At 74.0% G+C, this 56,841-nt stretch carries 50 protein-coding genes and 1 pseudogene (2 of these 51 only partly in view); 31 read left to right on the forward strand and 20 right to left on the reverse strand.

Annotated elements, in window-relative coordinates:
* On the forward strand, window positions 1-441 hold the final stretch of the coding sequence (locus AC156L_RS22080; protein WP_330874866.1) for an ATP-binding protein. Its footprint begins 2,271 nt before the window's first position; the window shows 441 of its 2,712 coding nt (coding positions 2,272-2,712); its start codon lies off the left edge, out of view; its stop codon occupies window positions 439-441.
* Here the strand turns inward: AC156L_RS22080 and AC156L_RS22085 are convergent.
* Both AC156L_RS22085 and AC156L_RS22090 read right to left on the reverse strand, forming a co-directional pair.
* Window positions 398-1,063, reverse strand: a complete 666-nt coding sequence (locus tag AC156L_RS22085; protein WP_330874867.1) for a rhomboid family intramembrane serine protease — start codon at window positions 1,061-1,063, stop codon at window positions 398-400. The genes AC156L_RS22080 and AC156L_RS22085 overlap by 44 nt on opposite strands.
* A gap of 1 nt (window position 1,064) precedes the next feature.
* On the reverse strand, window positions 1,065-2,393 hold the full coding sequence (locus AC156L_RS22090; RefSeq protein WP_330874868.1) for a ferredoxin reductase family protein: 1,329 nt from the start codon (window positions 2,391-2,393) through the stop codon (window positions 1,065-1,067).
* 232 nt (window positions 2,394-2,625) lie between these two features.
* Between AC156L_RS22090 and AC156L_RS22095 the strand changes: the two genes are divergently transcribed.
* The 5 genes from AC156L_RS22095 to AC156L_RS22115 are packed head-to-tail and all read left to right on the forward strand — an operon-like array spanning window position 2,626 to window position 6,537.
* Window positions 2,626-3,054, forward strand: a complete 429-nt coding sequence (locus AC156L_RS22095) for a hypothetical protein (protein ID WP_330874869.1) — start codon at window positions 2,626-2,628, stop codon at window positions 3,052-3,054.
* A gap of 3 nt (window positions 3,055-3,057) precedes the next feature.
* Window positions 3,058-3,570 (forward strand): hypothetical protein, encoded by a 513-nt coding sequence (locus AC156L_RS22100; RefSeq protein WP_330874870.1) that lies wholly within the window; start codon window positions 3,058-3,060, stop codon window positions 3,568-3,570.
* Between the two features lie 44 nt (window positions 3,571-3,614).
* Window positions 3,615-4,484: a hypothetical protein gene (locus AC156L_RS22105; protein WP_330874871.1), complete on the forward strand. Its 870-nt coding sequence runs from the start codon at window positions 3,615-3,617 to the stop codon at window positions 4,482-4,484.
* Between the two features lie 8 nt (window positions 4,485-4,492).
* On the forward strand, window positions 4,493-5,302 hold the full coding sequence (locus AC156L_RS22110; protein WP_330874872.1) for a hypothetical protein: 810 nt from the start codon (window positions 4,493-4,495) through the stop codon (window positions 5,300-5,302).
* Window positions 5,302-6,537, forward strand: coding sequence for a protein kinase family protein (locus AC156L_RS22115; RefSeq protein ID WP_330874873.1), 1,236 nt, complete (start codon window positions 5,302-5,304; stop codon window positions 6,535-6,537). The genes AC156L_RS22110 and AC156L_RS22115 overlap by 1 nt, the downstream gene beginning before the upstream one ends.
* Here AC156L_RS22115 and AC156L_RS22120 read toward each other — a convergent pair.
* Window positions 6,534-8,285, reverse strand: a complete 1,752-nt coding sequence (locus tag AC156L_RS22120; RefSeq protein WP_484407220.1) for a TIR domain-containing protein — start codon at window positions 8,283-8,285, stop codon at window positions 6,534-6,536. The two genes, AC156L_RS22115 and AC156L_RS22120, sit on opposite strands and share 4 nt — an antisense overlap.
* 205 nt (window positions 8,286-8,490) lie before the next feature.
* Here AC156L_RS22120 and AC156L_RS22125 point away from each other — a divergent pair, with 205 nt between their 5' ends.
* The 5 genes from AC156L_RS22125 (at window position 8,491) to AC156L_RS22145 (ending at window position 12,411) form a co-directional block, all read left to right on the forward strand.
* Window positions 8,491-9,795 carry a DUF8189 domain-containing protein gene (locus AC156L_RS22125; protein WP_484407221.1) on the forward strand — a complete coding sequence of 435 codons (1,305 nt, stop codon included), beginning with the start codon at window positions 8,491-8,493 and terminating at the stop codon, window positions 9,793-9,795.
* A 10-nt stretch (window positions 9,796-9,805) separates the two neighbouring features.
* On the forward strand, window positions 9,806-10,357 hold the full coding sequence (locus tag AC156L_RS22130; RefSeq protein WP_330874876.1) for a HEAT repeat domain-containing protein: 552 nt from the start codon (window positions 9,806-9,808) through the stop codon (window positions 10,355-10,357).
* Between the two features lie 106 nt (window positions 10,358-10,463).
* Complete coding sequence (locus tag AC156L_RS22135; RefSeq protein WP_330874877.1) at window positions 10,464-11,018, forward strand: M15 family metallopeptidase; 555 nt, start codon at window positions 10,464-10,466, stop codon at window positions 11,016-11,018.
* A gap of 193 nt (window positions 11,019-11,211) precedes the next feature.
* Window positions 11,212-11,724, forward strand: coding sequence for a hypothetical protein (locus tag AC156L_RS22140; protein WP_330874878.1), 513 nt, complete (start codon window positions 11,212-11,214; stop codon window positions 11,722-11,724).
* A gap of 27 nt (window positions 11,725-11,751) precedes the next feature.
* A complete protein-coding gene (locus tag AC156L_RS22145) occupies window positions 11,752-12,411 on the forward strand; it encodes a response regulator transcription factor (protein WP_330874879.1) in 660 nt (219 codons plus the stop codon).
* 222 nt (window positions 12,412-12,633) lie between these two features.
* Here the strand turns inward: AC156L_RS22145 and AC156L_RS22150 are convergent, their stop codons facing one another.
* On the reverse strand, window positions 12,634-13,395 hold the full coding sequence (locus tag AC156L_RS22150) for a maleylpyruvate isomerase family mycothiol-dependent enzyme (RefSeq protein ID WP_330874880.1): 762 nt from the start codon (window positions 13,393-13,395) through the stop codon (window positions 12,634-12,636).
* An 80-nt stretch (window positions 13,396-13,475) separates the two neighbouring features.
* Between AC156L_RS22150 and AC156L_RS22155 the strand changes: the two genes are divergently transcribed.
* The 5 genes from AC156L_RS22155 to AC156L_RS22175 all read left to right on the forward strand — a co-directional run bounded on the left by AC156L_RS22155 (window position 13,476) and on the right by AC156L_RS22175 (window position 16,089).
* On the forward strand, window positions 13,476-13,844 hold the full coding sequence (locus AC156L_RS22155; RefSeq protein ID WP_330874881.1) for a hypothetical protein: 369 nt from the start codon (window positions 13,476-13,478) through the stop codon (window positions 13,842-13,844).
* A 31-nt stretch (window positions 13,845-13,875) separates the two neighbouring features.
* Window positions 13,876-14,001 carry a hypothetical protein gene (locus AC156L_RS22160; RefSeq protein ID WP_330874882.1) on the forward strand — a complete coding sequence of 42 codons (126 nt, stop codon included), beginning with the start codon at window positions 13,876-13,878 and terminating at the stop codon, window positions 13,999-14,001.
* Between the two features lie 155 nt (window positions 14,002-14,156).
* The gene (locus tag AC156L_RS22165) at window positions 14,157-14,807 is read left to right on the forward strand and encodes a DJ-1/PfpI family protein (protein WP_330874883.1); all 651 of its coding nucleotides are present in this window, start codon (window positions 14,157-14,159) and stop codon (window positions 14,805-14,807) included.
* Window positions 14,808-14,932: 125 nt separating this feature from the next.
* On the forward strand, window positions 14,933-15,070 hold the full coding sequence (locus tag AC156L_RS22170) for a hypothetical protein (RefSeq protein WP_330874884.1): 138 nt from the start codon (window positions 14,933-14,935) through the stop codon (window positions 15,068-15,070).
* A complete protein-coding gene (locus AC156L_RS22175) occupies window positions 15,070-16,089 on the forward strand; it encodes a GlxA family transcriptional regulator (RefSeq protein WP_330874885.1) in 1,020 nt (339 codons plus the stop codon). The genes AC156L_RS22170 and AC156L_RS22175 overlap by 1 nt, the downstream gene beginning before the upstream one ends.
* Here AC156L_RS22175 and AC156L_RS22180 read toward each other — a convergent pair.
* Entirely contained in the window at window positions 16,070-18,094 is a 2,025-nt protein-coding gene (locus tag AC156L_RS22180) for an ATP-binding protein (protein ID WP_330874886.1), read from the reverse strand. The genes AC156L_RS22175 and AC156L_RS22180 overlap by 20 nt on opposite strands.
* Before the next feature lie 56 nt (window positions 18,095-18,150).
* Window positions 18,151-18,729: a TetR/AcrR family transcriptional regulator gene (locus AC156L_RS22185; protein ID WP_330874887.1), complete on the reverse strand. Its 579-nt coding sequence runs from the start codon at window positions 18,727-18,729 to the stop codon at window positions 18,151-18,153.
* 82 nt (window positions 18,730-18,811) lie between these two features.
* Here AC156L_RS22185 and AC156L_RS22190 point away from each other — a divergent pair, with 82 nt between their 5' ends.
* From AC156L_RS22190 to AC156L_RS22225, 8 genes are all read left to right on the forward strand, one after another.
* Window positions 18,812-19,693: an SDR family oxidoreductase gene (locus AC156L_RS22190; protein ID WP_330874888.1), complete on the forward strand. Its 882-nt coding sequence runs from the start codon at window positions 18,812-18,814 to the stop codon at window positions 19,691-19,693.
* A gap of 133 nt (window positions 19,694-19,826) precedes the next feature.
* Window positions 19,827-20,681 carry a DUF6585 family protein gene (locus tag AC156L_RS22195; RefSeq protein WP_330874889.1) on the forward strand — a complete coding sequence of 285 codons (855 nt, stop codon included), beginning with the start codon at window positions 19,827-19,829 and terminating at the stop codon, window positions 20,679-20,681.
* 722 nt (window positions 20,682-21,403) lie between these two features.
* Window positions 21,404-22,516, forward strand: a complete 1,113-nt coding sequence (locus AC156L_RS22200) for a sensor histidine kinase (protein ID WP_330874890.1) — start codon at window positions 21,404-21,406, stop codon at window positions 22,514-22,516.
* Window positions 22,517-22,610: 94 nt separating this feature from the next.
* On the forward strand, window positions 22,611-23,348 hold the full coding sequence (locus AC156L_RS22205; RefSeq protein WP_330874891.1) for a hypothetical protein: 738 nt from the start codon (window positions 22,611-22,613) through the stop codon (window positions 23,346-23,348).
* 4 nt (window positions 23,349-23,352) lie between these two features.
* Window positions 23,353-24,243: an ABC transporter ATP-binding protein gene (locus AC156L_RS22210; protein WP_330874892.1), complete on the forward strand. Its 891-nt coding sequence runs from the start codon at window positions 23,353-23,355 to the stop codon at window positions 24,241-24,243.
* Complete coding sequence (locus tag AC156L_RS22215; RefSeq protein ID WP_330874893.1) at window positions 24,240-25,805, forward strand: hypothetical protein; 1,566 nt, start codon at window positions 24,240-24,242, stop codon at window positions 25,803-25,805. The genes AC156L_RS22210 and AC156L_RS22215 overlap by 4 nt, the downstream gene beginning before the upstream one ends.
* 137 nt (window positions 25,806-25,942) lie before the next feature.
* Window positions 25,943-31,114, forward strand: coding sequence for a CHAT domain-containing protein (locus tag AC156L_RS22220; RefSeq protein ID WP_330874894.1), 5,172 nt, complete (start codon window positions 25,943-25,945; stop codon window positions 31,112-31,114).
* Between the two features lie 160 nt (window positions 31,115-31,274).
* Entirely contained in the window at window positions 31,275-32,594 is a 1,320-nt protein-coding gene (locus tag AC156L_RS22225) for a DUF2252 domain-containing protein (protein ID WP_330874895.1), read from the forward strand.
* A gap of 9 nt (window positions 32,595-32,603) precedes the next feature.
* On the opposite strand, the gene AC156L_RS22230 is transcribed toward AC156L_RS22225, so the two are convergent.
* Complete coding sequence (locus AC156L_RS22230; protein WP_330874896.1) at window positions 32,604-33,023, reverse strand: hypothetical protein; 420 nt, start codon at window positions 33,021-33,023, stop codon at window positions 32,604-32,606.
* Complete coding sequence (locus AC156L_RS22235) at window positions 33,016-33,396, reverse strand: hypothetical protein (RefSeq protein ID WP_330874897.1); 381 nt, start codon at window positions 33,394-33,396, stop codon at window positions 33,016-33,018. Before AC156L_RS22235 ends, AC156L_RS22230 begins: the two co-directional genes overlap by 8 nt.
* Before the next feature lie 196 nt (window positions 33,397-33,592).
* Here AC156L_RS22235 and AC156L_RS22240 point away from each other — a divergent pair, with 196 nt between their 5' ends.
* Together AC156L_RS22240 and AC156L_RS22245 are read left to right on the forward strand one after the other, a co-directional pair.
* On the forward strand, window positions 33,593-35,428 hold the full coding sequence (locus AC156L_RS22240) for a LamG-like jellyroll fold domain-containing protein (RefSeq protein ID WP_484407224.1): 1,836 nt from the start codon (window positions 33,593-33,595) through the stop codon (window positions 35,426-35,428).
* 92 nt (window positions 35,429-35,520) lie between these two features.
* Window positions 35,521-37,194, forward strand: coding sequence for a PstS family phosphate ABC transporter substrate-binding protein (locus AC156L_RS22245; RefSeq protein WP_330874899.1), 1,674 nt, complete (start codon window positions 35,521-35,523; stop codon window positions 37,192-37,194).
* A 3-nt stretch (window positions 37,195-37,197) separates the two neighbouring features.
* Here AC156L_RS22245 and AC156L_RS22250 read toward each other — a convergent pair whose 3' ends face one another.
* The 4 genes from AC156L_RS22250 to AC156L_RS22265 form a co-directional block, all read right to left on the reverse strand.
* On the reverse strand, window positions 37,198-39,087 hold the full coding sequence (locus tag AC156L_RS22250; RefSeq protein WP_330874900.1) for a pectate lyase family protein: 1,890 nt from the start codon (window positions 39,085-39,087) through the stop codon (window positions 37,198-37,200).
* Window positions 39,084-40,073 carry a pectate lyase family protein gene (locus AC156L_RS22255; protein ID WP_330874901.1) on the reverse strand — a complete coding sequence of 330 codons (990 nt, stop codon included), beginning with the start codon at window positions 40,071-40,073 and terminating at the stop codon, window positions 39,084-39,086. Before AC156L_RS22255 ends, AC156L_RS22250 begins: the two co-directional genes overlap by 4 nt.
* A gap of 12 nt (window positions 40,074-40,085) precedes the next feature.
* Entirely contained in the window at window positions 40,086-41,117 is a 1,032-nt protein-coding gene (locus AC156L_RS22260) for a pectate lyase family protein (protein ID WP_484407225.1), read from the reverse strand.
* 216 nt (window positions 41,118-41,333) lie between these two features.
* Complete coding sequence (locus AC156L_RS22265) at window positions 41,334-41,783, reverse strand: MarR family winged helix-turn-helix transcriptional regulator (RefSeq protein ID WP_330874903.1); 450 nt, start codon at window positions 41,781-41,783, stop codon at window positions 41,334-41,336.
* A gap of 59 nt (window positions 41,784-41,842) precedes the next feature.
* Here AC156L_RS22265 and AC156L_RS22270 point away from each other — a divergent pair, with 59 nt between their 5' ends.
* The gene (locus AC156L_RS22270) at window positions 41,843-42,214 is read left to right on the forward strand and encodes a VOC family protein (RefSeq protein ID WP_330874904.1); all 372 of its coding nucleotides are present in this window, start codon (window positions 41,843-41,845) and stop codon (window positions 42,212-42,214) included.
* An 18-nt stretch (window positions 42,215-42,232) separates the two neighbouring features.
* On the opposite strand, the gene AC156L_RS22275 is transcribed toward AC156L_RS22270, so the two are convergent.
* Entirely contained in the window at window positions 42,233-42,823 is a 591-nt protein-coding gene (locus tag AC156L_RS22275) for a TetR/AcrR family transcriptional regulator (RefSeq protein WP_330874905.1), read from the reverse strand.
* A 250-nt stretch (window positions 42,824-43,073) separates the two neighbouring features.
* Between AC156L_RS22275 and AC156L_RS22280 the strand changes: the two genes are divergently transcribed.
* Window positions 43,074-44,201, forward strand: coding sequence for an endo-1,4-beta-xylanase (locus AC156L_RS22280; protein ID WP_330874906.1), 1,128 nt, complete (start codon window positions 43,074-43,076; stop codon window positions 44,199-44,201).
* A 61-nt stretch (window positions 44,202-44,262) separates the two neighbouring features.
* Window positions 44,263-45,510, forward strand: a complete 1,248-nt coding sequence (locus tag AC156L_RS22285; protein ID WP_330874907.1) for an SGNH/GDSL hydrolase family protein — start codon at window positions 44,263-44,265, stop codon at window positions 45,508-45,510.
* A 12-nt stretch (window positions 45,511-45,522) separates the two neighbouring features.
* Here AC156L_RS22285 and AC156L_RS22290 read toward each other — a convergent pair whose 3' ends face one another.
* The 6 genes and pseudogenes from AC156L_RS22290 to AC156L_RS22315 all read right to left on the reverse strand — a co-directional run bounded on the left by AC156L_RS22290 (window position 45,523) and on the right by AC156L_RS22315 (window position 52,626).
* Window positions 45,523-48,024 carry a CHAT domain-containing protein gene (locus AC156L_RS22290; protein WP_330874908.1) on the reverse strand — a complete coding sequence of 834 codons (2,502 nt, stop codon included), beginning with the start codon at window positions 48,022-48,024 and terminating at the stop codon, window positions 45,523-45,525.
* Window positions 48,021-48,455, reverse strand: coding sequence for a hypothetical protein (locus AC156L_RS22295; RefSeq protein ID WP_330874909.1), 435 nt, complete (start codon window positions 48,453-48,455; stop codon window positions 48,021-48,023). The genes AC156L_RS22290 and AC156L_RS22295 overlap by 4 nt, the downstream gene beginning before the upstream one ends.
* Window positions 48,452-49,030 (reverse strand): RNA polymerase sigma factor, encoded by a 579-nt coding sequence (locus tag AC156L_RS22300; protein WP_330874910.1) that lies wholly within the window; start codon window positions 49,028-49,030, stop codon window positions 48,452-48,454. Before AC156L_RS22300 ends, AC156L_RS22295 begins: the two co-directional genes overlap by 4 nt.
* Window positions 49,027-50,592: a S8 family serine peptidase gene (locus tag AC156L_RS22305; protein ID WP_330874911.1), complete on the reverse strand. Its 1,566-nt coding sequence runs from the start codon at window positions 50,590-50,592 to the stop codon at window positions 49,027-49,029. The genes AC156L_RS22300 and AC156L_RS22305 overlap by 4 nt, the downstream gene beginning before the upstream one ends.
* A gap of 323 nt (window positions 50,593-50,915) precedes the next feature.
* Window positions 50,916-52,097 (reverse strand): FAD-dependent monooxygenase, encoded by a 1,182-nt coding sequence (locus AC156L_RS22310; RefSeq protein ID WP_484407227.1) that lies wholly within the window; start codon window positions 52,095-52,097, stop codon window positions 50,916-50,918.
* Window positions 52,094-52,626: pseudogene (locus tag AC156L_RS22315) on the reverse strand (TetR/AcrR family transcriptional regulator). Before AC156L_RS22315 ends, AC156L_RS22310 begins: the two are co-directional and overlap by 4 nt.
* Window positions 52,627-52,907: 281 nt before the next feature.
* Here AC156L_RS22315 and AC156L_RS22320 point away from each other — a divergent pair.
* Together AC156L_RS22320 and AC156L_RS22325 are read left to right on the forward strand one after the other, a co-directional pair.
* Complete coding sequence (locus AC156L_RS22320) at window positions 52,908-54,533, forward strand: glucuronyl esterase domain-containing protein (RefSeq protein ID WP_484407228.1); 1,626 nt, start codon at window positions 52,908-52,910, stop codon at window positions 54,531-54,533.
* Window positions 54,534-54,601: 68 nt separating this feature from the next.
* Window positions 54,602-54,730, forward strand: a complete 129-nt coding sequence (locus tag AC156L_RS22325; RefSeq protein ID WP_330874913.1) for a hypothetical protein — start codon at window positions 54,602-54,604, stop codon at window positions 54,728-54,730.
* 238 nt (window positions 54,731-54,968) lie between these two features.
* On the opposite strand, the gene AC156L_RS22330 is transcribed toward AC156L_RS22325, so the two are convergent.
* Window positions 54,969-56,841, reverse strand: the 3' portion of a protein-coding gene (locus AC156L_RS22330) for an RICIN domain-containing protein (RefSeq protein ID WP_484407230.1). Its footprint extends 161 nt past the window's final position; 1,873 of the gene's 2,034 nt are visible here — the last part of the coding sequence; the start codon falls outside the window, past its right edge; it ends in the stop codon at window positions 54,969-54,971.

Here is a 56,841-nt window from a genome sequence, read left to right on the forward strand (position 1 = left end):
GCCGACCGGGCCGAGGACCACTACCGCGAGGCGGTCGAGCGGCTGGACGGCGAACGGCTCGGCCTGCCGCTGGCGCGGGCCCGGCTGCTCTACGGCGAGTGGCTGCGCCGGGAGAACCGGCGCGCGGACGCGCGGGCCCAGCTCCGCGCCGCGCACGAGGCGTTCGCCGCGATGGGCGCGGAGGGCTTCGCCGAGCGGGCGAGCCGGGAACTGGCCGCCACCGGGGAGACGGTGCGCAAGCGGACCGTCGACGAGAGCGACGAGTTCACCCCGCAGGAGGCGCAGATCGCCCGCCTGGCCGCGGCGGGCCGGACCAACCCCGAGATCGGCGCCGCGCTGTTCCTCAGCCCGCGCACCGTCGAGTGGCACCTGGGCAAGGTGTTCTCGAAGCTCGGCATCACCTCGCGGCGGGAGCTGGCCGCCGCGCTGCGAGACCGGTGAGCACCGCCCCGGCGACCATTCCTGACACCAGCGACACGCCGTGCAGGTCGGACGCCACCGCCAGCACCGCGGCGGCGGCGACCGCGCCGAGGAGCGCGATGCGGTGCGCGACCGCGAGCACGGCGGCGGCGACCACGACGGCGACGGCCGTACCGGGAACGCCCGCGAAGCCCCACCCCGTCAGCGCGGCGACGTAGCCCACCACGACCCACTCGGCCCAGCGGTTCCCGCCCGCGCGGTCGTGCGGCAGCCACGCCACCAGCCCGCCCGCGAGCCCGCAGACGGCGATGGACGCCCCGCCCCCGTGCTCGTGCCAGGCGTACGCGGCGACCTGCCCGCCGACCGTCCCCACGATGAACAGCACCACCCACCGCCACCGGCCGAGCAGCGGTTCGGCGACCGCCCCGACGACCGCGAGCGTGACCAGGTTCATCACGACCTGGTACCAGCCCAGGGTTTGCACCAGCAGCGGCGTCACCACCCGCCACCACTGGCCGGTGTCCAGCGGGCCGCGCTCCAGCACCGGCACGACGGAGGGCACGGCGTACTGCACGACCGCCGCCACCGCGGCGACACCGACCGCCACCGCGGTCAGCACGGGCCCGCGCCGAGGCGTCCCCACGTCAGGCGAGGCTGAACTTCTCGGCGTGGACCTGCCGGTTGGGCACCTTCAGCGCGCGCAGACCGGCCAGCACCGCCGACGTCATGGCGGGCGGGCCGCAGACGTACACGTCGCGCTGGGTGATGTCCGGGACGAGGTGGCGCAGGGCGTCCGGTTCGAAGGGTCGCGCTCCCCGGCCGGTGAGCAGGTGCAGCCTGCCGCGGCGCGCGGCGATGAGCTGCCGCAGCTCGGTGAGCAGCACGGCGTCGCGCTCGTCGCGGACCCGGTAGAGCACGACGAAGTCGCCCGGCGTGTGCTCCTCCAGCAGCGCCCGGACGGGCGTGACGCCCACGCCGCCCGCGATCAGCACGACCCCCGGCCGCGAGCGGTGCAGCGACGTGAAGGCCCCGTACGGGCCCTCCAGGAACGCGCGGGTGCCGACGGGCAGGGTCCGCAGCCCGGCGCTGGCGGTGCCGACCGCCTTGGCGGTCAGCCGCAGCGAGCGGCCGTTGGGCGCGGCGGACAGCGAGAACGGGTTGGCCTGCCACCAGTGGTGGTGGCCGGGGAAGCGCCAGACGAAGAACTGGCCCGCCAGCGCGGGCAGGCGCTCCAGGTGACGGCCGGTGACGTACACCGACACCACGTCGTGAGACTCCGGCACGACCGCCGCGACCCGGAACTGGTGGCGGGCGTTGCGCAGCAGCGGCACGACGACCCGGCCCGCGACCAGCGAGCCGAAGGCGAACAGCCACAGCGCCCACCAGTAGGCGAACGCGACCGCCGAGGACTTGAAGGTCGTGGTCTCGATCAGCTGGTGCGCGAAGGCGAGGCCGAGGGCCAGGTACAGCAGCAGGTGCAGGCCGTGCCACGTCTCGTACCGCAGCCGCCGCCGGACGCCCCTGGTGGAGACGACGCCGATGACCACGACGACGGTGGCGGCCAGCATCCCCATCAGCGAGGCGGGCACACCGGCCAGCGCGAGGAAGGTCGTGCCCATCGGGGCGTCGTCCAGCACCGCGTACCCGAGCACGACGAGGGTGGCGTGCACGAGGATCGTCCACAGCAGACCGAAGCCGACCCACCGGTGCCACGACGTCAGCCGGTCCATGCCGATCCTGCGGTCCAGCCAGGGCAGCCTGGCGACCAGCAGCAGTTGGCAGATCAGGACCAGGGCGGCGTGCAGGCCGAAGAACTTGGCGACCGTGAGGACGTCGTTCTTGCCCGTGCCCCCGGTGAGGAACAGGACCTCGACGATCGCGGCGTTGACCACGACGAACGTCCACAGCGCCCAGCGCGCCCGCACGACCGGCGCGGCACCGCTCCGCTGACCTCGTGCGCTCGTGGCCACCATCGCCGCTCCCCTCCTCCTCGCCCGCGACGCCGTGCGGGCCGCGACAGTATGTCGTGGCGGGCGGGTTCCGGACGAGGGACCGCCGCCCGCCGTTACCGCATTGGTGATTCCGGGTGAAAAGTCGAGTCGCGCCGACACGGCGGTGGCGTTTCCGACGATGGGTGGAGTAGGTCGCCGACTTGGTCGGAGGTTGCGTTGGACGATGATGGATGACTGGGCGCGCAGTCGGTTCATGGCGCCCGTCCACGCGCTGGTGGTCTCGTTCGCCGTGTCGCTCCTGCTCGGCGCGGTGGTGGACGCGTCGCAGGTCGAACCGCCTCCGCGGACGAGTCCGACGACCGGGGCCGGTGAGGGCGCCGGGCGGACGGCGGTGTTCGTGCGGCGCGGTGAGGACGGTCGGGAACGTGCCGTGCCGGAATTGGGGAACCTGCGCGTGCGGGTCGAGCGGAGGTCCACCGATGACGTCGAGGTCGACCGGAACGGATCGTTTCCGCTCGGCGGGACCACGGGGTGGCCGGTGACCGTCTGCGCTGTGCTGCCCGCCCCGTGGAGGGCGGTGTCACCGCGGGTCTCCGTGACCGCGGACGGGCGTTCCTGCTGGGAGCTGGGCGAGCCGGACGACGAGCGCCCGGTCGAGCTGGTCGTCACCGGGGGGAGCTGACCCGTGGCCGCGCCGAGGTCGACCCGCGTGCTCTGGTTCGCGACCGCGGTGGCGGCCGGGGTCGGCGGGCTGCTCGGAGGCCGCTTCTGGACGCTGGGGCGGCTGTCGTTGCTGCTCGTCGTGGCGGTGGGCGGGGCGGTCGGCGTGCTGGTCGCCCTCCGCTGGACGGCGCGGGGTCCACGGCCGTCGCCCGTCGTCCCGCAGAGGGCCGCGGAGCAGCCGCAGGCGGTCGAGCGGAGCGGCCCCGCGCAGGCGGCCCCGTGGTGGCAGCGGGACTCCCCGCCCGCCCCCGCCGTCCGGGAGGCGCCGCGGCGGCAGGAGTTCGACGCGACGCGGGCGCACGTCGCGCAGTGCCCGCGGTGCGGGGGTTTCGAGCTGGACGTGCACCGCGCCGACCGCGGCTACGCGTTCCGCTGCCGGGCCCCGAACTGCGGCACCGCGTGGCAGTGGGCGGTGGGCGCGGCGTGGCCCGCGGTGGTGGTCCGGCGGAACCTCGGCGGACCACCACCGGGCTGAGGCCGGCGGCACGGGGGTCGAGTGCGAGAGGGAGCGGGTGGAACGTGGACTCAAGCAGGTACCGGCAATCGGTGTCGCGGGCGACCCCTGGGTGCGTCGTCATCCTGTTGGACCGGTCGGACTCGATGAAGCTGCCCTGGGGCCGGACGGGGGACTCACTCGCCGTCGGCGCCGCGCTGGCGGTCAACAACATCCTGCTGGACATGTGCGTCAAGGCGACCACCGAGGTCAACGCGCCCGTCCGGCACTACTTCGACGTCGGTGTGTTCAGCTACGGCGCCCGGCTCACCGGACCCGGCGGCGAGGGCGTGGAGTCCGCGTTCGGCGGCCCGCTCGCGGGGCGCGGGCTGGTGCCGCTGCCGGAGCTGGCGGCCAACCCGATGGCGGTCCGCCAGGAGCCGTCGATCGACGCGATGCCGGTGAGCGTGAGGATGCCGGTCTGGGTCGACCCGGCGCACGGCTACCGCACGCCGATGTGCCAGGCCGTCGCGGTGGCGGGCGGGTACGTCTTCGACTGGGCCGCGGCGCACCCGGACTCGTTCCCGCCGATCGTCATCAACATCACCGACGGGATGGTCACCGACAACCCGTACGACGGCGCCACCATCCAGGAGTGGGTCCAGCGGCTCACGGCGATCGAGACCCGTGACGGGCGGACGCTGTTCTTCAACGTCTTCCTGTCCCCGGTCGAGGTCCCGGAGGTCGTCTTCCCGTCCGACCCCGGTGGCCTCCCGCTGCCGGGGCCCGACCTGTTCGCGCTGAGCAGCGTGCTGCCGGGGCCGATGGCGGAGAACGCCAGGGTCGACGGCCACGACGTGCGGGAGGGCGCGAAGGGCCTGGCGTTCAACGTCGGCCGGTCCACGCTGCTGCGCGTCCTCCAGGTGGGGACCCGCGTTCCGGACCGGTCGGCCTAGGGGGCGCCGTGCACGCCTGGCAGGTCGTCTTCTCCGCGCCCAAGCACGGCAACTCCGAGCAGGAGTGGGAGGACGGTGCGGCAGCCGCTCCCGGCGACGCGGCCACCGGTCGCGGTCCCCGGTTCGCGGTGGCGGACGGCGCCACCCAGGGCTTCGGCTCGGCGCGGTGGGCGCTGCGGCTGGTCGAGGGGTTCGTCGGGCAGGGGGCCGGGGGCGTGGACGAGGCCCCGGAGCTGGCGGACGAACCCCTGTACCGCTGGCTGTGCCGCACCCAGGACCGCTGGCGCCACGACCCGGTGCTGGCGCACGCGACCGACCTCCAGCTCTACAAGCTGGAGACGGTCGGTTCGTTCGCCACCTTCCTCGGCTGCGAGTTCGCCGACCTGTCCGGTCCGCGCCCGCGCTGGTCGGCCGTGGCGCTCGGCGACACGGTGCTCTTCCACGTGCGCGGCGACGGGCTCGTGGCGCGGTTCCCGCCGATCCCGGTGCGCGGCTTCGGGTTCAACCCCGACGGCCTGCCCACCGGCCGGGGAGCGCTGGAGGACGTGGTCGGCCGGATGCTGTTCGCCGAGGGCGACCTGCGCGACGGCGACGTGGTGTACCTGGCCACGGACGCGGTCGCCGACTGGGTGCTCCGGGCCGACGAGCGGGACGGGGCAGCGCTGTGGGCGCTGCTCGCGGGGCTGGACCACCCCGAGGCGTTCCGCGTCCTCGTGGACGACCTCAGACGCTCGGAGGAGATGGTCAACGACGACGTCACCCTGATGCGGGTGTCGGTCGGCGTCTCCGGTCCCGAGCACCTGGTGGTGTGCCTCTAGTGCGCTACCCGGGGTTCGACGACTACATGAAGGCCGTCCAGCAGCCCGACGTGTTCACCGCGGACGAGCTGCGGCGGCTGGAACTCGTCGTGCACCCGGTGTTCGGGATCCCCTCGCCCGCGTCCGGCACCAGCGCGGTCGTGTTCAAGGCGACGGAGGCGGGCGAGGCCGGGGCGCTGCGGTTCTTCACCCGCGCCGACGCCGGGAACGGCCGCCGCTACACCGCGCTGCACGACCACTTCGTCACCAGGGACCTGCTCGGCGTCGTGGCTCTGCCCCGGTGGATCGACGACGGCATCCGGGTCAACGGCCGCACGTGGCCGGTGGTGCGGATGCAGTGGGTGGAGGGGCACACCCTCACCCGGCACGTGGACGACCTCGTGTCGCGACAGGACACCGCCGCGCTGGCCAGGCTCGCCGTGACGTGGCGGGAGCTGGTGGACCGGTTGCAGCGCGCCGACTTCGCGCACGGGGACCTCCAGCACGGCAACGTGCTCGTCGACGAGCACGGGACCATGCGCCTGGTCGACTTCGACTGCTCCTGGATCGCAGCCTTCGCCTCGTCGGCCCCGCCGAGCGAGACGGGGCACCGCAACTACCAGCTCGCGAACCGGCCGTGGGGCCGCTGGATGGACACGTTCCCCGGCCTGGTCGTCTACCTGTCCCTGGTGGCGCTCGCGCGGAACCCGGAGCGGGGAGCGCTGAGCACGGGGGAGAACCTCCTGCTGGCGCAGCAGGACTTCCGGCCGCCGTTCGACACCCCCGCGTGGAGCTTCCTGTCGAGCCTGCGCGACAGCCGCGTCGACGAGCTGGCCGACCGGCTCAAGCGGTGCTGCTCGCCGGGGTGGACCGCGACCGGTGGGCTCGACTACCTGCTGGCGCCCTCGGTCGCGCCGTGGTGGGAGCGCACGCCCACCGTGGTTCCCGGAACCGCGCCGACGGAGGTCCCCGCGCCCCGCGTTCCGCTCGTGGTCCCGGTACCGCCCCCGGCGGAGCCGCGGAACGAGGGTGCGCCGACGGCGGTGTGGTGGAAGGAGCAGACCGCTCCCGTTCCCCCGGCTCGGCGACGGCCGGGCACCCCGGCGGTGGTCGCGGTGGCGAGCCTGCTCGGCGCGGTCACCGGGCTCCTCTCGCTGGCCGTCGACTTCGACGCGCCGGGCGGCCCGATCGCCGTCGCGCTGGGGGTCGTGGTGTTCGGCGTCGTGGTGCTCGTCGGACTGCTGAAGGGGGCCTAGAAGTGGCCGGTGGTCAACACGAAGAGCACGACCCCGAGCAGCCCGACGGCCGAGACCGCGACGGCGACCTGCGACCGCTGCTCGCCCCGGCTGAGCGACACCAGGGCCACCGACAGCCCCAGGACCGACGCGATCAGCAGCACCGTCAGCCCGACCTGCGTGCCGGTGCGGTCGCGGCCGAGCAGCGCGGCGAAGCCGAGCGGGACGCCCATCGCGCCCAGGACACCGCCCGCGAACGCGAGCCTGCCGTCGTTCGGCGGCGCCTCGGCGGTGGATCCCTCGGTGGTGGACGCCTCGGTGGTGGGCTCCTCGGCCGGGGTCCGCACCGGTGGCGTCTCGGCGGCCTTCCACCAGCCGGAGGTCGTCGGTGACGACGGCGGGGGCGGGGTGGTCGGGGTGCTCTCGCCGGTGCCGCGGTCGATGATCGCGCCCAGCCAGGCGGGCGGCGTGGAGGAGCTGTCGGACTCCGCGGCCGGTGCCGGGGTAGGTGACTCCGCGGTGTGGTGTGCCGGGGTAGGTGGTGCCGGGGTGCGGTGTGCCGGGGTGGGCGGCGCCGGCGTGGGTGGTGCCGGGGTGTGGTGCGCCGGGGTGGGTGGTACCGGCGTGGGTGGTGCCGGGGTGTGGTGTGCCGGGGTGGGCGGCTCCGGCGTGGGTGGCGCCGGGGTGGAGGGCTCCGGCGTGGGTGGTGTCTGGGTGGATGGTGCCGGGTTCGGCGGTACCGGGGTAGGCGACCCTGGTGCTGGGCTGGGTGTCCCCTGGGTGCGGGGTGCCGGGTTGGGTGGTGCCTGGGTGGGTGGTGCCTGGGTGGGTGGTGTCGCGGGGCGGTGCCAGTCGTGGGCGGGCTCCCGCTTCCCGACCTTCGGCGCGGGCGGGGGCTGGCTGCGCGGGGGCTTGCGGGGCGTCGGGCGTGGGGAGGCGGTCCGGTCGGGCTTCTCGGCCGCCTTCCTGGCGCGCTCGGCCTCCGCCGCCAGGCTCTGCCGCCAGTGGTCGGTGGGCGGCAGCCGCGTGGCCCCGTCCTCCTGCGCGGCCCCGCCCGCGGCCTCCGCCCCCTCCAGCAGCTGGTCGATCTCCTCGGAGTTGCCGACGGTCAGCTCCCTGCGCCTGCGGAACTCCCGCAGCAGCTTCACGATGTCCGCGCGGGCCACCGCGTCCCTCTCCTCCCTGAGCTTGCGCCGAAGCTGGACGATCACGTCCTCCTGGCGGTCGGGCGGGATCGGCGTCGGCCCGAGGATCTCGGCGATCCGGTACAGGTACTCGAAGGGCACCCTCGGCGGCTCCGGCGGCGGCTCCGTGCGCACCACCGGGCGGCTGGTCAGCTCGGTCAGCGCGGCGACCAGCGCCAGAGCGGCGTTCGCGCTGCGCTCGCGGTAGTCGACGCCCTGCGTCTCCATGATCGGGATGCGCACGCTCTGCACCGAGCCGACCTGGACCGGCAGGACCGGGACACCCAGCTTCTGGGCGTAGTCCAGCTCCTCCCGGCACGGCTGCGACGACCACGAGTCCTGCGACAGGGCGAACACGAAGACGTCGGCCTCCTGGATCGCCCGGATGATCTCGCGCCACCACTGCTCGCCGCCGTGGATCTCGCGGTCCATCCAGACCTGCCAGCCCAGGCGCTCGAAGTCCTCGCGGAGCGCCCGGACGAGCGGTTCGTCGGCCCTGGTGTAGCTGAGGAAGATGATGGCGCCCGCCCCCTCGATCACGTCAGCCTGAGCGGCCTTCGTCGCGCGGGCTCCTGTGCGTGTCATCGTCCGCGGCCACCACTTCGTTGCAGCACGCCCGCTGGAGCACCGGATCGGGTGACACCGCGCTCGTGCGGTGCCGCGGAGTCGTCCATGAGTGACCGGATGGAATGTTGGCCTGTTCGAGTGGGAGCTGGGAACGGCTCGTAACAGCCCCTTTTCGCGCGTCGACCTCCCGGACGAGGACTCGACTCCAGGAAGGCGGGTGGCCATGACGTGGCTCGGGTGGGAAAGCCTCGGCGGGAGCTTCACGGACGATCCGGCGGTGGCGGCGTGGGGCGCGGGCAGGTTGGACGTGTTCGTGCGGGGAACGGACAACGCGCTGTGGCACAAGTGGTTCCAGAACGGCTGGTCGGGCTGGGAGAGCCTGGGCGGCGTGCTGACGAGCGGTCCCGCGGTGGCGGCGTGGGGCGCGGGCAGGTTGGACGTGTTCGTGCGGGGGACGGACAACGCGCTGTGGCACAAGTGGTTCGACAACGGCTGGTCGGGCTGGGAGAGCCTGGGCGGCGTCCTGACGAGCGGTCCCGCGGTGGCGGCGTGGAGCGCGGGCAGGTTGGACGTGTTCGCACGGGGCGCGGACAACGCGCTGTGGCACAAGTGGTTCCAGAACGGCTGGTCGGGCTGGGAGAGCCTGGGCGGCGTCCTGACCAGCGATCCCGCGGTGGCGGCGTGGAGCGCGGGCAGGCTGGACGTCTTCGCCCGCGGAACCGACAACGCCCTGTGGCACAAGTGGTTCGACAACGGCTGGTCGGGCTGGGAGAGCCTGGGCGGCGTGCTCACGAGTTCGCCCGACGTGTCGTCGTGGGGCGCGGGCAGGGTGGACGTGTTCGCACGGGGCGCGGACAACGCGCTGTGGCACAAGTGGTTCGACAACGGCTGGTCGGGCTGGGAGAGCCTGGGCGGCGTCCTGACGAGCGGACCCGCGGCGGCCTCGTGGGGCGTGAACAGGATCGACACCTTCGTGCGGGGAACCGACAACGCGCTCTGGCACAAGTGGTGGGCGCTGGTGCCGACGGTCCGCGTGCACACGAAGATCCTCACCAACCCGAACGTGGCGGTGAACACCGTGGTGCAGCGGATGCGCGAGGTCTACGCGACCGTGGGCGTGGAGGTGCAGCACGCGTCCACCGAGAACCTCGCGCTGCCCGCCCTCAACGACCTCGACGTCGGTGACTGCGTGCGGGGCAGGACCACGGCCCAGCAGGACCAGCTGTTCGCCAACCGCAACAACGCGGGACCCGACGACGTCGTGGTGTACTTCGTCAGGTCGACCGTTCCGCCGTTCAACGGGTGCGCCGCGCACCCGGCGGGGCGTCCCGGCGCCGCGGTCGCGGCGGGGGCGACGCAGTGGACGTTCGGCCACGAGGTCGGCCACGTCCTCGGGCTCAACCACGTCAACGACAACAACCGCCTGATGACCGGCAACGGCACCGCGAACATCACCAACCCGCCACCGGACCTCGTCGCGAGCGAACGCGACACCATGGTGGCGAGCCCCTTCACCCAGGACCTGTGAGGAGAGCGCGATGGCTACCACGTTCGAACAGGTGCGCGCCGCGCTGATCGCGGAGGAGCCCGACTACCGGCGGGCCGCGGAACTCGGGGTGGAGGCCCTGCCCCACCTCAAGAGCATGGTCGAGGGCGGCGAGCCGATGCTCGCGGCCAAGGCCGCCTACCTCGCGGGCCTGATCGACGACGAGCGGTCCGTCGACGTCCTGCTGGCCGCCGCCGCCCACCCCGACCCGACCGTGCGGGTCGCGGCGGCGTCGAGCACCCGCAACCTCCCGCCGAGCGCGGCCGAGGTCGTCCGCGAGACCCTCGACGCCGACGACGACCCCGGTGTGCGCGCGATGAGCGCCACGGCGGCGGGCTTGGACGCGGCCGAGATCTGGCGGTCCGCCGAACCCGAGGCCGTACCGCCCGAGCCCGCACCGGAGCCCCCGCCGACCGACGGCCGGATGCCCGGCGAACGGGACTCCGCCGACGTCCCCGAGGGCCTGATGCCCGGCGAGTCGGAGGCGGTGCGCCACGAGGTGCGGGCCGAGGGCCTGATGCCGGGGGAGCGCCCGGCCGACTAGCCGGCCGGGTGTTGCACGACCAGTACACGGCGCGGGCGGGACGGGGACATCCCACCAGCAGGGTCGAGGACGTACGACCTCGACATCGCTGGTGAGGAGACCGGTCTTGGCATCGACGCGTGGAACCGCGCAAGGAGCCCTGCTCGCAGGCGCGCTCGTCACGGCGCTGGTGGGGTGCTCGCCGGAGCGGGCGGGCACCCCACCCCCGAGCCCGTCGGTCCGGCTGACGGGCGACGGCGCCATCCCGGACAACGGCAGCATCTCCCTGTCCGACACCGGTCACGACGCGCTCCGCGGCCTCGACCCCGCCCTGCTGGAGGCGGTGCGCGGGGCCGACGTCGACGCCCGCCTCGACGGCGTCGAGCTGCGGGTGACGTCGGGCTGGCGGAGCCACGAGTACCAGCAGCGCCTCCTCGACCAGGCCGCCGTCACCTACGGCAGCCTCACCGAGGCGCGGCGCTTCGTGAACACACCGGAGAGGTCGACGCACGTGTCCGGCAAGGCGATCGACATCGGCCCGACCGCGGCGGACGACTGGCTCATCAGGCACGGCGCCGCCTACGGCCTGTGCCAGGCGTACGCGAACGAGATGTGGCACTTCGAACTCCTGACCACACCCGGTGGCGAGTGCCCCCCACCGCGTGCCGACGCCACCGACTGATCCGGATCGGTGCTCCGCTGTTCGCCGGTACGGCGGGTGCTCGAGGGAAATGCCTGCCGGCACCGGCGATCGTCGTCGCGGCGAGCGGACCGCTGCGCTGGGCCCACCGACCGAACCCCGTCCGCACTACAGTGGGAGGGCGTGTCCGGTGGGGCGGACGGCTTCCCGGATCGCGCGGGTGGAGGTGGTCGGCATGGCCTTCAGCGGCCGCGGAGCCACGCGTGCGCCGGGCGGGCGGCGGATCGGGTTGGCACTGGCGGTCGTGGTGGCCGGGTGTGCGGGTACCGGGTCCGTTCCAGGGCCCAGCACCGCGTCGACGCCACCGCCCAGCGGCGTCCAGGAGAGCGTGCCGGACGTTCCCCCGATGCCGCGCGGCCTGGTCGGGCTGTGGATGTCCAGCGGCGGGGACGCGGCGATCTCCTACTCGTTCGAGGCCGACGGCTCCTACGCGCACGCGGGCTTCGTCGCCCAGGTCGGAACCGACGCCTCGGCGTTCACGTTCGTGCGGCAGGAGGTCGGCTGGGCGGTCGTGCGGGGGTCGCGGATCTCGCTGCGGCCCGCCGAGGCGATCACGCACTCGGACCCCGACGGGGACCGGTCGGGCTCCGGCTCGTTGACCGCCAGGGAGTTCACCTGGGAGGTGAGCCAGGACGTGCTGCTCCTGTCCAGCGGTGACGGCGGCGTGGTCAGGATGCTGCGCCAGTGACCCACCGGTGTGGGACGATCATCCGCTGTGACCATTCGGGTGCTCATCGCCGACGACCAGGAGATGGTGCGGCGCGGTATGCGCCGGGTGCTGGACAGCCAGTCGGACGTCGAGGTCGTCTGCGAGGCGGCTGACGGGCTCACCGCGCTGGAACTGGCCGAGCGCCACCGGCCCGACGTCGCGCTGCTCGACGTGCGGATGCCGGGGATGGACGGCCTGGAGGTCACCCGCAGGCTCGCGGGCCCGGAGCCGGTCGTGCCGGTCAAGGTCGTCGTCGTGACCACGTTCGACCTCGACGAGTACGTGTACCCGGCGCTGCGCCACGGCGCGTCCGGCTTCCTGCTCAAGCGCTCGGGCCCGGCGCTGCTGGTCGAGGCGGTGCGGGCCGCGCACAACGGCGACAGCCTGATCAGCCCGTCGATCACGGTGCGGCTGCTGCGCCAGGTCGTCGACGCCAAGCGCGAGCCGCGCGTCCTCGCCGAGCCGCTGACGGACCGGGAGGTCGAGGTCGCGGGCAAGGTGGCCGAGGGCCAGACCAACGCCGACATCGGGGCCGAGCTGTTCATCAGCGCGGGCACGGTGAAGACGCACGTGGCCGCGATCCAGCGCAAGCTGGGCGTGCGCAACCGGGTCGGGATCGCCGTGTGGGCGCACGAGATGGGCTACTCCACCCAGCCCCCGTCCTGACCGGCACCCACCCGTGGATCCAGCGGAGGGCGAGGATCCAGGGTGCGACGTGCGGCAGGCCCGCCACCACCACGGCGGCGGGCACACCGGTGACGAAGGCCGTTCTCGCCTGCTCGGCCCGCGCGGGCGCCAGGTCGGGCGACGAGGTCGCGCTGCTGCGGGCCACCGGCGACGCGCTGCGCGTCCCGGCGGACCACGTCGCCCGCGGAGCGGGACTCCGACCTACTCCGGCTCCCAGGCCACGAGCAGGTCGAACAGCCGCCGGTCGCCGTCGAGTTCCAGGGCGTCCACCGGGATCCGGCCGTACAGCGCCAGGACCAGGTCGCCCGCCGTGCCGCGCGCGGACGCGTCGGCGGCGGTGTCGGTCGCGGGCACGCGGTCGACCCGTGCGCCCGCCGCGGAGAGCCGGAGGCGCCAGGAGCGGCCCTCGGTGGCGTGGTAGTCCACCGTGGCGGGCTCGTGCGGCCACGCGGACGTCGTGGCGCAGCAGGTGGTCAGGAACTCCTCGACGCCGTCGAGCGCCACGTCGACGGGCAGCGGCTGCGGGGCGCCCGCGGTGATCTGGGCGTCGTAGGTGTGCACCGCGACCTGCTGGAGCTGGTGCCGGGCGACGGCGCCGCTGGTGGCGGGCGACTGCGAGGCGCCCCACCACGTCCAGCACCCGCGGTCCGGACCGGCCTCCCGCAGCGCGTCCCGCAGTCGCCGCGTTCCACCGGCCAGCCACGCCAGCAGGGCCTCGGGCTCCTCCGGAGCGGCCGGAACACCCTCCGGTGTGGACTTGGCCGTCGCGGGCCCCGCGGCGACCGTGGCCGCCCACGCGTAGCGCCCCTCGCCCAGGTGCCGGACGAGGTCGGCCAGCGTCCACTCCGGACACGTCGGCACCCGGACGTCGAGGTCGGGCGCGGAGGTGACCGCCGCGCTGAACGCGGCCGACCTCTCGTCGAGCAGGCGCAGCAGGTCGGGGAACTCCAGGGTCTCGTGCACCGGGGGTGTCTACCACCGCACCCCGGTCGCCGGACAGCGAATATCGCCTGCGCGGGCGGCGGGGACCGCGGTAGACGGCCGTGGCGGCCCGCACCAGCGACCGGATCAACGGGTTGGTGCCGCCCTCGTTCCACCCCACGACCACCCGGCTCGGCGCCACGTCGACCAGCGGCACCACGGCCAGGTGCGCCGCCGGGGCGCGCCCGAGCGGGGCGGTGCCGACGGAGTCGTTCCACAGCACGGCGTGCGGGCACTCCTGGACCACGCGCACCACCGGGCCCTCGCGCGGCTCGCCGCCGTTCCAGTACCCCTGCCGCAGCGGACCGGTGCCGGGCGGGAACCGGAACCAGCGGCGGTCGGCGAGGCCGGCCGGGTCCCGCTGCCCGTCACCCGAGCCGTCGGGGTGCTCGAACCGCTCGGCGCGCTCGGGCTGGTCCTGCCGCCGCTGACCGGCGTCGCGCCCCGGCCGCGGCCAGCGGGTTGGCGCTCCTCCAGCTCGGCGCGATCCCGGTCCACCTGACCGGCGGGGACCGGCGGATCGCCCTCGACGCCGTGCTCCTGCTCGTCGCGGCGGTCACCGCGTGGACGGCCACCGCCTGGCTGTGACCGATGGCCGAAATGGTGGGGTGCGCGTCGTTGTGGCCGCCGTTCGCCGGGTGCCAGCATCGGGGCGGCGGAACGGCGGACCACCTCGTTCCCCCTGCCGCGACGGGGAATCCGCGCGGCGTCCCCCGCACCCCACCGGTCGAAGGAGCCCTCACATGCAGGTCGCGATCGTCGTCTACCCCGGCTTCACGGCGCTGGACGTCCTCGGGCCCCACGAGGTCCTCGGTCGCCTCCCGGACACCGAGGTCGTCTTCGTCGCGGAGCACCCCGGCCTCGTCGTCAACGACCTGGGGAGCCTGTCGGTCCACGTCGACGCGGGCTTCGCCGACGTGCCGGAGCCGGACGTGGTGCTCGTCGGCGGCGGCCCCGGCGCGCACGACCAGCTGGCCGACGGGAGCCTGCACGACTGGCTGCGGGCGGTCGACCGGACCGCGGCGTGGACGACCTCGGTCTGCACGGGCTCCTTCGTCCTCGCCGCCGCAGGGCTCCTCGCGGGCCGGCGCGCGACGACCCACTGGTCCGGTCTCGACCAGCTCGCCGACTACGGCGTGACGCCGTCGACCGAGCGGGTCGTCGTCGACGGCCACTACGCGACCGCGGCGGGCGTGTCGGCGGGCATCGACATGGCCCTGACCCTCTCCGGCCTGATCGCGGGGGACCACGTGGCGCAGACGGTCCAGCTCATCATCGAGTACGCGCCGGAACCCCCCTACCGCGCGGGGAGCGTGGACTCCGCCCCGGCGGAGGTCTTCCGGAGCGCGGTGAAGACGTTGACCGGGAGTCTCCCGGACGAGGGCGCCGCCTGAACGCACCACTGCGAGCGGGGGACGGAGCGCCACCACGACCACCGGATCGGCTCCCTCCGGGAGGACGGCGGACGACCACCACGGCCGCACGTCCCGGTCGCGTCCGCGCGGCGCTCACGACGCCGGTGTTCCTCCTCGCCGGTCCGGCCGGGTGCGCGGCGGGCCCGACGTGGCGGCTGACCGGCGACCGCGTGGAGGACGCGGTCATCACGTCCCCCGCCGGTGACGGCCTCGCCCCCCGGTCCGCGCGCCAGGTGGATTGATGAACCGCTCCGGAGGTGCGAGCATCGCCGAGGTGCCAACCCGATCGGTGCTCGTCGTCCTGTTCGACGGGGTGCAGCCCCTCGACGTGGCCGGGCCCGTGGACGTGTTCTCGACGGCGGCGCACTACGCCGGTGGCCCGGACGCGCCTCCGTACGTCGTGCGCACCGCGTCGCTCGGCGGCGCGGCCGTGCGGTCCGCGGGGGGCCTGCGGCTGGTCCCCGACCTCGACCTGGCCGACGCCGAGACCCCCGACGTCCTGCTCGTCCCCGGTGGCCCCGGCGTGGAGGCCGCCACCGCCCGGCTCGCGGCGTGGCTGCGCGACCGCGCTCCCGGTGTGGAACGCGTGGTGTCGGTGTGCACCGGGGCGTACCTGCTGGCCGAGGCCGGACTGCTCGACGGCCGCCGCGCGACGACCCACTGGGGCTCGTGCGCCGACCTCGCGGTCCGCTACCCGCGGGTGGCGGTCGACCCGAGCCCGATCTTCGTCCGCGACGGCCCGATCTCCACGTCGGCCGGGGTCACGGCCGGGGTGGACCTCGCCATCGCCCTGGTCGAGGAGGACCACGGGCGCGCGGTGGCGCACGAGATCGCCCGGTTGCTGGTGGTCTTCCTGCGCCGACCGGGCAACCAGGCCCAGGTCAGCGCGCAGCTCTCCGCGCAGGTCGCCCGCTCGGACCCGCTCCGCGACGTCCAGTACTGGGCGGCCGCCAACCTGACGGCCGACCTCTCGGTGCCCGCGCTGGCCCGGCGGGCGGGCCTGTCGACCCGTCAGTTCTCCCGCGCTTTCACCGAGCAGGTCGGCGTGACACCGGGCCGCTACGTCGACCTCGTGCGCCTGGAGGCCGCGCGGCGGATGCTCACCGACACCCGCGACGGCGTGATCGGCATCGCGCACCGCTGCGGCTACGGGACGGCCGAGGCGATGCGCCGGGCGTTCCTGCGCGACCTCGACGTGTCGCCCACGGAGTACCGCCGCGCGTCGACACCGCCGCCGACGCTCACGCCTGCCCCCCGGTAGGTCTCCGAGCCGCCAGCTCGGCCGCGACGTGGGCCCAGTTCTCGTTGTGCATCTCCCGCGCGACCGCGTCCAGGAGCCCCGCGACCTCCACGGCGCGGTCCCAGTCCTCCCGCCGGGCGTGGAGGTCGCCCAGGTGCTCCAGCACCCACGCCTGCCGGTTCAGGTCGTCGAGCGCGCGGCCGAGGTCGAGGGAGCGCGCCAGAGCCGCCTCGGCCTCGTCCCAGCGGCCCAGGTCGGCGAGCGCGTCCGCCAGGTGGACCAGGACCCAGCCGGTGCCCAGGTCGTCGCCCGCGGCCTCGTTGAGGGCGAGGGCGTGGTGGTACAGCCGCACGGCCTCGACGACGTCGCCCGCGCCGCGGTGAGCGGTGCCCAGGTGCGTCGACACCCACGACTCGCCGACCGGTGACGTGGTGGCGCGCAGGGCTTCCCGCATCTTCTCGATCGCGTCCACCGGCCGGTCCAGCCGCAGCAGCGCCAGCCCGAAGTGCGTCAGCACCCAGCTCCGCTGCTCGTCGTCGACGGCCAGTTCCAGCGCTCGCCCGTACCGGTCCGGGGTTTCGGCGGCCCGGCCGTTCTCCCACAGCACCATGGCCAGGTGGACGATCGCGGCCAGCTCCGCGTCCCGGTCCCCGTCCCGCCTGGCCGCGTCGACCGCGCGCCGCAGCACGTGCTCGACCTCCTCGGTGAGTCCTCGGTAGCGGAAGAAGTCCCGGACCGCCCGCGCGAGCTGGTGGCACTGCCGCCACGCCTCCGCCCGGTGCACGGCCTCCAGCGCGTCCAGGACGTTGGCGGCCTCCTCGTCGAACCACTCCAGGCCCTCCGGCGACGGGCAGTCCTCGTACAGGGCCGACTCACGCCAGGCCTGCGCGCGTTCCCGGTACCAGTCCGCGCCGCGGACCAGGACCGCCCGCCGGTCCGCCGCCGGGTCCGTCGACTCGGCCATGTCCCTCGCGAACAGCCGGACGAGGTCGTGGAACCGGTACCGCCCCGAGCCGCTGTCCTCCAGCAGCTGGTGGTCGACCAGCTCCCGCAGCGAGCGCTCGGCCACGTCCTCGTCGACACCGAGGGCCGCGCCCGCGGCGGCCGGGCCGAAGTCGCGGCCCGGCGCGAGGCCCAGCAGGCGGAAGTGCCGGTCCACGGGTGCGGCCAGCCCGCTGTAGCTCAACGCCAGGCTCGCCCGCACGTCCACATCACCCGCCCTGAGCCCGCCGAGCCTGCCGCGCTCGTCGGCGAGCTCGCTCACCACGGCGTCGAGCCGCGTCAGCCGGAGCTTCACCCCGACGATCCGCAGCGCGAGCGGCAGGTAGCCGCACAGCCGCGCGAGGTCGGCCAGCGGCTCCACCTCGGCCGTCTTCCCCGTCCTGCGCAGGAGTTCCCGCGCGGACGCCGGGTCGAACATCCCGAGGCCGACGAACTCCGCGCCCGCCAGCCCGCTCAGCGGTCGCCTGCTGGTGACCAGCACCCTCGACGTCGCCGTGCCCGGCAGCAGGGGCCTCACCTGCCGCTCGTCGTGCGCGTTGTCCAGCACCACGAGCGCGGGCCGGTCCCACAGCCGGGCGCGGAACAGGTCGGCGCGCGCCTCCGGGTCGGACGGGACGTCCCTCGCCGGCACGCCGAGCACGAGCAGGAACCGGCCCAGCACCTCGGCGGGACCGACCGGTCGCGGTTCCACGCCCCGCAGGTCCGCGTACAGGTGGGCGTGGTCGAACCGCGACCGGACCTCGTGGCCGAGGTGCAGCACGAGCGTGGACTTCCCCACCCCGCCCGGCCCCCAGACGCACACGACACCGGTGCCGCCCTCGACCAGGGCGCGCAGCTCGGCGAGTTCACGGACCCGGTTGGTGAAGTCCGGCACGGTCGCCCTCAGCTGCGACCGGGAGGCGCGGACGTACTCGGGACGCGGGTGGACGTGCACGTCGCCGTGGATCTCCCCGGCCTGGACCAGGACGTGCGCGCTGCCCGTGAAGACGTTGTACGTCCGAGGGGCGTCATCGGATGCCGACATGGCTCGACGGTCGCGGACGACCACCGCGCGGCGCCACGCAGTTCGCGTACCGGCGGTCAGCCCAGTGCCGCGCTCGCCGCGCGCAGCTCGTCCAACGCCGCCAGGGCGTACCCGGCCAGTTCGTCCTTGGTGCCGCGGTCGCCCTCGGACCACCGGGCGTACCCCCGCTTGAAGGCGAGGACGCCCAGTTCGCCCGCGAGCGCCGCGGTCGGGTCGGGTACGCCGCGGGCGACCAGGGCGGTCGTCATGGCCGCCGCGAGGCTGACGCTCTTGAGGGCGTCGCGCTCCTGGAGTTCGGTGCTGGCGGCGATGGCCGCCTTGAGCCGGGGTGCCAGCTGGTGGCTCACGGGGCCCATCGCGGTCGCGGCGCGTTCCAGGCCCGCGGCGACGGCCTCCAGCGGGCGCGCGTCGGCGGGCGCCTCGGTGATCCCCTCGGCCAGCAGCCTGCCCAGCGTCTCCTGCCCGGCCACGAGCAGTTCGCGCTTGTCGGGGAAGTGCCGGAAGAAGGTGCTCTTGGTGACCCCGGCGCGCTCGGCGATCTGCGCGACCGTCGTGGCGTCGTAGCCCTGCTCGGTGAACAGGTCGACGGCGGCCACGACCAGGCGTTCGCGCGCACCCGGTTCCCATCGACCCATGCGGACATCCTAGCGACGGGACTTTTGTCCCATCACTTTGCTACCGTGATGGGACAAAAGTCCCGTCACTGGGAGGGTTCCCATGCGCGTCTTCATCACCGGCGGCACCGGTCTGATCGGGTCCGCCGTCGTCGCCGAACTGCTCGACCACGGCCACACCGTCCTCGCCCTCGCCCGTTCCGACGCGTCCGCGCGCGCCGCCGAGGCGAACGGAGCCGAGCCGCTCCGGGGCGCCCTCGCCGACCTGGACGTCCTCCGCGCGGGCGTCGCGAAGGCCGACGGCGTGGTCCACCTGGCGTTCGCCAACGACTTCAGCGGCCCCGACGCCCTGGCGGCGGCGGTCGCCGAGGAAACGGCGGCCCTGGAGACCCTGGGGCGGGAGCTCGTCGGCAGCGACCGGCCCCTCGTCACCGTCTCGGGCACGCCGTGGGTGCCGGGCCGCGTCTCCACGGAGGCCGACCCGCCCGCGACCGAGGGGCCGGTCGGCGGTCGCGGGCGCGCCGTCGCGGCGGTCCTGGACCTCGCCCCGCGCGGGGTCCGGAGCACGGCGGTGCGGTTGCCGCGCACGGTGCACCACCGCGGCGAGGGCGGGTTCGCCGGGCTGCTGACGACCACCGCACGGCGGACCGGGGTGTCCGGCTACCCCGGCGACGGCGCTCAGCGGTGGCCCGCCGTGCACGCGCTCGACGCGGCGGTGCTGTTCCGGCTCGCCCTGGAATCGGCACCGGCCGGGACGTCCTGGCACGCGGTGGCCGACGAGGGCGACGAGGTCCGCGCCATCGCGGCGGTCATCGGTCGGCGGCTGGGCCTGCCGGTCGCGTCGGTGCCCGAGGAGACCTACGGCCCGCTCGGCCCGATCTTCGCGACCGACCAGCCCTCGTCGAGCGCCCGCACCCGGCAGGCGCTCGGCTGGGAGCCGAGGCACCCGAGCCTGCTGGAGGACCTGGAGAACGTGCGGCCCTGACCCCGCCGCCCGCCCATCAGATCCGTGAATCGGCCCATCGGACTCCGCGAGGGCGTGATCACCCGGAAGCGCCACCCGGCTCCCGAGCCGGGTGGTTCGATGGGGGTTTCGCCCACCGCGGCAGGGAGCACGGATGTCGACGCAGTTCTTGGGGAACCACCCGATCCCGCCCGAGGTGTCGGTCGCGGCCTCCGAGAGGGGGCTGGGCCGGGCCAAGGCGGTGCACCGGGTGCCGCACCGGGTGGGCACCGCCGAGGAGGCCGCGAAGGAGAAGGGCGCCGATCTCCGCAACGGTCTGCTCGTCCTCGCCGGGATCTCCGCTCCGCTGGTCATCGCCCTGCTCCTGTGGTGGGTGACCGGGAGCATCGGCCTCGGCACCGGCGTGGGCCTGGTGCTGACGGTCGTGGGCTGGGGCGTGCACCACCTCATGGACCGGGACGACGACGAGGACACCGGGGAACGCGACCGCGTCTACGTGTTCGGCGAGGGTTTCGCGCTGCCCGCGCGGGACGGGGTTCCCGCCCGCGCGGTCACCTGGGCCGAGGTCGAGGCCGTCCACCGCGGCGTGACCGACACCTACGTCGACGGCAAGCACGTCATCACCGTCCACGCCTACCGGCTCGTGCTGCCCGACGGTGAGCTGGTCGTCTTCCGGGGCGTCGAGCAGCCGGGCAAGATGTCGCGCACCGACGTCGTCGCGCTGGGACCGGTGCTCCAGAAGGAGGTCTCCGAACGGCGACTGCCACCGGCGGTCGAAGCGATCAACGCGGGCCGGACCGTCGACTTCGGGCCGCTGGCCCTCTCCGCGTCGGGTGTCACCACCCCGAGCGGCCTCGTGCCGTGGAACTCGGTCCGCGAGCTGTCGACCGGGGCGGGCCAGGTGGTGCTCGCCTCGGCGGGCCGCAAGCCGGGGACCTACCCGATCTTCGACATCCCCAACTTCGAGGTGTTCTGGACGCTGGCCCAGACCCTGCGCGCACAGCGCTGACCCCGATCACCGCGCGCCGAGCGCCGGCACCAGTGCGGCGCGCAGCAGGGGCGGGTCGTCCCCGGCCAGGTTGGCACCGCTGGTGATGTGGACCCGGTGTCCTCGAACGACCGGTGGTGCCCTGGAGGCCGCCGTCGGCGTCCAGCAGGGTCTCGTGCGAGCCGTCGGGGTCCACCCGCACGAGCCTGTTCGCCTGGTTGAGCGCGGCGAGGATCTCGTTCCCGCGACCGGTGAAGTCGAAGTCGTCGACCCCCTCCAGCCCGGTGGCCCTGACCTCGGCGCGGCCCGCGGCGCCTCCGTCGGTCAGCGGGAGGCGGACGATCGTGCCGCGGTCGGAGTTGCTCGCCCGCACGGCACCGTCGTGGACCTCGGGCCGTTGGCGCCGACGAGGCCGTTCGGCGCCAGGTCCACGGGATGGCTCCCGCGCGACCGGGCGGCCAGGACCCGTCGATCCCACCCGCTCCCTGCGGGCCCGGAACTCGTGGGTGCCGGAGCCGACCAGGTTCCTGGCGCGATCGTCCTGGACCGCGGCACCGGGCGGAGCGGTGACCCGGTTCCCGTCGCGCACCCGCACGAAGACCCCGCCCGTCGCGCCGACGGGCGGGCTCACCCGCGGCGTGCGGCGGTCCCGGTCGCGGGTCCAGGACGAGCCGTGCGGGCGACCGCACCGTCCTCAGTGGACTGGAACGGGGCGGGGCTCGGCGGTGCGTAGGCTTCCCGCCATGCGCGAAACCCGCCGTCGGCTGGTCTGGCTCGTGCCCTGTGCACTCCTGCTGCTCCTCCCCTCGGCCGCCGCTCCGCCGGGGGCGTTCGTCCTCGCCCTGACCGCGACCGCCGTCCTGTTCGCGGCGCTGTGGCGCTGGCCCGCCGGACGGGTCGGGCTCGCCACCGCGGTGGTGGCGGCCTCGGTGGTGTCGCTCGTGGTGGACGTGGTCCACGGCGGCCGGGCCAGCCTCGCCCTGCTGTGGATGCCGTTCGAGTTCGCCGGTCTGCTGGTGCTGCTCGGGCGCGCCGTCCGGCTGGTCCCGGCCGGACGTGTCGTCGCCGTCGCCGCGCTCCCGGTCGTCGCCGCTCTGGCGCTGCCGCTGCGGTTCACCCTGCACGAGTCGCCGATCAGGTGGGACACGTCGGTGCTCGGGTTCGTGCTGGTGCCGTTCCCGCTGGCCGTGACGATCGGGATCGGGGTGTACCTGCGGGGCCTGGACTCCCGCCGGGTGGAGGCGGTGGCCGAGGCGACGGTGCGGCAGCGGCTGGAGATCGCCGAGCTGCTGCACGACTTCGTCGCGCACGAGGTGACCGGGATCGTCGTGGAGGTGCAGGCGGCGCAGTTCGTCGACTTCGACGAGGCCGAGGCGCGGGCGGCGTTCGCGCGGGTCGAGGAGGCGGGGCTGCGGGCGCTCGACTCCATGGACCGCGCGGTGGCGACCATGCGCGAGGGCCCGAGGGCCGAGGGGGCCGTCGGCCTGGGCGACGTGCCCGAGCTGGTCGGCCGGTTCACCGGGTCGGCCGTCCGCTGCGAGCTGGCCGACGCCGCCGTGGGCAGGCTCGACCCGGTCGCGGACGGGGTGGCGTACGCGGTGGTGCTGGAGGCGCTGACGAACGTCCGCAGGCACGCGGCGGGCGCGTCCTCGGTGCGGGTGGCGGTGGACCTCGTGCCGGGGCGGGGGATCGAGGTGTCGGTCGTCGACGACGGCGGCGCGCGGGGCACGACCCGTGCGGGCGGCGGCAGCGGGCTGGCCGGGTTGCGCGAGCGCGTCGAGGCGGTCGGGGGCGCGGTGAGCGCCGGTCCGCACGGCTCGGGGTGGCGGGTGGCCGCCGTGTTCCCCGTGCGGTGATCCGTTCGCCGATCTCTGCCGAACGGCAGATGTCCGATCCGCGGGGCCGCCGGAAGCTGGGGAAGCCGACAGATCCCCGACCTCCGGAGCGACAGTGCCACCACAGAGGACAACCGCGACAGCCCTGACCGCCCTGCTGGTGGCCGCACTGGCCGGGTGCCAGGGCGGGGGTTCCGCCACGACCGACTCCCGGTCGTTCGACTTCACCGCGGACAGGCTGGTCATCGACTCCCGCGAGGTGGGCCTCGTCGTCGACCAGGGCGCGGCGGGCTCGGTGCGGGTCGACCGCACGCTCACGGGCAAGGCCGCCGACGCGGGCGCCGCCGCGCTGGCCCTGGAGAACGGCGTGCTGCGGGTCGGGGTCGACTGCGGCGGCGTCACCCTGACCTGCGAGGCCGAGCACGTCGTGCGCGTGCCACCCGGTGTCGCCGTCGAGTTCCGCGGCTCCGGGAGCCGGGTGCGGGCCGAGGGCCTCACCGGTGACGTCACGGCGACGCTGACCGACGACGCCACGATCGCCCTGGCCGAGCCCAGCGGCACGCTGTCGTTGGACGCCACGGACAGCAGCATCACCGTCACCGCCGCGACCTCGCCGTCGGTCACCGCCGTCACCGCGGTCGACGGGGACGTGTCGCTCCAGTTCGCCTCCCCGCCCCAGCGGGTCGAGGCCCGGTCCGCGGGCGGTCACGCCGCCGTCGTGCTGCCCGCGGGACCGGAGACCTACCAGGTCGACGCGGCGGGCGCGCAGCCCGTGGCCCACGACCCGGCCAGCACCAGGACCGTGGTCGCGCACGCGGGCGACGGCCGCGCGACCGTGACGAAGGCGGGGTAGCGCCGTGCTCGAACTCCTCGACGTCACCAAGGTCTACCGCGGCGGCAAGCGGGCGGTGGACGGCGTCACGCTGACGCTCAACCCCGGCATGATCGGCCTGCTCGGCCCCAACGGCGCGGGCAAGTCCTCGCTGATGCGCGTCGCCTCCACCGTCACCCGCCCCACCTCCGGCCGGGTCCTGTTCCGGGGCACCGACGTGGTGTCCCACCCGAACGCGCTGCGCGAGGTGCTCGGCTACCTGCCGCAGGACTTCGGCGTCTACCCGAACCTGACCGCTCGGGAGTTCCTCACCTACCTGGCCGCGGCCAAGGGGCTCTCGGCCCGCTCCGCCAGGGCCCGCATCGACGAGCTGCTCCAGCTCGTGAACCTCACCGAGGCGCTGAAACGACCGCTGGGCAAGTACTCCGGCGGCATGATGCGCCGGGTCGGCATCGCCCAGGCACTGCTCGGCGATCCGCAGGTGATCATCGTCGACGAGCCGACCGCCGGTCTCGACCCGGAGGAGCGGGTGCGGTTCCGCAACCTGCTGAGCGACCTGTCCGCCGAGCGCGTGGTGCTGCTGTCCACCCACATCGTCTCCGACGTCGACTCGGTCGCCGCGGACATCGTCGTGGTCGCCCGAGGCAGGCTGCTGCGCCGCGGCGCGCCGGAGGACCTGCTGCGCGACGTCGACGGCCAGGTCTGGGAGGCCACGGTGGCCGCGGCCGAGGTCGCCGCCGTGCGGGCCGTGCACACGGTCAGCCGCGTGGTCCGCACCACGGCGGGCGTCCGGCTGCGGATGCTGTCGCCGTCGCGCCCGTCGGCCGCCGCCGAACCGGTGGCACCGGACCTGGAGGACGCGTACCTCAGCATCATCAACGGTTCCACCGCGGCGCACGGGGTGGTGCGGCGGTGATCGCGCTGGTGCTCGGCGACTTCCGCGACCGGGTGCGCAGGCCCGCCTGCGCGGCGACCCTGCTGGCGGCGGTCCTGCTCGGCTACCTGGCCGTCCCCGCGTCCGACTCGCAGTGGACGATCGTGCAGCTCGGTCCCTACCGCGGCCTGTACACCAGCGCGTACGTGGGCACGGCCACGGCGCTGGCGAGCACGCTCTGGTTGCTGCTGGGCGGTTTCTACGTCGTGCGCAACACGATCGCCCGCGACGAGCGCACCGCCGTCGGGCTGCTGCTGGCGGCCACGCCGCTGCGCACCCCCGCCTACCTCGCGGCCAAGCTGCTCAGCAACGTGCTGGTGCTGACGTCGATGCTGGTCGTGCTGGCCGGGACGGCGCTGGTGATGCAGTTCGCCCGCGGCGAGTCGACGTCGGTCGACCTCGGTGCGCTGCTGCTGCCGTTCGCCGTGATCGCCTTCCCGGCCGTGGTGCTCACCGCGTCCGCGGCCCTGTTCTGGGAGTTGACCCCGGTCCTGAAGACCGGAACGGGCAACGTCGTCTGGTTCTTCTGCTGGATGGTCGTCGCGATCGGCGGCCAGAGCCCGTCCGCGCCCCTGGGCGGACTCGGGGTGAGCGACGTCGTCGAGTCGCTGGGCGCTGACATGGCGGCCGAGGGCCTGGACGTCACCGGCGCGGAGTTCAGCCTCGGGCTCACCGCGCTGGACGCGCCGCTCATCCCGTTCGAGTGGTCCGGGTTCACGCCCGACCCCGGCTTCCTGGTCTCGCGGCTCGTCGTGATGGGCGTCGTCGTGGCGCTCGCGCTGCTGCCGGTGGTGTGGTTCGCGCGCTTCGACCCGTCGCGCGACGCCGGGTCCGAGCCGGAGCGGCCCGACACCGGTCTCGACGTGCCGATCCTGGTCGAGTCCGGCGCGTTCGACGTCCGCGGCGGGCTGACGACGGTGGTGCGGCGGGGGAGCGCGGTCGCGGCGTTCCCCCGGCTGCTGGTCGGTGAGCTCCGCGTGCTGCTCCAGGGCGTGTCGAGGTGGTGGTGGATCGGCGCCGCGCTGGTCGCCGCCGTCACGGTCGCCGTCCCGCTCGCCGGGGTGAGCAGGGTGCTGCTGCCCGTGGCGTGGCTCTGGCCGGTGCTGCTGTGGTCCCGCCTCGGCACCCAGCGGCACGAGTTCGACGTCCAGGCCATCCTCGCGCCGTACCCCTCGGTCCCGCTGCGGGCGGTCGCGGAGTGGTCGGCGGGCGTCGTGCTCACCGCGGGGACCGGTGCGGCGGCAGCGGTCCGGATGGTGCTCGCGGGTGATTCGGCAGGCGTGGCGGCGTGGGTGGCCGCGGTGCTGTTCATCCCGTCGCTGGCCCTCTTCCTCGGTTCGGTCAGCCGCACGCACCGCGTGTTCCAGGCCGTCTACGTCCCGATCTGGTACGCCGGGATCAGCGGGCTGCCGGTGCTCGACCTCATGGGTGTCCTGCGCGCCGAGGACGGGAGACCGCTCGGCCCGCCCGCGCCCCTGGTCGCCGCCCTGGGTGTCGCGCTGGTCGCGGTGGTGGTGGCGTTCGCGGGCCGCCGACCACGCTGAGTAGCGCGGTTCGGCCGGATGGTGATTCACCCGTTCAGGCCGTGCCCCGCTGCTAACGGAGGGCCCCTCCCCGCGACTCCAGGGACATCAGGCGCGCCTGGTGGTGCCGGGCGGTCGGGGCAGGAGGGCGGGTCACGATGGCCGTCGAGTTCACCGTGCGCGGCAAGGGGGTCGCGGAGCGGTCGGACCGGGACGACTTCGCCGAGCTGTACGGCGACGACGTCCGGTACGAGGTCAGGGGCGAGGTCCGGCTCACCGGCGTGAGCCGGGGCGAGGCCGAGGCGGTCGCGCTCGACGGTGAGGACTCCGACGTCGTCGAGGTCGAGGACTCCGACGGCGTGGTGACCTTCCACCGGGCCGGGGGACTGGTCGAGCGCGCGGGCGGCGGCGACCTGACCGCGTACCTCGACTCCACCACGCGCGGCGGGGGCGCGCGGCTCGCCGCCGTGCGGCGCTCGGCCGTCGCGGTGCCGCAGGACGTGCGGGAGGCGGTCCGCGTCGTCGACGCCGCCGTCGGCGCGCAGGTGAACCGCTCCGGTCTCATCAGCGCCGCGGTCGACCTGGCCGTGCGCCCGCTGTTCGACGAGGCGGCGAGGGCCGCGATGCGCAAGGTGGTCGACTGGATCGACGAACCGGTGTCGCCGGGGGACCACGTGCCCGACGCGGTCTGGCGGCGCAGGCCGAAACCCCGTGGCGTGTACCAGATCGGCGAGGACCTGCGCCTGGCCAGGACCGGTCCCCTCAAGTCCGCGCCGCCGTCCGCCGACGACCCGTTCCTGGTGCTGCTGCACGGCACGTTCTCCCACACCGAGGGCGCCTTCACGGCCCTGCGCGACACCGCGGAGTGGAGGGCCGTCGCGGCCCGCTACCGGGGCAGGATCCTCGCGGTCGAGCACGCGACCCTCGGCCTCACGCCCGCGCAGAACGCCCTGCACGCCGCCGCCCACCTGCCGGAGGGCTCCCGGCTGCACCTGATCAGCCACTCGCGCGGCGGGCTCGTCGGGGAGGCGCTGAGCTACGCGGCGAAGCACCGGCCGGTCCTGGACACCTTCCCCGACGGCCACCCCGACCGCGACGCGCTGCCGCGGCTGCGCGAGGTGCTCGTCGACCGCGGCGTCACCGTGGAGCGCTTCGTCCGGGTCGCCTGCCCGGCCAGGGGGACCACGCTCGCGTCGCACCGCGTCGACCGGTGGGCGTCGTTCCTGTTCAACGTCTTCACCCTCGTGCCGGGGCTGCGCGAGACCGGGATCGCCGCGCTGGTCAAGAAGTTCCTCCTGACGTTCCTCGAACAGCGCACGGACCCGCGGATCGTGCCGGGGCTCGAAGCCCAGATGCCGGAGTCGCCGTTCCTGCGGATGCTGCTGTCGGCGCAGTCGCTCGACGACGGGCTCGGCTCGATCGCGGGCGACGTCCAGGGCGCGGGCATCGCGCGGAGGCTGCTGACCCTGGGCGCCGACCTGTTCTACCGCGAGGACCACGACTACGTCGTGCCGACGTCCTCGATGTCCGGCGGCGCCACCCGGACCACGCCGCGCACCAGGTCCTTCCAGGGCGGGGACGTCAACCACGGCGCGTACTTCGCCAACCCGGACAGCAGGCGCGCCGTGAAGGCGTGGCTGGAGGCGAAGCCGGGGGAGGCGGTCGAGGGGTTCGAGCCGCGCGTCGCGCCCCGGTCCCAGGGGCGTCGGGGCGGTGTCGACGCCGCCGTCCAGGGCGAGGTGCTGCTGGTGCCGGACGTGTTCGGCTGCGCGCTGAGCCAGGGCGGTCTGCCGACGTGGCCGGACGTGTCGCGGTTCGTCGGCCTGCGCGCGGAGCGGGTGCTGACCGGGCAGACCAGGCCGGAGGCCCTCGTCCCGGCCTACGCGGAGCTGGAGGGCGTGCTGGGGGAGCGCCACCGGGTCGTGCCGTTCCCGTACAACCCGCGCGTGAGCTTCGAGCAGTCGGCGGCCCGGCTCGCCAAGCACCTCCGCGCACGGGTCGACGGCGGTGGGGCGCCGCACCTCGTCGCGCACGGCACGGGCGCGTTCGTCGTGCTCGGCGCGCTGGGGACCGACGGGCTGCACGCCGCCTGGCGCGCCGCCGGTGGCCGCGCGGTGCTGCTCGGGCCGCCGCTCGACGGCAGCCCGCTGGTCGAGGCGCGGCTCGCGGGCCGCGACGAGCTGACCGCGGCCATCGCCCTGCTGGACGGCGGGGCCACCACCGAGGAGGTGGGCTCGTGGCTGGGGACCTGGCCGACGCTGACGGCGCTGCTGCCGGGCGCGGCGGCCGAGAGGGCGGCCCTGCTGCCCGCCGACTGGAGCGGCATCAGCGCCGTGCACGGCACCGCGGACCAGACCGTGTCCGGCGGGACCGCGGCAGGCGGGTTCACGGTCTCCTCCGACGGCGACGGCTTCGCGCCGCACACCGGCCGCCGGGTGCGCGGACCGGCCACCTGGTACGCGCTCGTCCCGCACGCCGACCTGCCCTCGGACCCCGACGTCGCGGCGGTCGTGCTGGACCTGCTGGCCGGCCGGTCGCCCGCCAGGATGCTGACGTCGCCGCCCGCCGGGTCTCCCCGCGAGGCCCCGATGCCCGACCCGCGCGGACGGCTGCTGCTGCCCACCGACGACGAGGTGGTCCGGACGGCGTGGGGCGGCGGACGGTCGACCGCGCGGCAGGCCCTGCGCGTCTCGGTGGTGCACGGCCACCTCGGCTCGGTGCGCGGTCCCGTCCTGGTCGGCCACCAGGACGGGACCTCCATCGGCGGCGCCGAGCGGGCCGTCGACGACCACCTGAACAGGGCCCTCGAACGACGGCTCGACATGAGGCAGTACCCCGGCCCGCTGGGCACGTGCGAGGTGTTCGGGAACGCGGACGGCCCCGCGGCGGTGGTCATCGGCGTCGGCGACGCGGGCGACCTCACGCCCGGCGCGTTGACCGCGGGCGTCATCCAGGCCGTTCTGCGCCTGGCCGCCGTCCACGAGGACCGGGCGCTGCCGGACGTGCCGCCACCGCCGCTGTCGGTCTCCGCGGTGCTGATCGGCACCGCGCTGGTGCCCCCGATGCCCGTGGAGAACTCGCTCAGCGCGATCGTGACCGGTGTCCGGCAGGCGAACCGGCGGCTGCGCGACCTGCGCGCCGGGGCGTTCGTGGAGGAGCTGAGGATCGTCGAGCTGTACGAGGAGCGGGCGATCCAGGCGACCAAGGCGGCGACGCAGCTCGCGCGCTCCCTGCACGGCGAGGTCGTCGTGGAGCGCCTGATGCTGGAGAGCGGCGACGGCGAGTCCGGCCTGCCCCGGCCCGACTACCACGACGACATGTGGCGGACGGTCCGCATCGTCGCCGCCGACCCCGAGGACCGCGTCCACGTGCACGACCACCTCGTCGAGCTGTCGTTCACCAGCATCGGCAGGCACGCCCGCGCCGAGCAGCGGGTGAACACCAGCCAGCGCGGGCTGCTCGACGAGCTCGTGGCCGAGGCGGTCGCGGACGTCAACCCGGACGCGCAGCTGTTCAACACCCTCTACGAGCTGCTGGTCCCCACCGGGCTCAAGGGGCAGGGCTACGGCAGCGAGCACCTGATGGTGGTCGTCGACGAGCAGGCGGGCGTGCTGCCGCTGGAGATGCTCGCCACCCGCACGGAGGACGAGGGCGTGCTGCCGCTCGCCGTGCAGGTGGGCGTGATCCGGCGGCTGGAGAGCCGCACGTTCACCGAGCTGACGCGACCGTCGTCCGGCAACGCCGCGCTGGTCGTCGGCGACCCCGCGGGCACCGGCCTGCCCCGGCTGCCCGGCGCGCGGGCCGAGGCCCACCACGTGCGGGAGCTGTTGCAGGGCATGGGGTACGACGTCACGTCGATCATCCCCGGCGAGGACGCGGAGGAGGACGTCGTCGACATCCTCAACGCCCTGTTCCGCCGCGACTACCGCATCGTCCACATCACGGGCCACGGCCACCACGACCCGGCCGACCCCACCCGCAGCGGCGTCCGGATCGGCCACGACGCCTACCTGGGCGCGCTGGAGATCGCGAAGATGCGCACGGCGCCGGACCTCGTGTTCGTCAACTGCTGCCACACCGGCGCGATGGGGCGGTCCGGCGAGCCGGTGCGGGCGGACCGCCTCGCGTCGAGCGTGGCGCGGCAGCTCGTGGAGAACGGGGTGCGCGCGGTGATCGCCGCGGGCTGGGCGGTGGACGACGCCGCGGCCGAGGCGTTCGCCGACGCGGTGTACGGGGAGCTGCTGGGCGGTCGCGACCTGGGCATCGCCACCCTCGAAGCCCGCAAGCGCGTGTACCGGGACTTCCCGTCCACCAACACCTGGGGCGCCTACCAGGTGTACGGACCGCCCGCGTTCCGCCTCGACCCGGCGAGCAGGCGGACCCCCGCGCCGGAGCGGCCGGTGGCCCGCCGCGAGTTCGCCGACCGCCTCGACGACCTCAAGCGCCGCGCCGCGGGCTGCCGCGACGACGAGGTGGGCGTGCTGGCCGACGAACTGCGCGAGCTGCTCGCCACCGTGCCGTCGGACTGGCTGCGGGGGCAGGAGCGGTCGCGGACCGGCGACGTGTGGATGCTGCTCGCGCACTACCGCGAGGCGGTCGACTGCTACGAGACGGTCCGCCGCGAGTGGGACGCGGTCGGGTCGGTCAAGAGCCTCGAACAGCTGGTCAACGTGCAGGCGAAGTGGGCGGTGGAACGCGCCCGGCACCCCGACGGGCCTGGTCCGGACGCGGCCGTGCTGCTGGCCGAGGCCGAGAGGTCGGCGAACCTGCTCATCCAGCTCGGCGAGACGCCCGAGCGGTACTCGCTGCTGGGCGGCGTGGCCCGCAGGCGCGCGCGGTGCGTGCCGCCGGACCGGCAGGCCGACCTCACCGCCGCGCTGGTCGCCGCCCGCGACGCCTACCGCCGTGCCGTCGAGCTGCACCACGAGCGGACCGGCGAGGTCGACTTCTACCCGGCGCTCAACGAGGTCGTGCTCGGCTGGCTGGTCGGCAGGCGGTGCCCCGAGCAGCCGCTGGACGAGGACCGGGCGCGGACGCTGATCGCGCGGTCGCGGGAGGCCGCCGCGAGCGCCCGGCGGGCGGACTTCTGGGCTCAGGTGACGGAGCCGGACGCGGCTCTGGCCGAGGCGCTGCTCGGAGGCACGCTGCCCGCTGAGGTGGATGCCATCGCGAAGGCGTACGCGAGGGCGTTCGTCCGGTCGAGTCGTCGTGACCGGGCCACCGTGGGGGAGCACGTCGACGTCCTGGTTCGCGGGTTGCCGTCGTCGTGCGAGCGGGACGTGGCGGCGTTGCGGGACCTGCGGGCCAGGTTGGCCGTGCCGACCGCGTGAGCGGACGGGCGCGTTCGTCCGATGTGGAGGATTTGCCCGATCACCGGTGCCCCGCGGGTGGAACCGGTGGGCCGTCCGCGGCGTCCTGGACGTGGAGCGGTGTTGGCGTGCGTCGCCGGAATCGGCGAAGATCACGACCGCTCGACGAAAGGGGCACCGGATGACTGACCGCGGCGACCGCATCGTGGCCGTCCTCGAAGACGCGTTCGAGGACCTGATGTCCGCCGATCCGGCCGCGTTCCGGCACAAGTTCCGGAAGATGGCGGCCGAGCCGTTCGCGTTCTACCGGGGCAGCGCGTGCCTGTTCTACGCCGACATGGCCGAGGAGCCGGACGAGTGGGCAGACGAGCGGACCGGTCGGGTGTGGATCCAGGGCGACCTGCACGCGGAGAACTTCGGGACCTACATGGACGCCTCGGGGACGTTGGTGTTCGACGTCAACGACTTCGACGAGGCCTACCTCGGGTCGTTCACCTGGGACGTGCGGCGGTTCTCGGCGAGCATGGCGCTGCTCGGGTGGCGCAAGGCCCTGCCGGACAAGATCATCGAAGACCTGGTGCGGACCTACGTCACCTCCTACGTCGGGCAGGTCCGGTCGTTCGCGGAGAACCCTGGCGACGAGCTGTTCAGCCTGCGCCTGGACAGCACGGAAGGCGTGCTGCACCAGGTGCTGCTGCGGGCCAGGCTCGCGACCAGGGTCGAGCTGCTCGACGAGACGACCGTGGTCGTCGACTACGAGCGGCACTTCCGCCGCGACCGCTCGGGCGTGCGGGAGCTGGGTGAGGAGGAGCGCGCGACGGTGGAGCGGGCGTTCGCCGCGTACCTGGAGACCATCCCCACCGGCAAGAGGGCCAGCAGCAGCCTCACCTACGCCGTGAAGGACGTGGTGGGGCGCAGCGGGTTCGGCATCGGCTCGGCCGGGCTGCCCGCGTACAACGTCCTGGTGGAGGGCCGCACGCAGGCGCTGGAGAACGACGTGGTCCTGTCGATGAAGCAGGCGAACGTGGCCGCGCCCAGCCGGATCGTCCGCGACGAGCGCATCCGGGAGTACTTCACCGACCACGGCCACCGCACCGCGGTGTCGCAGCGGGCGTTGCAGGCGCACGCCGACCCGTGGCTCGGGCACACGCGGGTGGACGGCGTGGGCTACGTCGTGGCGGAGCTGTCGCCCTACGTCTCGGACCTCGACTGGTCGGACCTGACCGAGCCCGCGGACATGCTGCCGGTGCTGGGCTACCTCGGCCGCGCCACGGCCAAGATGCACTGCGTGGCCGACTCGGACTCCGAGCAGACGCTGGTCGACTTCCAGTGCGAGGAGGCCATCGCCGCCGCCATCGGCGACCGCGACGAGGAGTTCGCCGATTCGATCGTGGAGTTCGCCCTGCGGTACGCCGCGCAGACCCGTGAGGACCACCGGCTGTTCGTGGACGCGTTCCGCGACGGGCGGATCAGGGGGGTCGGGTCGACCGAGGCGTCGTGACCCGCCGAGCTACCGCGCGGAGGAGTTGACCCGGCGGATCCACAGCAGGCCGAGGACGGGCAGGACCAGCGGGATGAAGCCGTAGCCCTGCCCGAACCCGGACCAGACGGTGGCGTCCGGGAAGGCGTCGGGAACGACGAGGCTCACGGTGCCGACGACGAGCACGCCCACCAGTTCGACCGCGCAGGAGACCAGCGCGACCCGGCGGGACGTGCCGTCGCCGCGGGCCAGCGCCACGGTGGCGAGCACGTAGACGACGGCCGCGAACGCGGACAGCAGGTAGGGCAGCGGCGCGTCGGAGAAGCGGGTGCCGATCTGCACGGCCGAGCGGGCGGTCGCGGCGAGCGCGAAGATCCCGTAGACGGCGATCAGGAGCCGGCCGGGGCCCGACCGGGTCGCCTCGGCGAGGTCGGTCGTCGGCTCAGGCATGGCCCGCCCAGATCTGGGTGAGGCGCAGGATCATCGCGGGCACGCTCAGGCAGCCGACCAGCAGCACGCCGGGGCCGAACCGGGTGCGCTCGGCCAGCGCCCACACCACGGCGACGGGCACGACGACCACGGGGCCGAAGAGGTACCCGACGAAGGTCAGCTCGTCGATCTCCCGGTCCGCGCCGCTCATCCGCACCAGGCCGACGACGGCCTGGACGACCAGACCGATCTCCAGCAGCACCAGCGGGACGCCGATGGCCGTGGTCGGCGTGGAGCCGAGCGCGAGCGGCCGGTCGGCGATGACCATGGCGAGCGCGCCCGCGGCGATCAGCAGCGCGATGACCGTGAGCACGGTGGGCAGTACAGCGATCATGCGGATTCCTCGAACATCGACCGGGGACGCGGCCGTTCAGCTCCCGTCGTGCGGAACCCTACCCGGCGCGTCCCGACCGGCGTCCGGGGGCGAGATTTCAGCGGGTGTGCGGCTGTTGTTCGACCGCACGTCCACCACCTGCCGGTGGGGGCCGCCACCCTGACGTCCTCACCCGAACCCCTGGAGGAACCACCCCATGGCCGACGAACCCCGCACCGGCGACATCGGTCGGCGCACGCTGCTCCAGGCGGCGTTCGCCGTGCCCGCGACGGGCGCGCTGCCTGCCACCGCGAACGCCGGGGCGTCGGCCGGGACGTCGCCCGACGGGGACGGCTCGCGGTTCACGATCGCCGTCCTGCCCGACACCCAGTACCTGCTCGACGAGGGCGGGTCGGACCCCGAGCCGGTCCGCCACGCCCTGCGGGCGCTGCTGGAGCGGCGCGACGTCGTGTTCCTCGCGCACCTGGGCGACGTGACCGAGCACGGCACCGAGCGCGAGATGCGCACGGCCGACGCGGTGTTCCGCACGATCGACGGGCGGATGCCCTACAGCGTCCTGGCGGGCAACCACGACGTTCCCGGCGGTTCGGACGACCAGCGCGGGTCCACCCCGTACTCGCGGACCTTCCCGCCGGGCAGGTTCTCCCGGATGCCGACGTTCGGCGGCGTGGAACCCAAGGGGTACAACAGCTTCCACATCGTGAAGGCGGGCGGTCGGCAGTGGCTGGTGCTCGCGCTGGACTGGCGCGTGTCCGACCGCGGCCTCGCCTGGGCGCAGCGGGTCATCGACGACCACCGGACGCTGCCCGTCATCCTCACCACCCACGACCTCGTGTCCGCCGACGGCGGTCGGGCCGAGCTGTCCGCGCACGGGCAACGCCTGTGGGACAACCTGGTCCGGCGCAACGACCAGGTGTTCCTCACCCTCAACGGGCACTACTGGCCGCCCGGCCGCACCACCCTCACCAACGACCACGGCAACCCCGTGCACCTGCACGTCACCAACTACCAGGACCGCTACTACGGCGGCGCGGGCATGGTCCGGTTCTACACCTTCGACCTCGCCCGCGGCGTGATCGACGTGGAGACGTGCTCGCCGTGGCTGCTCACCCGCGGCGACACCGTCCCGGAGGTCGAGACCGCGCGGCTCACCGGCGACGCCGACCGGTTCTCGGTGGAGGTCGACTTCCGGACCCGCTTCGCCGGGTTCGCCCCGCCGGTCCTGCCGAAGCCCCGACCGGCGTCGGCCGTGCTGGTCGACGGCACCGTGGCGTACTGGCGGTTCGACACCGCGGGCCTGCCCGCCGCCGGGGCCGCCGGGCAGCCCGTGGCGCCCGGCAGCGTCGCCCGCGACCTGACCGGCAACGGCAACGACCTGACCGTCCAGCACCTGAACGCGAGCGGAACCGACGTGCTGACGTGGTCGGACGAGCACCACGACACCCAGCCCGCCCACGCGAGCCTGCGGTTCGGCGGGGCCCGCGACCCCGATCGCGGCGCGATCCTGCGCGCGGCCGAGTCGGCGCCGGTCAACCGGATGAGGTTCGAGTCCGGGTACACCATCGAGACCTACCTCAAGCTGCCCGAGCCGTTCGAGGGCGACCACGCGTTCATGGGCGTGCTGAGCTGGGAGGGCCGCAGCGGTGACGCGGGCAAGACCAGCGGCTGGTCGCCGGAGGAGCCGACGTGCAGCCTGAACGTGTCGGGCGAGCGCTTCCTCCAGTTCGTCGTCTACCCCGTGCCCACCGACGCCGACCCGACGTCGTGGAGCCACGCGATCCCGACCGGCCGGTGGACGCACGTGGCCGTGGTCAACGACGGGCGGCGCACCACGATGTACGTCGACGGCGCGAAGATCGCCCGGAACGCCTCGGAGGAGTCGAAGGGCATTTCGACGCTGGGGAAGCCGTTCGTGATCGGGGCGACGCAGTTCGCGTTGCGCTACGGGCACGGGTTCTACGGCTGGATCGGTGACACGCGGATCGTGGCCAGGGCTCTGCGGCCGGGGCAGTTCTTGACCGCGGTCCGGTAGCCGCGGGTGGAACTCCGGGTGAACGGACGGTCGACGGGGACCTGGAGCGGTGGTGGACCGTCGAGAATCCGGTTCTGCGGAGAGGAGTTCTCGTGGTCGTGCAGAGGGCGTTGCAGTCGGTGCTGGACTTCCTCGGGCCCGGCAACGTCGTGCTGGGCATCGTCCTGCTGATCGCGACGCCCTTCGTCGACCGCTTCCTCATCCGGCGCAAGCGGATCACCTACCGGGTGCTGTACAACTCGAAGATCGGGCTGGGGCTGGAGAAGCTGCACGACGGCACCGAGCCCGCCAAGGCCGGTCAGCGGCAGCTCTACCAGGTCTCCGAGCTGCTGGACCGGATGAGCATCGTGGTCATCCGCATCCGCAACACCGGCGGGTACGACATCGACGCCGACGACTTCGAGCGCCCGCTGTCGTTCACGTTCGGCCGCCGGGTCGTGTGGAACGCCCGCGTGTCCGAGGCGAGCACCGAGGAGATCCGCGCGCGGGTCAGGGCGGGCCTGCGGTTCTTCGGCGCAGGCACCGGGCCCGAGCCGGTGGAGCGCGACAGCCTCCGCACCGTCCGCGAACGGCTGCCGCTGTGGATGGCCAGGTGGACCGGTGCCGCGCAGAGCCCGCAGGTGGAGGTCGAGCAGCAGTGGCACGGCGTCCGCGTCGAGGACCTGGCGCTGCGGCGCAAGCAGAAGTTCAAGCTCGTCGTCATCCTGCGCGAGCCCGACGACAGCGGTGTCACCAAGGACATCGAGGCGTCGGGCAAGCTCAGGGACAGCGGGCTGCTCAAGGACGAGAAGCGCGAGCGGCTGGTCACCCTCCCCAGGGCGACCGGCGCGCTCGCCGTGCTGCTCACCGCGTTCCTGGTCCTCAGCCTGGTGTTCGTGCCCCCGCCCGCGGACTCGACGGTGGCGTGCGTCCCCGGCGTGCTGCGGGTCGAGGGCTCCAGCGTGTTCATGCCGGTCGCGCAGGCCGTGGCGCAGGACTACGAGCGCGTCTGCGGGAGCCGGGGCGCGCGGGTCGCGACCACGCCCACCGGCAGCGTCGAGGGGGTCCGCGCGGTCACGGCGCTCGGCCCCGACGACACGGGGCTGCTGGCGCTCGCGGACGGCAGGCAGGACACCGACGGCGCGACCCCGCACTCCGAGCAGGTCGGCATCGTCGTCTTCCACGTGATCGTGAACGCCTCGGTCGGACTGGACACCGTGACCACGGCCCAGCTGCGCTCGATCTACGACGGCACCACCACCGACTGGAACCAGGTGCGGGGAGGGGAGTCGCTGCCGATCCGCATCGTCGGCCGCGGCGGGGAGTCGGGCAGCCGGGAGCTGTTCGAGCAGAAGGTGCTCGGCACGGGTGAGGGCGAGCTGTCGTCCAACGGCTGCCGGACCAGGGACCGCGTCCCCGGCGCCGCGACGATCCGGTGCGAACGCGGATCCAACCCCGAGGTGGCGCGCGAGGTCGGCCGCACGGAGGGCGCGATCGGCTACGCCGACGCCCCGTCGGTGGCGCAGGCCCGCAAGGCCGATCCGCTGACCGCGCTCACGGTCGACGGCAAGGCGTTCGACCCCGCCGTGGGCGTCGAGTCCGGCTACTCGTTCTGGACCGTGGAGTACCTGTACACCAGGGCGAGGCCGCAGCCGGGGTCGCCCGCGGCGAGCTTCGTGGACTACCTGCTGCGGCACGACAGCGCCCGCGCCAGGCTGACCGACGCGGGCTACCTGCCGTGCACGACGTCCGAGGGCGCGCCGCTGGAGCTGTGCAACCACCGGTGAGGGTCAGATCCGGCCCGTTCCCGCACCCGCGGTGACCAGGGCCTTCACCTCGGCCGGCGGGTCGAGGGCGTAGGAGTAGTAGGCGCGCGGGTCCTCGACGGTGCCGCCGACCACGGGTTCGCCGCTGTCGACGTAGACGTTGTCCCGCTCGACGATGCTGCCCTTCGGGCCCGAGTAGCTGGTGGTCATCGGCTCCTCGACGTCCTCGAAGTAGTTGCCCTCGACCCAGCAGCCCGACCGGTTCTGGCACGCCACGCCCGTGTCGCTGTTGGCCACGTAGTAGTTGTTGAACACGTGCACCGGGTTGCCGAAGCGGGTGCGGGGGTTGCGCTGCGGCGTCCGGTCGAAGAAGTTGTGGTGGTAGGTGACCCTCAGGTGGCCGGTGTCCTGCGCGGCGTTGCCGTCGTCGTGGCCCAGCAGCATGTTCTTGGTGTGGTGGTGGGTGTGGTTCCACGACACGGTCACGTAGCTGGAGCCGCGCTTGACGTCGATCAGGCCGTCCTTGCCCGCCGACAGGTCGTTGTGGTCGATCCAGACGTGGTGGGAGAACATCTGCACGTTGATCGAGTCGTCGCTCGCGGCGCGGAACACCAGGTTGCGGATGATGACGTTGTGCACCGCGTTCGCCGGGGGAGTGGTCGCGTCGCCGACCGGGAGACCGATGTTCAGGCCGCCGCCGGTGATGCCGGACCCCGAGCCGACACCGATGACCGTCTTGTCCGACGACACGTCGTACATGCCCGCCGCCAGCGTGATCAGCCCCTGCACGCGCACCACCCCCGGCCCGTCGGCCTTGATCGCGGCGATGAGGTCGGCGGCCGTGGAGACCGTCACCTCCGGGCCGCCCGCGCCACCGGTCGTGCCGCTCTGGCCCAGCGCGGTCACCGAGGCGAAGCCGACCGGTCCGTCGGCCAGGGCCGTGGCGACCGGCTTGCCGACCCCGGCGCCAGCGCGGACCTTCGCGGGCACCGTGTTCGGGTCGTCCACGGTGTAGGGGTAGAACTGGCGCGGCTCGGTGACGGTGCCCGCCGCCTCCGGCGCGCCGGAGTTGACGAAGACGTTGTTCCGCTGCACCAGGCGACCGGGATCGCTCTCGAAGACCCGCACCTTCGTCGGCGAGGCCACGGTGTCGAAGTGGTTGCCCTCCACCAGCACGCCCGCGTCCATCGCGGTCGCGACGCCGTAGGAGTCGGTGCCGGTGATGCCCAGGTAGTAGTTGTTGAACACGTGCGCCGGGTCGGCGAACCGGACCCGCGGGTTGCGCTCGGCGGTGCCGTCGAAGAAGTTGTGGTGGTAGGTGACCCGCAGCTTGCCCCGGTCCTGGCCCCCGTTGCCGTCGGAGTGCCCGACCAGCGAGTTCTTCCGCTGGTCGTGGAAGTGGTTCCAGGACACGGTCACGTAGTCCGAGCCGCGCTTCACGTCGAGGGCGCCGTCGTGCGCGCCGGACAGGTCGTTGTGGTCGATCCAGACGTGGTGGGCGCCGTCGGTGATGTTGACGGCGTCGTCGCTCGCGCCGGTGAAGGTCAGGTTGCGGATGATGACGTTGCTGGTGCCGTCGACGTCCAGGCCGCCGCCGGTGATCCGCCCCGCGGTGCCGACGCCGACGATCGTCTTGTTCGACGCCACGTCCTGCATCCCGCTCAGCGCGATCGTGCGGTCCACCTGGACGACCAGCGGCTCCGCGCGCTCGACGTAGTCCCTGAACTGGCTCGCGCTGGTCGGGGTCACGACCTGGCCGCCCGCGCCGCCGGTCGTGCCGTCGCGGCCCAGCGCGTTCACCGACGCGAAACCGAGGGGGCCGGCCTCCGCGGCGATGACGGCCGCGGGCGTGGTGATCACCGACGTGACGCCCGCGACGAGCAGCGCGGCGAAGGCGAGGGTGGCTGTTCTCACGAGGTCCTCCCCTGGGTTCGGCCGACGCCCGCGCCCGCGCTGACGAGGGAGGGGACGGCGGTGGGGTCGTCCGGGGTGTAGGCGTAGTAGGTGCGCGGCTCGACGACCGTGCCGAGCGTCGCGGGCGTGCCGGAGCCGACGTAGACGTTGTTCCGCTCGACCACGCGGCCCGGTCCGCTCTCGTCGTAGCCGGAGTAGATCGGGTGGGCGACGTTCTCGAAGTAGTTGGCCTCGACCAGCACCCCGGCGTCCTCCGTGGACGCGACGCCGTAGAGGGTGTTGTTCCGGAAGTGGTTGTTGTAGACGTGGATCGGCTCGCCGAAGCGGACCCTCGGGTGCCGCTGGGCGGTGCCGTCGAAGAGGTTGTGGTGGAACGTGACCCGCAGCTTGCCGCGGTCCTGGCTCCCGTTGGCGTCGGAGTGGCCCAGCAGCGCGGTCTTGCTGTGGTCGTGGAACCGGTTCCAGGACACGGTGACGTAGTCCGCGCCGCGCACGATGTCGATCAGGCCGTCGGCGCCGCCGCTGAGGTCGTTGTGGTCGATCCAGATGTGGTGGGAGGACTGCTGGACGCTGATGGCGTCGTCGTCGGCCCCGGTGAACCGGAGGTTGCGGATGATGACGTTCTGCCTGCGGTACAGGTCCAGGCCGCCGCCGGTGATCTCGGCGTTCGAGCCGATCCCGACGATGGTCTTGTTCGACCGCACGCCCTGCTTGCTGCTGATCCGCATCACGCCGTCGACCTGGATCACGTACGGCTCGTCGCGGTCGCAGTAGTCCAGGAACGTCTCGGCGTCCCGCACCGTGACGACCGACCCGCCCGCGCCGCCCGTGGTGCCGTTCTGGCCGAGCGCGGTCACCCCGGCGAAGCCGTCGGCCGTGGCCCGGGGCGCCGCTGCCCGTGCCGTCGCCCGCGCCGGTCCCGCGCTCGCCGCCAGCGCGGTCGCCGCGGCGCCCGCGAGGAGGGTTCGTCTGCTGATGCCGTCCACGCGCTCTCCTCCTCAGACCTTGCCGACGCCCGCGCCCGCGGGCACGACCGTCGGGACCTCGGCCGCCCGGTGCGGCGTGTAGGCGTAGTAGGTGCGCGGCTCGACCACGGACCCGCGCACCTCGATCTCGTGGTTGCAGTCGACGAGCACGTTGTCCCTGGCGACCATCCGGCCGAGGTCGCCGCTGAAGTCGACCCGGCCGGGGTTGTTGACGCTGACGAAGTGGTTGCCCTCCAGCACCACGCCCGCGTTCATCGCGGAGGCGACCCCGTAGCTGTTGTCGCGGTAGAGGTTGTTGTAGACGTGCACCGGTTCGCCGAACCGGACGCGCGGGTTGCGCTGGTCGGAGCCGTCGAAGTGGTTGTGGTGGTAGGTGACCCGCAACCGGCCCACGTCCTGCGCGGCGTTGTCGTCGTCGTGGCCGAGCAGCAGCGTCTTGTCGTGGTCGTGGAACCTGTTCCACGAGACCGTGATGAAATCCGATCCGCGTTTGACGTCCACGGCCCCGTCGTCGCCGTTGGAGAAGTCGTTGTGGTCGATCCAGACGTGGTGGCTGAACATCTGCACGTTGACCAGGTCGTCGGTCGCGCCGGTGATCGTCAGGTTGCGGATGATCACGTTGTGCACGGCGTTCGCGGGCGGCGAGGTCACGTCGTCGTCCACCGGGAGGCCGATGTTCAGGCCGCCGCCGACCAGTCGTGCACCACTGCCGAGGCCGATGATCGTCTTGTCGGAGGCGACGTCGTGCATGCCGTCGCTGGAGCCGGTCGGCAGCGTGATCGTGCCGCTCACCTGCACCACCAGCGGTTCCGGGCGGGCGATGTGGTCGAGGAACTGGGCCGTGGTGGTCGCGGTGACCACGGCCCCGCCCGCTCCACCGGTCGTGCCCGCCTGGCCGAGGGCGGACACGCCCGCGAAGCCGTCGGCCGGTGCGAGTGGTGGTGGCGCCGCCGTGGCGGGCGGTGCGGCCAGCGTCGCGGCCAGCACCGCCACCACGGCGGCGACCCGCGGCAGGGCGCGGTCGATCCCGACGTGCGTTCCCATCTGGGAGGTCCTTTCGAGAAGAGCTTCCGGAGCGGTGGCGGCGTCGGGAAAGCACTTTCTGAATGTGGACCGTAATTGTTTGTTTCGGGCGTGTCAACGCCGTGTCACGTATGCGAACGGATTCACATCTGTGGATTCGTCGAATTCATTCGACGATTCACGTACGTGTTTTCGTGAATGAATCCACGTTGTTCGGAATACCGTTCTCCGGGATGGTCAGGCGTCCGGCGCGAGGGCGCGGACGCAGGTCGCGAGGTCGTGCAGGAGCCGCTCCTGCTCGGCCGCGGAGAACGGTGCCAGCATCCGCAGTTCGACGGCCCGCACGGCGGCGCTCGCGGCGGCCAGCAGTTCCTCGCCCGCGGGGGTGAGGCGGCTGGGCAGGGCTCGGCCGCGGGGCGCGGTCGCCGGGCGGGCGACCAGGTCGCGGTCCTGGAGGCCGCGCAGCACCAGGTTCATCGACTGGCGCGTGACGAACGCGCCGCGCGCCAGGTCGGCGTTGGACAGGCCGGGGTGCCGCGCGATCAGTTCGAGGCAGGCGTACTGCGGCACGGTCAGGTCCAGCGAGCGGAGGGCGGCGTCCATCGTGGTGCGCAGCGCCGCCGCCGCCCGCTTGAGGCCGTAGCCCACCGACTCGTCCAGCGGTCCGACCGCCTCCGCTTGCGCCATGTCAGCATCATGACATACGTTCTGCGTGTCAACACGCTGACATCCAACGGGAGGACCGCATGACCGTCACCGGACCCGACTTCCTCGCGCTCCAGGTGCGCGACCTCGACCGCGCGGCCGAGTTCTACGAGACCCACCTCGGGCTGCGCAGGGCGACCGCGTCCCCGCCCGGCGCGGTCGTCTTCGACACCGCGCCGATCCCGTTCGCGGTGCGCGAGCCGCTGCCGGGCGTCGACCTGGACGCGGCGACCCCGCGGCCCGGTCTCGGCGTCGCGCTGTGGTTGCGCTCCGACGACCCGCAGGCCCTGCACGACCGGTTGGCGGGCGAGGGCGTCCCGATCGTCGCGCCCCCGGTCCAGGGGCCGTTCGGGCGCACGTTCTCCTTCGCCGACCCGGACGGCTACGCGGTGACCGTCCACGGCGACGCCTGACGGGGACGTTCGCCCCGCTCAGGGGAAGGCGTGCAGGGCGCGGCGGATGACGGGGTCGAGCTGCCACCTCGTCGCCCCGCCCGCCGCCTGCACGGCCAGGCCCGCCGTGACGCTGACGAGGTACTTCGCCAGGTCGTCCGGGTGCTCGGTGCGGGGCAGGTCGCCGTCGACGACCGCGGTGCGGAAGCGGTGCGCCAGCCGGGTCTCGGCGGCGCGGCGGCACTCGGTCAGCAGGTCGGCGACCCGCCGCTGGTCCTCCGCGCCACCGGTCAGTCCACCCTGGACGGTCAGGCAGCCGTGGGGCTTGCCGGGGGCGGTGACGGCGGTCAGACCCGCGCACAGGTAGTGCTCGGCCACGGTGCGGGCGGTCGGCTCGGCGATGGCCGCGGCCAGGTACGCCATCTCGGTGTCGGCGTACCGCCGCAGGGCCAGGCGGAACGTCGCCTCCTTGTTGCCGAAGGCGTTGTAGAGGCTGGGTCGGTTGATCCCCATGGCGGCGGTCAGGTCGTCGAGCCGCGTGCCCTCGTACCCCAGGCGCCAGAAGACCTCGACGGCGCGGTCGAGGGCGTCCTCCAGGACGAACTCCCTCGGCCTGCCCGTCGTCGCCATCCGTCGCCGCCTTCGCGTCCACCGCACCGGCACGACGAATCGTAAGGTGATCACCCGCTCGCCGCTCGACTCGTTCGGGTGGCGCGGCGTTGATCGATCAAGGCGGGTCGGCCGTCCAGGCGTGCCGGTGAACCCCTTTGCCGGCCCTTGACTGTGCGGAGGCGGCATTTTAAGGTCCGGTTTCTCAGAAACTTTCACGTGGGGGTGCGAAAGTTTCGAAGTCAAGCCGTCGCAAGGAAGCGAGAGCCTGATGAAACCGACCCGTCTGGCCGCCGCGGCGTTCGCCGCCGTGGCGCTGTCGGTCCCGCTGACGCTCGTGGCCTCGGCCGCGCCCGTCGTCGACGACCGGTCGCCCGGTCACGCCAAGAAGGACACCCTGCGCCGGGCGGCGCCGAAGGGGTTCCACATCGGGACCGCCGTGGCGGGTGGTGGTCACCACGAGAGCCAGCCCTACCCCGACCCCTTCACCTCCGACCGCGAGTACCGCCGGGTGCTCGCCGCGGAGTTCAGCTCGGTGTCGGCCGAGAACCAGATGAAGTGGGAGTACATCCACCCGGAGCGCGACCGCTACAACTTCGGCATGGCCGACAGGATCGTGCGGTTCGCCAAGCAGAACAGGCAGGTCGTGCGCGGGCACACCCTGCTGTGGCACAGCCAGAACCCCGCGTGGCTGGAGGAGGGCGACTTCACGGCCGACGAGCTGCGCTCGATCCTGCGCGACCACATCAAGAGGGTCGTCGGCCGGTACCGGGGCGACATCCAGCAGTGGGACGTCGCCAACGAGATCTTCACCGAGACCGGCGAGCTGCGCACCTCGGAGAACATCTGGATCCGCGAGCTGGGGCCCGGCATCATCGCGGACGCGTTCCGCTGGGCGCACGAGGCCGACCCGAAGGCGAAGCTGTTCTTCAACGACTACGGGGTGGAGGGCGTCAACGCCAAGAGCGACGCCTACCTCGCGCTGATCGCGCAGCTGCGGGCCCAGCGCGTGCCCGTGCACGGCTTCTCGGCGCAGGCCCACCTGAGCACCCGCTACGGCTTCCCCGGCGACCTCCAGGCCAACCTGGAGCGCTTCGCCGCGCTGGGGCTGGAGACCGCGATCACCGAGCTGGACGTGCGGATGGACCTGCCGGAGAGCGGTGTCCCGACCGACGCGCAGCTCGCGCAGCAGGCCGACTACTACAACCGCACCCTCACCGCGTGCCTGAACGTCGACGGCTGCGACTCGTTCACGATCTGGGGCTTCACCGACAAGTACTCGTGGGTCCCGGTGTTCTTCGAAGGAGAGGGCGCGGCGACCGTGATGTGGGAGGACTTCTCCCGCAAGCCCGCGTACTCCGCCCTGCGGTCCACCCTCGCCTCGGCGTCCCGCCGCTGAGCGCCAGTCCCGAGTGGACGGTCGCGGGCGACCGCGGCCGTCCACGGACCCGGAGGTCCCCGTGCTGAAACGCTCCCTCGCCGCCGCCGCGCTGGTGCTCCTGCTGGCGCCACCGGCGACCGCCGAACCGCGCGCGGCGTGGGTCGGGGCGTGGGCGACCTCGCCCACCACCGTGCCCGCGTCGGACACGACGACGTTCGAGGACCAGACGCTGCGGCAGGTCGTGCACCTCGGCGTCGGCGGGTCGACCGTGCGCGTGCGGCTGTCCAACGAGTTCGGGACGCAGCCGCTGGTCATCGGGGAGGCGCGCGTCGCGCGCCGCGCGGGCGCGGGGTCCGCGGTCGAGCCGCGCAGCGACCGGCGGCTCACGTTCGGAGGGCGCGCCTCGGCCACCGTGCCACCGGGGGCGCCCCTGCTGAGCGACCCCGTCGCGCTGTCCGTGACCGCCGACTCCGACCTGGTCGTCAGCGTCCACCTGCCCCGCCGCACCCCGGCGACGACCGTGCACGCCTTCCCCTACCAGGACGGGTACCTGGCGGCGGGCAACGTCACCGGCCGCGCCGACATCACGCCGACCGCCGTGCTCGGCAAGTGGCACTTCCTCACCGGCGTCAGCGTCACGGGCAGGCGCGACGCCACCGTCGTCGCGTTCGGCGACTCGATCACCGACGGCGCCGAGACCACGCGCGGCGCGAACCGCCGCTGGCCGGACGTGCTGGCCAGGCGCCTCCAGGCGGTGCCCGCGCTGCGGCACCTCGGCGTCGTCAACGCGGGCATCAGCGGCAACCGCCTGCTGCACGACCCGAACCCGCCACCGGGCCACCCGGCGGAGGCGTACGCGAACTACTTCGGCCAGGCCGCCCTCCGCCGCTTCGACCGCGACGTCCTCGCCCAACCGGGCGCCGCCCACGTCGTCGTCCTGCTGGGCGTCAACGACCTCGGCCACCCCGGCACCAGCGCGCCGGAGTCGGAGAGGGTGACCGCGCGGGACGTCATCGACGCCCACCGCCAGCTCATCGCCCGCGCGCACGCCAGGGGTCTCCGCGTCCACGGCGGCACCATCACCCCGTTCAAGAACGACGCGTTCGGCTTCCACAGCCCGGAGAACGAGGCCGCGCGGCAGGCCGTGAACCACTGGATCCGCACCAGCGGCGAGCACGACAGCGTGGTGGACTTCGACCGGGCCCTCCGCGACCCGGCCGAGCCCGACCGCCTGCTGCCCGCCTACGACAGCGGCGACCACCTGCACCCGAACGACGCGGGGATGGCGGCGATGGCGGCTGCCGTGCCGTTGCGCGTGTTCCGCTGACGGTTCGCGGGGTCAGCCGGAGCCGAAGCACACCAGTGGCATCAGCGGTGTCGCCCGCGAGGCCTCGGCGAGCGCCCGTGCCGGTGCCGTGCCGCGGTGCACCAGGTCGTGGTAGGTGGTCATCACGTCCACCACCGCGTCGTCCGGGACGCGCGCGACGCCCGCCACCACCGTCCTCGCGCCCCCGTAGAGGAAGGCGGCGGCGAAGCCCAGCATCTCGTCGCCCGCGCGCACCACGGACCGGCCGGTGTCGCAGGAGGACAGCACGACGTGCTCCGGCGCGGCCGGGAGGGTGCCGATGTCGTGGGCCATGAGCGGGCCGTCGGCGAGGTCGAGGCGGGAGAACAGGATGTTGCCCGGCTCGTGGTGGCCGTGGGCGGCGAAGTGCACCATCCGGCGGTCCTCCATGGCCGCCAGGGTGGCGCCCACGGAGGCCGCCCCGCCGGTGAGGACGGTGCTGCCCGGCACCACCTCGGCGATCTTGCCGACCTCGCCCGGCGCGTGCCCAGGGCCGGGACCCGCCACCAGCAGCGGCTCGGAGGTGGTGGCCCGGCCCGTCGGGCGCCTGCCGCGCAGCCACACCGACGCCGACGGCGTCACGGTCACGGGACGGCCGCGCAGCCCGTCCAGCAGGCCCCACGGCACGCCGGACAGCGGGCCGGTGGGCACGACCACCAGGTCGCGGTCGCCCAGCAGCGCCCCGACCGGCGTGAGCAGCTGCTCCTGGAGCGAGGCCAAGTGGTGCCGCAGCGACAGCTCGACCACCTCGACGAGCGGGGCCTGGTGCCTGCGGCCGCACAGGGCGTCGAGGTCCGAGCGCAGGCGGGCGGCGGTCTCCGCGACGGCCGCCAGGTCGCCGAACGACACCATCCTGCTGGTGCCGTCGACGACCACCAGGCCGAGCAGGCGGCCCTCGAACGGCAGGAAGTCCACCAGGACGGCGTCGCCGAGCTCGGCGGCGACCTCGTGCAGCGAGTTCGGGCTGTCCTGCTCGCCGTCGCCCGGTGCCCGCCAGCCGCGGGCGCGGATCGTGTGCTCCAACTCGGCGCACCGCCGCGCCACGTCGGGATCGGGACACCCCGCCAGCTCCGCGGCGCGCACGACCGTCGCCAGCCTGCGCAGCTCCGCGACCGCGTCGGAGGTCTCGGTGTCGGTGGGCGGGCGCGCGGGGGACATCAGGAACGCCTGCGCGCGGGAGCGCTCCGCCCACGCGAACACCGTGGACGCCCTGCCGCGCCGCAGGGCGGTGGCGAGGCCGACGGCGGCCAGGTCCACGCCCATCGCGGCCGTCCCGGTGCGCAGGTCGATGCTGCCGAACCGGCCGCGCCTGCCGTGCAGCACGCGCAGCCCCGCCCCGGCCTGGCGGAACGCCCGCGTGGAGTCACCGGTCGCGGCGTACCACTCGGCAGCCGCCAGCCTGCGCAGCAGCACCGTCTCCAGCACCGGGGACGGGCTGCGGCGCTTCGACAGCTGGGCCAGCGCCTCGCCGTTCCTGCCGAGCCGCACGAGCGCCCGCGCGGCCAGGAGCGTGGCCGCCTCACCGTCGTTGGGCAGCCCGAGGCGGTGCAGCGTCGCCGCCACGTCCACGGCCTCCGCGGCGATGGCGGCCAGCCCGCGCCCGGCCTGGAAGTCGGCGCGCAGCCGGGTCAGCACCGCGACCGCGGCCCAGCTCCGGTCGCCCCGGCGCAGGAACAGCCGCTCCGCCCGGCGCGCCCACAGCCGCGCCTCGCGCGCGTCGCCCTGCATCACGGCGGCGCTCGCCCGCGTGAGCGCAGCCTCCCCGCGCTCGTAGGTCGGCCCGGAACGCCCGAGCAGCCGGATCGCCTCGTCCAGCTCCGCCGCGGCCTCGTCGGCCAGCCCGGCCTGCATGAGCGTTCGGGCCCGGTCGACGGCCAGCACCGGCAGCAGGCCCTCGGCGTGCAGGGCGAACCCCGGCTTCGCCAGGTCGAACGCGTTCAGCGCCGCCGGGATGTCGCCCATCAGCATCTCGCAGTAGCCGCGGTTGAGCTGGGCCTTGGCGACCATCAGCGGCAGGTCGGCGGCGCGCGAGATCTCCTCGCACCTCTCCAGGTCGGCCTTGGCGATCCGCGGTCGGCCCGCGAGGCCGTGCACCATGGCCCGGTTGAGCAGGGCCGCCGCGAGGTCGTGGTGGTCGTCCGTGCCGCTGTGCAGCGGGATGCCCTCGTTCAGGTGCCGCAGCGCCTCCTCGACCCGACCGGTGAGGATGCACAGCAGACCCCGTTGCAGCAGCAGCGTGCCGCGGTCCTCCGGGGCGACGGTGCGCTCGGCCTCGTCGAGCAGGGCGAAGCCCGCGGCCGTGCGGCCGAGGTGGACCTCGGCCGCGGCCATGCTGATCCGCACCCGCGCGGCGGCGGCCCCGTCCTCCGGCGACGCCGTGCCGAGCAGGGCCAGCGCCGACCGGAACAGGCGCAGGCCCCGCGCGGACCGGCCCGCGTCCACCGCCGCCCGGCCGCGGACGTGCAGGTCCCGCGCCCGCCGCTGGGCGGCCGTCACAACGCGATCGCAGGCGTGGTGACCGTCCCGTTGGCCCGCACCGAGAACTGCGCCAGCGCCGGGACCACGCCGGTGAACGCGAACCGCCCGTTGCCGTCGCACGACGTGGACCGCGTGGCCGTCGGCAAGCGCAGCTCCACGGGGTACGCGGCAGGCGGGGTGATCCACCCGTCGAGCCGCACCGAGCCGTCGGCGTGCGCGGTCACGTTGACCATGATCGTCAGGCTCGCGCTGTCGAACGTGATCAGCTGCGAGCGCTCGTCGCCGCGCACCGCCGCGAGCCGGGGTCCGCGCACCACGTCGAGGACCTCGTCGTCGGCGGTCGCGTGGTCGAGGGCGAAGCACGCCAGGTCGGCCAGGACGGCGGGCGGGGGGTCGCACTCGTCCCACATGTCCCGCAGCCGGACGAGCAGGTCGTCGTCGGTGCTCACCGGTCACGCTCCTTCGTCGAGAGCAGGGCGCGCAGCCGGTCGAGGCACCGGCCGCGCTGCGGGCCGATCGATCCGCGGGGCATCCCCAGCGCCGCGGACACCACGCCGTAGTCGGGCCGGTGCAGGTAGGCGACGATGCGCAGCAGCTGCCTGCACCGCTGCGGCAGCCGCTCCACCGCCTCCCACAGCTCCCGGTCGCGCGTCGAGGCGACGACCCGCTCCTCGGGGCCGGGCGCCACGTCCGGCTCGTCGAAGAACGCGTCGTCCCCGACCGGCCGCTCCACCCGCTGGGCCTTGGCGACCCGCCACGCCTCCCGCTTCGTCGTCGTGACCAGCCAGCTGACCAGCGCACCGGGTGCGCGGATGGCGTCCAGCGCGCGCAGCAGCTTCAACCAGGTCGTCTGCACGACGTCCGCGCTCGTCTCCGAGTCGAGGCCCTGCGACCTGGCGACGTGCCACAGCAGCGGCGTCAGGTCGCGCACCACCGCGTCGAGGCTCGACCGGTCGCCCGACCGGGTCTTCTCCAGCAGCGCGCCCAACTGCTCGTCGTCCAGCCGTCGGTGACCGGGGCTCATGCCAGGAGCCGCTTCACCGCGTCGAACGCGCGCTCGACCCTGGACCCGGTGTCCGGGACCGGGATGCCGACCGCGCCACCGGTCAGCTCCACGGCCACCGCGGCGGCGACCTCGGGAGCCGCGTAGGACGTGCCGGACCCGACGGCGAACCCGCCCGCGAAGCTGTCCGGGTCGGCGGTCCGCCGCGCGCCGGAACCGCTCTGCAACCGGGGACCGCGCGAGCCGCGCACGCTCGTCGGGAACGTGCTCACGACGTTGCCGCCGGTGGCCTCGACGGTGACGTACGCGCCCGCGTTGCTGAACCACGCCTCGGTGTCGTCGGGGTTGAGCGCGCCGACGCCGAGCACCATCGGGTTCTCCGTCGCCAGCGCGGCCGGGTAGAAGCGGCGGGTCGTGGCGTCGTTGCCCGCCGCCGCGACGACCACCACGCCGAGGTCGGTCAGCTCGGTGACCACCTCGCGCAGGTTCCGGGCGGCGGCGGAGTCGTCCTCGACGTACCCGCCGATGGACAGCGACACGACGTCCACCTGGTCGCCCCGCCTGGTCCTCGCGACGAGCAGCCACAGCGCCACCAGCAGATCGGCCTCGTAGCAGACGTTGTCGGGGTGCAGGACGCGCAGCGCGAGCACGTCGGCGTCCGGCGCGTTCTGCCGGATCCGGCCCGCGATGAACGTGAAGTGCCCGGTGGCCCCGCCGATCCGCTGGGACAGCTCGTCGGTGTGCGGGACGTCCTCCCACACGCTCGTCAGGACCTGCGTCGGCGTGAGGCCGTCCAGGCGCTCCGCCTGCTCCCGCAACACCTCCGCGCTCGCCTCGTAGGCCTGGAGGAACCCGTCCGCGGGCAGCGGGTCGCCCATGTCCCGCAGCCCGAACCACGGGTGGGTGTTGATGCCGGAGTCCGGCACGGCGACGACCACGCGGCGCTCGTCCCGCCCGCACGGCCGCCGGGGCGGCGGGCCCGCGGTGAACGCCACGGGCAGCAGCCGGTAGGGATCGTCCGAGCCGCCGTCCTCACCCCCGGAGCGCACGTCGTGCGGGCTCCACGTGGGCACGCCGCCGAAGGGGGCGCCGACGAGCAGGTGCTCCAGCGAGATCGCGCCCATCGCCGACCGCATCGTGCTGATGCGGCCCTGCGCGACCCCCAGCCGGACCTGCTGCACGGCGGTCCACGCGTCGACCACCCCGGTGGTCGTCCCCCGCGGGAAGAGGACCACCGGTATCGGCACCCGGTCGCGTCTCGCGGCGTCCAGCTCCTCCAGCTCGGCGGGCAGCCGCGCGGACGGCCACGCGCTCTCCGGGTCGCGCTTCAGGCTCATGCCGACGCGGTCCAGCTCGGTGTCGACCTCGACGCACGCCGCCGCGTCGGCGAGCACGCCGTGCGGCATGAGCATGACGGCCGCCCGGTAGGCGGTGGAGCGGGTGATCGACCCGTCCGGCCTCCTCGTCGCTTCGACGGGGTGGAGCATCCGGCCGCCGTGCTTGTCCAGCGACCACTGCGGCCAGGCGGGCAGGTCGGGGTGGTCGGCCCTGGTGGCCGGTCGCCGCGGCGAGCGGATCGTCATCGTGTGCTTCCCTTCTGGCCGTCGCCCACCCGTGGTGGCGCGACGGTGCGTGTCGCGGTGGACGCTGCTGTGCCTGCGGGTGGGCGGCCGGTCACGTCACGGCCACCCACCTGGTCCTGCGGGGCGCGCGGTCGAGGTCGCGGGTCGTCCCGCCGCCGACGACCCCGTCCGCGCGCACCCCGTGGTCCGGAGTTCGAGGTGCCGTCCCGGAGGACGGAACGTCCGTACACGAGCGAGAGCGGCCACCACCCGCGCTGGATGCACGTTCGAGGTCACGGAACCGATGCAGGGCCGCGGTGTTCGGACGAACGGCGCAGCCGCGGCTAAGCCGGATCGACGGCGTCCCGGCGCAGGGCGGTGACGAGGTCGGTCGAGCCGCCCGCGAGCGCGCCCGCCACCCGGCGGCCGACCGCGGGCAGGCGGGACAGGCGCAGCGCGGCGCGGCGGACCCGGAGCTGGAACGCCGACGCAGGCAGGAACCAGCGGGCGCCCCCGCGGCCCGCCCGCTGCCGTTCCTCCACGACGGGACGCCACAGGCGCTCGTAGGCGGTCAGCGCGTCGTCGACCTGGCCGCGGGCGAGCCGGTCGGCGAGGACGTAGGCGCCCGCCACGCCGAGCGACGCGCCCTGGCCCGCCAGCAGCGACACGGCGCGGGCCGCGTCCCCGACCAGCACGACCCGGCCCCGGCTCCACTCCGGCAGGCACACCCGGGCGACCACGTCGTAGTAGACCTCGGCGGACGGCGGGCAGAGGGCGAGCGCCTCGGGCACGACCCAGCCCAGACCGCCGTAGGCGCTCCGCACCGCCTCCCGGACGTCGTCGGGGGTGGTCGTGCCGGAGGTGCGGTGCACGGCGAACGCCGCGACCCGACCGTCGCGCAGCGCGGAGAACCCCATCTGCGCGTCGGCGGTGTCGGTGAGGGTGAAGCGGTTCCCGACGGCGGCGCGGAGCCGGGGCGCGTCGACGATGAAGGCGGCGGTGTGGAAACCCGGCGGGCGCAGGAACTCCCGCTCGTCGCCGAAGACCAGCCGCCGGACCGCCGAGTGGACGCCGTCGGCGCCGACGAGCAGGTCGGCGTCCAGGGTGGTCCCGTCGGTGAGCGCGACCCCGGCCCCGTCGCCCCGGCCGGTCACCGCGACCGGACCGGTGCCGTACCGCAGGTCGACGGCGGGCGGGAGGTGGTGGCGCAGCACGCCCTCCAGGTCCGGTCGGAGGAGGTGCAGCAGCGCGCCGTCCGCGAAGTCGGGCGTCCGAGCGCCCGCGGTGCGCCGTCCGCGCTCGTCGACGAGGGCGACCTCCTCGACGTGGTGGGCGATCCCCTCGGCGGCGGGCGGCAACCCCATCGCGTCGAGGGCGTCGTGGCCGGGCCCGAAGAAATCGATCATGTACCCCTGGGGGCGGGGTCCGGGTGAGCGCTCCAGCAGCACGACCTCGTGGCCCGCGGAGGACACCAGGTTCGCCAGGGTCAACCCGGCGATCCCCGCCCCGCGGACGACGACCCTCACGGCCGCCCTCCCCGGTCGACGAGCCTGCGCAGGACGGCGACCGGGTCCGGTGCGGACCCGAGGCCGCGGTGCAGCAGCAGCCCGTCGACCGCGGCGACCAGCACGGCGGCCGTCCGCTCCGGCTCGGCACGCCGTGCTCGCCCAGCCGGGCCCCGAACCGGCCGCGGAACTCGTCGAGCGCCCGGCCCAGCCCCTCGCGCAGGTCCTCGTCGCGCGTCGCCGCGAGGTAGGCCTCCAGGAACAGCGTGGACGTCGAGTCGGACCCGGTGTACCGCGCGACCGACCCGATCATCGCCTCGACCGCCGCCTCGGGGGTCCGCGCGGCGTCCATGAACGCCTCCACCTCGCCCGTCACCCGCCGGACGTGCCCGATCGCCGCCTCGTTCAGCAGCGCCCGCAGCGTCGGGCAGTGGTAGTGCACGACGCTCGGCGTCACCCCGGCGCGCTCCGCCAGGACCCGCGTGCTCACCGCGGTCCACCCGCGCTCCGGGATGAGCGCGACCGCCGCGTCCAGCAGCCGCCGCCGCACCTCGACACCGCGCTGCGCTGCCGGAGAACCCACGTGCGCTCCCCGGGTAGGGCGATCGACCTGTACGACTGCCCTGACAGTGGGACCGAGGTGGGGGAGCGGGCAAGGTGCGCCTCGAAGGCTGCTACGCGGGGTGAGCGCCAAGTGAGACCGCCACGGGGAAACGGCCCCGGCAGCGCATTGACATGTTTCGTTAATTAGCTCGAAACTTTAGCTCGTCGACACCTGCGAGCGTCGATCCTGCCGACCCCATCACCACCCCACTCGGAAGGAGAGCCCAGGTGAGTTCCAGTCAAGGTCGCGTCGGCATCCGGTCGGCGGTCGTCGTCCTGGCGGTGGCCGCGCTCGCGGTCGCGGGATCGGCGACGGTGATCGCGAAGACGACCGCGGAGGTGCCCGGCGACGTCGTGGCCGCCGCCGCGGTCGAGGACGAGGGCGCGGACTGCCCCGTGACCCTCCCCGGTTCGACACCCTCCAACGCCAAGCTGCCCGACCCGTTCACGAAGCTGAACGGCACGCGCGTCTCCAGCAAGTCCGACTGGCGGTGCAGGCGGGCCGAGATCAAGAAGCTGGCGGAGAGGGCCGTCTACGGCGAGAAACCCCCGAAACCGGCCAGTGTGACGGGAACGGTCTCCAGCAGCGGCATCACGGTCACCGCGTCGCACAACGGCAGGAGTTCCAGCTTCTCCGCGCGCGTCGAGCTGCCCAGCGGCACCGGCCCGTTCCCCGCCGTCGTCGTGCTGGGCGGGTTCGGCGCGGACACCGCCACCATCAAGGCCGCCGGAGCGGCCGTCATCAACTACGACCCGTACGCGGTGGGCAAGGAGGGAACGCCGCGCTCCAACAAGCAGGGCGCGTTCTACAGCATCTACGGCTCGTCGAGCAGCACCGGACTGCTGGCCGCGTGGGCCTGGGGCGTGAGCAGGCTGGTCGACGTCATCGAGCAGTCGGGCGGCAACGTCCTCCGGGCGGACGCGGTCGGCGTCACCGGCTGCTCCCGCTTCGGCAAGGGCGCCTTCACGGTCGGCGTGTTCGACCAGCGCATCGCCCTGACCATGCCGATCGAGTCCGGCACCGCGGGGGTGCCGATCCTCCGCGGCGTCCCCGGAGAGGGCGCGCAGAGCCTCAGCAGCGCCTACGGCGAGCAGCCGTGGTTCGGTGACGCGTTCGGCTCCTTCACCGGCAACCCGAACGCCCTGCCGGTGGACACGCACGAGATGGTCGCGATGGTCGCGCCGCGCGGGCTGTTCATCATGGACAACCCGCACATCGCCAACCTGGGCCCGAGGTCCGCGAGCGTGGCCGCGCTCGGCGGTGCCGAGGTGTACAGGGCGCTGGGCGCTGGGGACAACATCACCTACTGGTCGGACGTGCAGGACGGCAACCACTGCGCGAACCGGGCCGAGTGGCGGACACCGCTCCAGCAGAACATCCAGAAGCACCTGCTGAGGACCGGCAGCGCGCCCGGCGCGATGCGGATCTCCAGCAGGGCGGCGGGCAACCTGGCGCAGTGGCGTGACTGGACGACCCCCACGCTCTCCGACGGCCCGACCACGACCACCACCACCACCACCACCACGACGACCACCACCACCACCCCGCCGGTCGCGGGTGGGTGCACGTCGTCGGTGTCGGTGAACCAGTGGACCGGTGGGTTCGTCGCCACGGTGAAGGTCACCGCGGGCTCGGCCGGGGTGAACGGCTGGACCGTGGCGATGACCCTGCCGTCCGGCGCGGCCATCACCAGCGTCTGGAACGCCGCCAGGAGCGCCGACTCCGGCGAGGTCCGGTTCACCAACCTCGCGTTCAACGGCTCGATCGCCCCCGGCCAGTCGACCGAGTTCGGCTACCAGGGGACGGGGACCGGCGGCGGGATGACGCCGACCTGCTCGGGTTCCGGTGGGTGACGCACAGGCGGACGCCCGCCAGTCCTTCCCCTCGGGCGTGGCGCAGCAGGCCGTCCCCGGCTCGACCGGTGCGCAGGACCGGTTTCCGCCGGCGGGCTGGTACGACTCGGCTGCTGCTGGAGCCGCGCCGGTACGTGCTGGGCAACCTGCTGTTCCTGGGACGGGTCGCCGTCGAACGGATCCTCACCCGACGGTGACCCGTCGCTGGTCCGCAGGTCGCGGCCGTGCTGGAGCCGGAGCAGCGGCGACCGCTGGGACTGATGTCCTCGCTGAACGCGTCGACCACCGCCACCGGCGAGGTCGTCGGCCAGCGCGGGCCCACCCGCGGTGGCGCGGACCTTCCCGCGTTGCCCGCGAAAGCCGTCGCGGCACGGGTTTCCGGGGTCCGGTGCGGATCGTCCGTTCCCGCACCGGACCCCGGTTCACGCCTCGCGCTCAGCCCACGGCGACCGCCGTCCACCGCTGGTTGTCGCCGGACGTCGGCTGGTACAGCCCGATCGGCGCCCCGTTGGCACGGGATTCGCCCGTGACGTCCAGCAGGGTTCCCGTGCCGGCGTTGACGACCGTCCACGTGCCGTCGCCGGTGGTGGACAGCATCCACCGCGCGGTCGGGCCGTCCGCCGTCGGCGTGGTCAGCCCGACGCCGGACCCGGTCGCGGCGAGGCGCTGGCCGGTGCCGACGTTGGTGATCGCGAACTGGGCCCGGCCGGCGTAGCCGGTGGTGCGGCGCTCGACCCGCCACCGCTGGTCGGCCGCCGCGGTGTTCGTGTCGCGCTGCACCAGCGCGGTTCCGCTGGGCGCCAGCGACTTCCCGCTCTGCACGCCGGTGAGCCGGTGGTCCCTGCCGGTCAGGCCGCTGGACGCGACGCCCGAGACGCCGTCGACGACGAACGTGGTCACCGACCGGGCGGGCACCGTGAGGGTCGCCGCGCGGTCGCGCACCGGCACGGCCGTGCCGGGGACGAGCCCGCCGGACGCGTCGCTCACCACGGGGCGGACGGTGGCGCCCGCGGCGACGGTGGAGAACGCCGACAGGTCCAGCACGACCTGCTGCGCCTCGGTGGACCTGTTGAGGTGCACCACGGACTTCAGGGCGTCGTTCGTCCCGCGCACGGCGGCGACGTCGGTCGTCGTGCCCACACCGACCAGCCGGTCACCGGGGCGGATGTGGTGGGTGAAGTTGCGCAGGGTGTGGAACTTCGTGTTCGTCCTCACCGGACAGTTGGCGAGGGTGGCGTTCGGGCCGCAGTTGAACGGGACCTGGACGACGCCCCAGTTCATCCCGGCGGGGGACTCGCCACCCGGCTTCATGTTGTCGTAGTCCTCCACCGCCTGCCACAGCAGCCACGACACCGGTTCGAGTTCGCGCAGGTCGTCGATCACGCGCTCGGCGATCCCCAGACCGGGGTCCATGCTGGTGAAGCTCTGGCCGTCGCCCCACGAGCCGTCGACCTCGCTCATCCACAGCGGTTTCGCCGCGCCCTTGGCGATGTCGCGCGCCGACGTGCGGCGGGCGGTGCCGTAGGTGTGCACGTTGAGCTGCCCGACCTGGTCGCGCACCGCCCGCGAGTAGCCGTTCCAGTCGGTGGCGAAGGTGCCGGGGTTGGTCTCGTCGGGAGCGGAGACCACGGCGTCGGTGGCCGACCGCGCGAGCGCCGAGGCCACGGCGGGGATCACCTCGGCCTGGAGCGCGGGGCCCAGGTGCGCGCCCTCCTGCCTGCCGCCCGTCGGGTTGCCGTTCGCGCCGAGGGTGGTGCGCCAGTAGTTCGTGTTGGGCTCGTTGAACGGGTCCAGCGTGGCGAACCGGATGCCGTGCGCCCGTTCCAGCTCGTCGACCGCCTGCGTGAGGTAGGAGGCGAAGTCGGGGATCCGGTCGCGGCGGAGCTGGTCGGCGTTGGCGTCGAAGCCACCGGAGACGTAGCCGCTCACGGTCTGGAACCACGGCGGCGAGTTGCTGAACGCCTCCCAGCGGTCGACCCGTGACTTGATCCGGTCGATCCACCAGCGCTGGTGGGGGTCCGCCGCCCGGTCGAACAGCGCGGGGTCGCCGGGCCGCCACCAGTCGGTGTCGGTGCGGGTCGTGCCCGGCGGTGCCTTCCACCAGCCGGGCACCGCACCGCCCGCGCGCAGGTAGGGCGGCACGTCGGGGGCGTTGCCGCCGCCGATGTTGTACCGGGCGATGTTGAGGTTCAGGCCGTCCGCGCCGAACAGCAGGTCGGCGAGCCGCTCGCGGACGACGTCGGGGTAGCCGCCCGTGGCGTTCGCGAACCACACCAGGCTGGTGCCCCAGCCCTGGAACGGCTGCTGC

It is taken from the genome of Umezawaea sp. (genome assembly GCF_057122925.1).

Bases quoted from the DNA above. Each gene is read 5' to 3' on its own strand.
- AC156L_RS22195 (WP_330874889.1), top strand. From the start codon at position 19,827: ATGTCGACGCAGTTCTTGGGGAACCACCCGATCCCGCCCGAGGTGTCG.
- AC156L_RS22275 (WP_330874905.1), bottom strand. From the start codon at position 42,823: ATGGCGACGACGGGCAGGCCGAGGGAGTTCGTCCTGGAGGACGCCCTC.
- AC156L_RS22260 (WP_484407225.1), bottom strand. From the start codon at position 41,117: ATGGGAACGCACGTCGGGATCGACCGCGCCCTGCCGCGGGTCGCCGCC.
- AC156L_RS22235 (WP_330874897.1), bottom strand. From the start codon at position 33,396: ATGATCGCTGTACTGCCCACCGTGCTCACGGTCATCGCGCTGCTGATC.
- AC156L_RS22220 (WP_330874894.1), top strand. From the start codon at position 25,943: ATGGCCGTCGAGTTCACCGTGCGCGGCAAGGGGGTCGCGGAGCGGTCG.
- AC156L_RS22200 (WP_330874890.1), top strand. From the start codon at position 21,404: ATGCGCGAAACCCGCCGTCGGCTGGTCTGGCTCGTGCCCTGTGCACTC.
- AC156L_RS22230 (WP_330874896.1), bottom strand. From the start codon at position 33,023: ATGCCTGAGCCGACGACCGACCTCGCCGAGGCGACCCGGTCGGGCCCC.
- AC156L_RS22120 (WP_484407220.1), bottom strand. From the start codon at position 8,285: ATGACACGCACAGGAGCCCGCGCGACGAAGGCCGCTCAGGCTGACGTG.
- AC156L_RS22240 (WP_484407224.1), top strand. From the start codon at position 33,593: ATGGCCGACGAACCCCGCACCGGCGACATCGGTCGGCGCACGCTGCTC.
- AC156L_RS22265 (WP_330874903.1), bottom strand. From the start codon at position 41,783: ATGGCGCAAGCGGAGGCGGTCGGACCGCTGGACGAGTCGGTGGGCTAC.
- AC156L_RS22125 (WP_484407221.1), top strand. From the start codon at position 8,491: ATGACGTGGCTCGGGTGGGAAAGCCTCGGCGGGAGCTTCACGGACGAT.
- AC156L_RS22130 (WP_330874876.1), top strand. From the start codon at position 9,806: ATGGCTACCACGTTCGAACAGGTGCGCGCCGCGCTGATCGCGGAGGAG.
- AC156L_RS22270 (WP_330874904.1), top strand. From the start codon at position 41,843: ATGACCGTCACCGGACCCGACTTCCTCGCGCTCCAGGTGCGCGACCTC.
- AC156L_RS22180 (WP_330874886.1), bottom strand. From the start codon at position 18,094: ATGTCGGCATCCGATGACGCCCCTCGGACGTACAACGTCTTCACGGGC.
- AC156L_RS22185 (WP_330874887.1), bottom strand. From the start codon at position 18,729: ATGGGTCGATGGGAACCGGGTGCGCGCGAACGCCTGGTCGTGGCCGCC.
- AC156L_RS22225 (WP_330874895.1), top strand. From the start codon at position 31,275: ATGACTGACCGCGGCGACCGCATCGTGGCCGTCCTCGAAGACGCGTTC.
- AC156L_RS22300 (WP_330874910.1), bottom strand. From the start codon at position 49,030: ATGAGCCCCGGTCACCGACGGCTGGACGACGAGCAGTTGGGCGCGCTG.
- AC156L_RS22095 (WP_330874869.1), top strand. From the start codon at position 2,626: ATGGCGCCCGTCCACGCGCTGGTGGTCTCGTTCGCCGTGTCGCTCCTG.
- AC156L_RS22190 (WP_330874888.1), top strand. From the start codon at position 18,812: ATGCGCGTCTTCATCACCGGCGGCACCGGTCTGATCGGGTCCGCCGTC.
- AC156L_RS22140 (WP_330874878.1), top strand. From the start codon at position 11,212: ATGGCCTTCAGCGGCCGCGGAGCCACGCGTGCGCCGGGCGGGCGGCGG.
- AC156L_RS22090 (WP_330874868.1), bottom strand. From the start codon at position 2,393: ATGGTGGCCACGAGCGCACGAGGTCAGCGGAGCGGTGCCGCGCCGGTC.
- AC156L_RS22280 (WP_330874906.1), top strand. From the start codon at position 43,074: ATGAAACCGACCCGTCTGGCCGCCGCGGCGTTCGCCGCCGTGGCGCTG.
- AC156L_RS22175 (WP_330874885.1), top strand. From the start codon at position 15,070: ATGAACCGCTCCGGAGGTGCGAGCATCGCCGAGGTGCCAACCCGATCG.
- AC156L_RS22305 (WP_330874911.1), bottom strand. From the start codon at position 50,592: ATGACGATCCGCTCGCCGCGGCGACCGGCCACCAGGGCCGACCACCCC.
- AC156L_RS22165 (WP_330874883.1), top strand. From the start codon at position 14,157: ATGCAGGTCGCGATCGTCGTCTACCCCGGCTTCACGGCGCTGGACGTC.